Raw genomic sequence first — 57,054 nt, 5'->3', positions numbered from 1 at the left:
GAACATCGTGCCTGAAGCCGATCTCGATGATCTTCGAGAAAAGCGCATCGACCTTGCGATTCTTCCGCATACACCGGAAGACCGAGATATTGCAGCGCTTCCCATTTGCGAAACCTGCACCTGCGGATTGGCTTCGCCCGAATACATTGCAAAATACGGTTCTCCTGCCTCGCCAGAAGAACTTACCCGCCATTCGCTTATTTTGCGCAGAGGAGGCAGTTACCCGGAAGCGCGTATGCTGCTAAGAGGATCCCAAACTGCGCCCCTCTGCTGCGAGCGAGTCGCCTACGCCGGCGACCTCTCGACCTGCAAGGAACTCACGGTACTCGGGCACGGAATCTGCTTTGACCTGTCGCTTGGCGTCACCTACAACCACAGACGCGCAGGCAAGCTGGTTCCTGTTCTCCCGCAATGGCACCGCCCAAAGTGGCAGCTCAGCTGTTCGATTCTCGTCAGTCGAAAACGAGAACGGCGTCTCTTTTCGTTTGCGCGAGACCTTGCGCTTGCACTTCGCAAACCCCTTGATGAACGTACAAGGCGCTGGTATGAGGGAATTGGCGTCGCATACGATGAGTAGCTCCGAGCGAACGACGACATCCTAAGCAAAAGAAAAGCGCCGCGCGGAAGAGCTTCAACAATTTTCTGGAGTTTCAGAAGAACGATTTTTTAAGTCCGGCGGCGCTTACAAGTTGATTTTGTCACCGCCCAACGCCTTTTGGGTTACCGGTTCTTGCCTAGTTGTTGCTTTTTGTGGCTGCGGGAGCATCGGACTGCAATGATTCGTCATTGGCAAATTACGTTTAATCGGGATCTAGTTCCCCCAATTGAAAAAAGGCGGATCGTTAGATCCGCCTTTTAGACTAGCTGATTAAGTCAACAAGCTCAAATTAGAACTTGTGGATGAGACCAGCCATGACTTCCACGGTCGACGGATTTTCGCCGTACTTCGTGTCCTGACGATATTCCTTAGACAGTTCGTCGCGGGTGTAGGCAGCGGCCGTGTAGACGGACGTGCGCTTCGTCAGGTTGTAGTCATAACCAACGGCGATGCTCCAGCGTTCAACCGTGCGCTTGCTGTTGGCAACGTCTTCAGCATCCATGTAGGCGATCTGAGCCTTGGCCGTACCGCCGAAGGCGGGAACGCCCACGCCGATATTGATGCCGTAGCCTTCAGCGCCCTCACCAGAAGCACCTGTAGCCTTCTCGTCTTCATCTGCAGCAGGCTTGTAAGCCTTGAAGAAGCTGTAGCCAGAAACGATCGAACCGTCAGCACCGGCAGCCTTCGTACCGACCGACTTGGCATTGTCGAAGTACTGACCGGAAGCATAGAGCTTCATGAAACCGAAATCATAAGCACCGCCGAGCGTAACAGCGAGCTGATCGTCGATTTCATGACCAACACCGACCGTGTTCGTGTCGTACGAACCCCAGTTCTTGCTGTCGACAACGCCGACGAGGTAGAGATTCTGGGTTTCGAACGTAGCGCCGATGGCGTAGTAGCGGTCAGCCGAGGCCTTGCCCTCAACACCGTGACCGTCCTTGCCGTCGTTCTTGAACGAATACTGAGCGTGGAGCTTGAAGCCGTTGAAGCTCGGGGTCACGTACGTGATCATGTTGTCGTAGCGGTCGAAGCCGTTCGCATAAACGAACTTCTGACCGACGGAATCCTGCCAGCCGCCAGAGAACGGCGAGGCCTTGCCCATCAGAGCGTACGAGCCGTTGGCGCTCACGAGTTCGCCGACGCGGCCGAACGACACCGTACCGAAGGCGCCCTGCAGGTTGACCTGCGATTCACGACCGAAGAGGCGGCCGCCGTTGCCGAGCGAGCCGTCGTCAGCGTTAAAGCCGTTTTCGAGAACGAAGCCGAGCTTGAGGCCGTTGCCGAGGTCTTCCGTGCCCTTCAGGCCGAAGCGCGAGCCGGAGTTCTGGCCGGACATCATCTTGAACGTGTCGTTCGCGTCGACATCCTTAGCGTCGCCGTCAACGTGCTGATAGTTGAAGCCGTAGTCGACCAAACCGTAGAGCGTGACATCAGCGGCAGCAGCGGTACCGGCAAAAGCGCCGAGGACAGCGAGAGCAGCAAGAGTCTTTTTCATTTTGAATGTGCCTTTGATCAAAAGTCCGCCCCTCTCTTCTCGGGGGCGGTACAAACTGAAAAAAGGGGGGAAGTGCGTCGTGCACACACACTTTCCTCCGATTGCCCGAAGTGTCAAAACTTATCAAAGAATTGACGAAATCTTTCGAGTCAGGGGACAGACTATAGACCATTGCGCCTGCATTTATTCGGGATAACACTAATATTAATTACAGTTTCCGAAAAATCAATAGATTACGAAGCGACAGTAACACGTTAAAACTGTCAAAACTGTTGCGTATTGCATACGGATTTAGACAAAGCTACTCGTATACAAGGGAATTGTTCGTATTGCACTCCACCACAGCGTCGTTCAACAGAAGCTCCTGAAACGATGAAAGCGCCGAAACCGACAGATCACTCCGTCGATATCGGCGCTTTCGCACGCTCAAAGGCACGATCCGCGCTCTGAGTTAGGAGGTTTCACGCCGAACTCCGAGCGCAGTTTGCATGTGACAAGTGCTTTTTAGAACTTGTGGCGCATGCCGACCCACCAGGTCGTGGTATTGGGATCGCGGTCTTTGCCTGCGACGTTGTCTTCATTCTCGAGCTTATCCTTGGCGTAGGAGAGAACGGTGTAGACGTTCGTGCGCTTCGAGAGGCTGTAGTCGTAGCCGACGGACACGCCAAGGCGCTGCACTTCGGTCTTGGCAGCGGTGGCGCCATCCGGATCGTCGCAGTCTTCGGCATCCGTGTAGCCGACAGCCAGCATGCCGAGGCCGCCGCCGAGCGGCGCGCTCACGCCGGCGATCACGCCGTAGCCCTTGAACTGATCGTTGCCCATGTAGTCGCCGAACGCAGCGTAAGCGTCGCCTTCAGTCGAGCCCTTGCGGTACATGTTGTCGAAGTACTGGGCGCTCAAGTAGGCCTTGACGACCTGGAAGTCATAGGAGCCGGCGAGCGTGAAGGTGTAGCCGTCGTCGGAGTCCTTGCCTTCAACGTGATCCCAGTTGGCGCCGCTCTTGTCCCAGTTGTCCGACCAGTTGTACCAGTCGGCCGCAGCAACAAGGGCGAGACCGCCGACGTTATAAGTCGCACCGAGAGCAGCGTAGCGGTTCGCCGTGGTCTTGCCTTCCGTCGCCGTGACCGTGTCGTCAACACCGTCCTGCTTCCACTCGTCCTTGTTGTTGGCGTTGAAGGAGTACTGGGCGTAGACGCGGGCGCCGGCGAATTCCGGCGACTTGTAGGTCACCGTGTTGTCGAAGCGGCCGTAGCCGACCATGTAGGTCGAGGGTTCGACCGCACCGGCCCACGAAGCGCCGAACGGCGAGATGTCGGCCATAAGGCCGTAAGAGCCGTTACCCGAGACGAGCTGACCGACACGGCCGAAGGAGAGCTGACCGAAAGCGCCCGCGAGATAAACCTGGGATTCGCGACCGAAGAGGCGGCTGCCCTGGAGCATCGTGCCGTCATCGGCGCCGAAGCCGTTTTCAAGCACGAAGCCGACCTTAAGGCCGTTGCCGAGGTCTTCCGTACCCTTCAGGCCGAAGCGGGAACCCGACTGGGCGCCGGAAGCCATTTCAAACTTGTTCGTAGCATCTTCGCCTGTCTTGTCGGTATCGACACGGGAATACTTGAGCGAGTAGTCGACGACGCCGTAGAGCGTCACGTCGGCAGCGACAGCAGAACCGACGGAGAGAGCGCCGAGTACAGCGAGAGCAGCAAGTGTCTTTTTCATTTGATGAGCCTTTCAATTTGGGCACGGTCGTTCTGTTACACCGAACCTCGTCTTTCAGGAACCTCGGTGCGGCCGGTCGTGCATTACCGAACCGCTCGAGCTGCGGACTACACAATGAACCGTCCTTCACGATGAGAGGATCCGCCCAGCATCGAGAAAGCAAAGTTTTGCGCACGCCCTTGCATGATCCTATCCTCAATTGCCAAAAAAACGTTTACGACAAATGGCTTAGATCCACTGCAATTCCTTATTTTTCAATGTATTGCAATTGAAAACATTACCAATATAACTTGCATTTTTTGTTGTAATTTCGACACATTGCAAAAAGTGACTAGATCGGTCTATGCTCTTTTATCTAAGGCATATGCAATAGATAATTTGTGAACGTTTGTTCAGAAAATGTCTTCTGTAAATTCAAGACACGAAAACCGACTTTCCGACTGTGCATTAGAAACAAAGGGCTCACCCGCCTCTAGAGGCTAGACACCTCTTCAACCCATTGATTTCTTGACAAATTGAAGAAGCTGTTGATATCGTCCCGTTACTCTTCCTTTTTTTGCAATACAGAAATATCATGAAAGCTTTTGCCTGACTTCTCTGCGCCATTCTGATGGATGTCTTCGGACCCACCTGGCTTGAAGTTATCCGAAGGCTTTACGAAACCCGTCTTCACGGTGAGTTCGCTTTTCTGGTACGGTGCGTCCTTATGCTTTCTTTCGATGACGCTCAAGAGCCTGCCCGTCGGCGCAGCCTACGCTGTCTGGTCGGGTCTTGGCAGCGTGCTCACTCCACCCGTCGGTTATTTCCTCTTCGCCCAAAAGCGCCCTGTCGCATCGATCGTCGACATGGTCATGATCGTCTCAGGGCGTCGGCGTCATGCTGCTCTCGTCGGCTCACTGGAAACGCACGCCTTTACGGACGCCCAATAAATGAGAGCGGGAAGATCGAAGCCCGAACTGCAAATCGGAGAACGATCTTCCCGCCCAAGAAACGAGAGCGACGTTGTCTCAGCCGACGGATCCAACCGGCGCGTTTTAGGATGACGATTTAACGCGCGGTCCAATCCGCGGACATGTCCCTTTCCTCCTGCCCTCGCTCCTTGTTCTCAACCTGACAATTCCTGTCTATTTGCCTTACGCCGTCGCGGCAGCGGCCGCACCGACGCCCGAAAGCGACTTCACGGCGCTCTGCGCGGCACGGCGCGCGTTGCGGATGCGCGGCGTGATGAAGACCGAGAAGAATTCGCCCGCAATCGGACAGGGGCGCGACTGCACGCGGCCTGCGGCCGTGCTGCTCGAGATGCGCCAGCCGCCGCCCGCGGACTGGAAAATGCGGATCGTGAGTTCGCCGTGCTCAAAGGAGAGGCTCTTTTCGTCTTCGCTCACCTGGGTGCGGTCGTGAATGTAGCGCTCAAGGTCCTGAACAGTCTTCACGCGGCCTTCGGGGATCGAAAGACGGGTGAGCATCGTCGGCATCACTTCTTTCTTTCGGCGGATCGTGAGCGTATCGGCCATGAAGGCCTCCGTGCGGTCGAGAACCTCGCGGCTGTCCAGGTTTTCATCGCGGGTACCGTTGATCATTCTTCTATTCCTCCGTGCTCACTTATCCGGTTTTCTGCACGAACACACCCCCGGGTGCAGCGCAGCCGCACTTGAAAAAGAGACGCACACTCGCCCTCCACCTTCGAGGTAAGTGTTTGCGCCCAAGCGCCATGCCGATGGATCGCCGCCGCCCGCTTCCCCGATCGGGACCGTAGCGTTACTGCCGCAGTCGGAGAAGTGTGCATTCGCCCCTGGCTTCAGGGGGAAGCCGCGAAGTATACCTGAATTCCCGTAAATAGGTATGACCCGCACAGGATAGGCGCAGGAAATTTTTGTTTCGATTTGTGCCAGCATGCCTCCTTTTCGCTTGTGTCTCAGGCTTTTCGGTCCTTTGAGGCGGACTATTGAGCACATTTTGCAGGCGCTTTGCCGCCGCGTTTTCCCAAAAATCAATACGTTCAAATTTCGCAAGGGCCAAATTCTCGCCTTTTCTCCCGAATTCCTGGCTTTTTCGAGCATCTCTTCCATAGGATTGCGCCTCGGTCTCGCAGCCGCCCTCTCTGTTGTTCCTTTCTTTCTTCGGCGGCTGCGAGACCTTGACCGTGCGGGCTGCTCGGTTCGCACGGCGACCTACGTGCAAACCATTTGCAGGAGAAAAACGAAATGACTCTGTCGAACGCAGTGAAGTCCGCCGACACCGCTCCCTCTTTTGCCGATGCCATGACCGACGCGTGAATTGAAGCGAGCGCGCTGGCGACCCGCATCAACGAACACCGCGCCGCGAAGCTCGCCGCGCGCGTCCTTGGACTTGCCGCCCTCGCCGTTCTCGGCCTACTTCTCGCGGAACCCTCCTCAGCTGCCGGTACGGCGGGGTTCGACCGCCTCTACGAGACGCTTGACACTTGGATCTCGGGCTCGCTCGGCAAGTCCATTGCGATCGGCTTTCTCATCGTCGGGCTCGCAAGCGGCCTTTTGCGCGGCAACCTCGCTGCCGCCGTCGTGTCGCTCGGCTGCGCTCTCGCGCTCGTCGTGGGCCCGGAAATCATCGATTCCGTCTTCTCGGCGGGATCCTAAGCCATGACGACGCCGCCCAAAGCCGTCCGCATTCCGAACTGCGAACTCGAAAGCATGCGCGTCATCTTCTGGCGCGTGGAAGCCGTCCTCATCTTCTTCAGTTTTGCGATTGTGGGCGGCATCTTCAATCACCCGGGCTGGGGTTCGCTGATCGGCCTTGCACTGGCGGCCCTTTGGGAAAAGGTGAGCGCGGGCAATCCGGGGCGGCCCATTCACCTCGCCTGGTGGTTCCTCGGCTTCCCGCAGCTCAAGGTGACGCCAGCGTCTTCAAAGAGGCGCTTTCTCGGCTGAGCACCTGCCGACGTCCCCGACGCGAACTTCGTTCGCACCTTTTCAGACACGCCTCGACGACGGCCCGCCGCCTGCGCCGAGGCGATTCTTTCTCGAGCGCTCGCGCGGCATCGCGAACCGAGCGCCCTTTTCACGATTCCCACGATGAAGACTCCAACGCCTTCACCAAACCGCCCGAATTCCTTCGAGGAAGGAACGTCCGACCTATCGCCGCCCGGCGGCTTTCACGCCATGGCGCTTGCCGCTGCGAAGCTACGCATCGGGCGGCTTGTCGTCGCGGGCTTCGCCCTTTCGCTCGCTTCGAACCTCCTTCTCGGGGCGGCGCTCATGATGAAGAAGCCCGTTCACCAGACGATTCTCATTCCTTCCACCGTTTTCGATCCCGCCATTCCCGCGTGGACCTTTGACGAAAAGGGGCCGGACGAAGCCTACCTCGCCCGCTACGGCGTGAAGCTCGCCGCCCTTTGCACGAACCTCACGCCCGCGAATGCCGCGGGCAGCATTGCGGCTTTTCTAGAACACGTTTCCCCGGAGACGCAGGCCGAAACGGCCCTGCAGCTCGAAAAGGAAGCACAGGCGCTGCGAAAAGACGACGGCTCCACCGCTTTCTATCCGTCGGAAACGGCCGTCTCGCGAACGCGGCTCACCGTAGATGTCGCCGGTGAATTCAAAACGATACTCGGCCGCACAGTGGTCGAAAGCAAAGAGAAATGCTTCCGACTGCGCTTTGAACACCGCTCGGGCCGACTCTTCTTGACGCGCCTCGAAGAAATCCTGCGCCGCGACTCGGACCTGCCCGCGAAGCCCCGTTAACTTTCTGTCTGCCCGCCTCTCATGTCTCTCACAAACACCGTCCCCGCAACCGACAAGCCCTTCAAGCACACCGCAATTTCTGCGTTTGCCGCACTTTCGGCCATGACCGTCTTCACGACGACGCTTTTGACCGCCCTCCCGAGCGCCTGCGCAGCCGACGTTGTTCGCCCGCAAGCGGCACCCGTGCGTCTTACCGAGCCGTCGGCTGTCAAGCCGGCGGCAAACCCCGCTTTCCAACGAGCCCCGGCGGCCGTCCCCGGCAAATTCGTTCGCCGCAGTACCGAGGCCGACCTGCTGCGCTTCCCGATCTCCGCGCAGCACGCAAGCCGCATCGCCTTCACCGGGGGCGAGCGGATCGAAAGCGCCATCTGGGACCAGCAGGACCTGGATCTCAAGACCGACACGGCCGCGGGCCAGATCTTCGTTCGTCCGAAGCGCGAAGGCGAGATCGTGCTCTACGTAACGACCGAGAGCGGCGAGACGGCTGCAATCGTGCTCGACGCGGGGCTCGAGCGGTCGCCGCAAAACATTCTGCTCGAGCGCGCCGAGGCGACACGCGCTTCGAAGCTGTCGACCGAGGCAGCGGCGTCAACGGGCACTTCGGCCGATTCGCCCGACGCACTCGAAGGCATGCCGATGACGGGCGGTGATCCGCGGCCCGCGAGCATGCTCGCGCCTTCGCCCGCGCCGGAATTCGTTTCGAGCGTAAAGCGCTTCGTGCGGCACGCAACGCTTCGCGAAGAAGCCCCCGATATCATGAAGCGCTCTGCCTGCCCCAAACCCACGCGTTCGCTCTCGGCGGCGCTCGTGAAGCTCGAGCGCTTGAAGCCCGTCGTCGCGAGCTGCTGGACGACGCGCGACCTCACGGCGGTCGTGCTTCGGCTCAAAAACGATTCGCCCGTTCCCGTCCTCATTCGCGAACCGGCCCTCACGGGGCCGAGCGTCGCAGCGATCACGACCGACAAAGCGATGCTGCGCTACGGCGATTCGGCCGAACTGATCTTCGTGGAGGTCGCGCGCCATGACTGATCGCAACTACGGTTCGGACGAGCGTACAGAACTCGATCGGCAATCCGAGCTCGAGAACCATTTCAGCGCTCAAGGAGAAACGAGAGGTCTATTCCAAAAACGGCGGCGAGTTGCCCGCAGCGGTCAAGCGGCTGCCGATCCGCTTTCCAACAAACGGCGCAAACAGCAGCAGACCGCCGCGGCGCTCGGGGTCGTGGGCATCCTCGGCGCATTGTCCCTCTGGGCCGTCACGTCGAATCCGGACGAGCGAAAGACACACAAAAAGCCCGAACCCGCAGCGTCCATTGCCATTCACCCCGAGTACGTTCAGCGCGAAACCTACATTCGCAAATCCGAAGCCAAAATCGACGACCTCAACAGCACCGTTGCCTCGCTCACGAGCGACATTGCGGCCCTCAGAAAAGAGCTCGAATCCACCGCGAAAAGCCTCACGGAAACGATGCGCCGGCAGAAGGATACGCTTGCAACACTCGAAGAAGTGCAGGCCAAGCACGGAGCGGCGATTGAAAGCGCCGCCGAAGCCGCTGCCGCGAGCGGCGGACAAATGCGAGCCCCCGGCGAATCAGGTTTTGACTACGGTGCGCTCGACGCGTCGCTCACAGGAAATGCCGAAACTCGCTCTGGTCTTCTCGAGAACAGCCCCGGCAGCACCGGGCGCACACAGCTCACCGTCGTAACGCTCGGCGCGCCCAAAGACAGAAGGACGCTCCCGCCCGCAGCAAACACCGCCGACGAAAGACGTCTGCCGCGTTATGCCCCGTCAACCTGGCTCGCGCCCGACACACCCATTGCCGTCAATCGTGCACCGGGAAGCACCGTCGACACGTATCTGCCGCCCGGCGCCTTCGCTCGAGCAACCCTCCTCACAGGCGTCTATGCGTCAACGGGGGGCGCTGCCGGCGACCCGATACCAGAACCGCCGCTATCCGCTCCTCTCGATCACGACCGGGCGCGGCCTTGGCGTGGAAATCTTCTGCTTCACGCGCTCGACATTCGCCGCTTTTGCCGAAGTGCGCCTTGCAGCCAACGTAGCGGCCGAATCGGAAAAGGCGTTGAACGAATTGAAAAATCAGTTCCCCTGGGTTTCCTGGAATGTTCCCGAACTCGGCCATTCACGCCGGAAGAGCTTGAGAAAGCGGAACAGTTCGGTCCATACAGGGACCGGGAAGAACGACTCAACGATCTGGCGAAGCCAACGACGGAAGCCGCACTCCGGCCGCCCGTGAAGGCGACGATGGCGCTCTCTCATTTCGAAGGCTTCATCCGGCAACCCGTCATCGCCAAAGCGGCGGCCGTCTATGCCATCTCAAGAATGCGGCAAGGCGTCGTCATGCGCCCCGAGCACCACAACACAATCGCAGGCTTCGCCCTGAAGACACGACTCTCTTGCGACGTGCTTGATTGAGCTCTCGTCATTGAAATAAGCCCGGCGAGCCGAAGCTTGCCGGGCAATATTTGACCTCAAAGTTTTGTTTTTTCGAGCGGGCGGCCGACACTTGATCGTCGCCCGAACGGTTTTTCTTGACTTATTCGCCGCGGTGACGGCCGCAGCAACCGCCGTGCCCATGACCGTGCCCGCAGCAACCGTGGCCATGGCCTTCACCATGCCCGCCGCAGCAGTGACCGTCCGCGTCGGCATGTCCGTCGCCATGCTTGCAGCAGCCTTCCTCACCATGGCCGCACGTGCAGGTCTTTTCTTCGCCCTTGCCCTCACCGTGGCAGCCACACCCGCACGAGCCGTCCTCCTGACCGTGGCCGTGACCACCGCAGCCGCAACCGCAACCTTCACCATGACCGTGCTGATGACGGTGGCGATGCTGGCTCACGGCGGCTGCCGCTTCCGGGTTGCTTTCGAGCGTCTCGGCCACACAAGCACGCGCCGCTTCGTCGGCGTTGCCGCTGATACCGGCGAGCAGCTTGATGCCGGCAGCGGTGAGGCCTGCCACAGCACCGTCACCGATACCGCCGCAAACGACGCAGTCAACGCCCGCCTCCGTGAGGGGGCCAACCTTCGAGCCGTGCCCCTGACCCGGGGTTTCGACGACGGCCGTGCCGACGATCTCACCGTTCTCGACGGTGTAGACCTTGAACGCGGCGGCCATGCCGAAGTGCTGATAGATGTTTTCGTTCTTGACGGGAATGGCGATCTTCATGGTGAAGTTTCCTTCCAATTGTTCGGTTTGATTCGCGATGTGTTCTCTCAACTGTCGGTACTTCCAGCGGCAGCGGCCTGCGCAGTCCCGGGCGCATTTGCCGCCGCAGACTTCGTAATTGCCGCCCGCTATCTCAAGGGGTTTCCCAAGCACGAGCGCTTCGGCGATCTTTGCGCGAGCTCGCTCGTATATCTCGGTCGCCGTCGTTCGAGACACCTGCATTTGAAGCGCACATTGTTCGTGCGTGCGCTTTTCGAAATCGATGATGCGAATGGCTTCGAACTCTTCCACGAAGAGCTGCACGCTCGAGGACGCTTCCGATGCTTCCGGCGCAAGCGGCGCATTCGGACGAAAGCCGCGGCATCGCGGTTCCGCACAGACACGGCGACATCGGCTCGGTCTTGGCATTGGGTCTCTCCTTGCAAGTTATTTCCGACATATGTCGGATATTATCGAGTGGCGCTTGAGTTTGCAAGTCTCAAAGCAACGGCGGCCGGCTCCTTTCGGAACCGACCGCCGCGTATTGAACACTTTCGTTGTATTTACCCGCGGGCTCAGCCCATAAGCTCTTTGAGACAGGGTTCGAGCTGAACACCGGCTCGTGCGTCAACCCCCGTCGCCATCGTGTATTCAATGGCGCGGCTCACAAAGCGCATGGCCTTTAAAACAGCCGCGTCGAGTGTTTCGCCTCGCAGCAGCGCACCCGTAACAACGCTCGTAAAGATGTCGCCCGTACCGCAAGTGGCAAAGGGGATGCGCGCCGTCGAATGAACGGTGAAACGCTCGTTTTCGGCATCAAACGACGCAACCTTGATTTCGTCGGGCTTGCCGGGAACGCTTGTAATCACGACCTGCTTCGCACCGAACTTGGAAAGATCGCGGCACATGGTTTCAAGCGCAGAAGCAGAGGGCTCTTCAGCCGAATAAGGGCGATCGAGAAGGAAGCACGCTTCCGTGTAGTTCGGCGTAATGAGGTCGGCTTTCTCAACGAGACCGCGCATGCCTGCCACCATTTCGGGCGTGAAGACCGGGTAGAGCTTGCCGTCGTCGCCCATCGCAGGGTCGACAACGACAATCGCATCCTCGCGGTCTGCGAAGCGCCGGGCGGCATCCTTCACGATTTCCATTTGTTCGAGGCTCGCGAGGAACCCGGAGTAGACCGCATCAAACGGAAACTCGAGCTTTTCCCACTGGTCCATGAACCCCTTCATCTTATCGGTGAAGTCGCTGAAGACAAACGAGCCGTAGGTGAAATTGTTGGAAAAAAGCGCCGTCGGAAACGGGCACGCCTGGATGCCCATGGAGGATAAGACGGGAATTGCTGCCGTGAGCGAACAACGACCGAAAGAGCAGAGGTCGTGGATGGCAAGAACGCGTTTTGCTGGCTTCATTTTTCTTCTTCTGTTGTCTTGAAGGTCTGGGAAACGAGGAGAAGAGTCTAGACCATCGCAACTCCAGGCGTTCTCGCAAAACTAACTACATTTGAGCGTTTTCTTTCGCTTGAGGCAATGCGCCAATTCATCTCTCACCGTCAAAGGACCCAAAACCGACTTTAGTCGTTGCTATCGACGCTTATTCTTTCCTTGCAAAAGCAGCACGCTCAATTTCGTGTCCGCACTTTCGCCCAGAACCGCGCCGCACGATTGATCCAACCGTCTGCCGCCGTACCGATCCCAAGTCCAAAACCGTGAGCGACGCCATCAACACGCATGTAGTCGACGGGAATGCCTACCTCCCGCATGGCACGCATGCGGTTGTCGACTACGCGAACGGGCGCAATCGGGTCTGCCGTCCCCTGCACCATGAAGGTCGGCGGATCATCGGGCTGCCAATCGGAATGCCCGGTATAGGCCATAAGCACCGCGCCTGCTTTTCCTCGATCCTTGTAGCCGAACGGTTCAAGGCCGATGCTTCCGAGCCACGCGGCCATGCGCGCACCGGCGGAACTACCCATGAGCGCGTAACCCTTGGGGTCTACATTGAGTGTTTTCGAGTTCGAGAGAATGAAGTCGAGCCCCTCGGCCATGTCTTCCATCGCACTCGAGCCGCCGCGGGTCACCCGATACTGAAGCACGAATGCGTTCATGCCGTTTTTGTTCATCGCTTCGGCGTACGGGAAGCCTTCGTGGATCGAGCCCACATACACAAAACCGCCGCCCGCTGCGATGAGTACAAAAGGCTTAGGCGAATCGCCCGGCCTTTGAGAAGTCGGATAAAAGAAAAGTCCCGCTCCCTCGTGCGAGAGCGGAATCCAGACGCGATCGCCCGCAAGCGACCGGGCCTTCAGACGATTGAGAATGCCGCAGGCTGCATCAACGTTCACGTTCGTATGGTATGGCAGCAGCCGAGGCAAACGCGTGAGCGGCATATCGAGCGAAGTCTCGTCGAGCTTCCGATAGGGATGCCCTAGCGTCTCAAGCGGCAGGACGTATTCGCCGAATCCTTTGAATGCCGGGTCCCGCACGATTTCGCCAATGGTGCTGCGGCGAGAAAAAGTGCCGTTCGTGTCGCCCTTTCCCATGTTTGTACCTGCCTCCCCTCCAACTGCCGAAACGGCGGGCTTCGCCGCGCCAAGGAGAAGAAGAGTCGACGCAAGCGCGGCAAAGGCCCGCCGTCCGAGCAAAAAGTCCGTTCCATCCTTATTCATGCGACAACCTCCTCCCAAAGTCGCAAACCGCTTCCGGTTCGCGAGGAGGCACCCGCAATCGACGAATAGAAAAGAAAAGGTGGAAAAGACGTCAAAGGGGATGCCTCCGCGATGCATTCTGCCCCCGCGCGAGAAGGCTACCCTTGATGAACGACAGGCTGGCTCAAACTTGAAATCTTCGGGCAAAAAATCGATCGGAAACTGCGTCGGCCGCTCGCCAGATCATGCATTAGAACGGCGAGTGGTCGCATGTGGACTGCTCGCCGCAGCTTTGGATATCTCTGCAAGACCGAACGATCAAGACTGCGACATAGCCGTGCATTGCGGCGCGACGACGATCGGCAGCGAACGAACTGTACGAATCGGCGCCTTTCGCCGCATCATGGCCGCGAGCCCCTCGTATCTCGAACGGACCGGCACGCCTAAAACCATTGACGACCTCCGCGGCAAACGTCTTTTCCACTACGACGGTGCAATGTGCGACACGATTTGGCTTTGGAAAGACGGCAAGCGGTATCGTGTCCCTTCGGAACTGGCTTCGCTCTGCGCCTCGACAACAGGTCCCTTGATGGGGCTCGTTCTCGAAGGCAAAGGCATCGTCCTCAGCACTGCCGTCTTCATGTGCTACCGCGAGCTTCGTGCTGGCAGGCTTGTTCCAGTACTTCCCGATTACAAAGAAGCCGACAAGCCCGTGAGCTTCATGCTTCACTCAGAACGTGCCGACCGATCGATCGTGAAGGAAGCGATCGATTTCCTGCGTTCGAAATGGCAAGAAGGAGAAGGTCTAAGCAGCATCTGAAAAGTTTTCATACAGCGCCGACTTGCCTGAGCAGATGAAAAAACGGCCGCAGAGCATTCAGTTCAGCGGCCGTATGCGGTTCGGTTGCCGAAATCGCTTTACTCGTGCCAAGGAGCCTTTTCGTCGACAGGCACGCCGTCGGTCATTGTGTAGTGCGCGAGGCTCCCCGCTTTTGTCTGGATGCAGATGAAGCGAATCGACGAGTCGGCGGCTGCACGAATCGCACGGCGGCCTTCCGGCGAAATGCGGAACCAGTCGCCGGCCGTGATTGCATGGACTTCGCCGTCGATATAGAGCTCGCCTTTTCCTTCGAGAACGCCGTAAAGCTCTTCATTTTCCGTGTGCTTGTGCACGAACGGGACGGCCGCGCCTGCCGGGAGTTCGTTTACGGACACTTCCGAACCCGTCAGGTTGAGCAGATCGTGAAGTTCCGTGCGGGGAGCGGCGGCAACATGGGTGAGCTTGAAGTTTTCGGTCATTTTGGATCTCCTTGCGCTCTTTCAGCGCTATTAAGTTCGTATGCGAACAATATAGTTCGTACGCTAATGATTGTCAAACTCCCTGCAGATCTAAACGAACAATTCGGCCCCTTAGACTGTCAAATCGGCTCGATCGAACGTTAGCGACCTTGGTCATGCCAAGAGCTGCTCGAAGTCTTTCACAAACACAGGCACGCGCCGAGCATTCGTTCACGGAACATCTTTATCGGGCCAACGGGACGCAGAAAATCCGCATTGGCTGAGTTTGAACGAGCGCGGAATAAGTGTCTAAAACCATTTGAAGTCCGACCGCGATACGCCCATGGCAAAACGCATTTCCAATAACCGCCTCGTCTGGCAAGTTGTGCTTGAAGTCGACCGCACGAGATCAACACGGTCGAGTGCTTCCAAAAGCGTTCGAATCGAGTCGCGCGAGAAGCCAGCTGTCGACAATCACAGCAATGAGGTCGACGCTGCGGCATTGATCCCACGCGCGAGCACACCGGTCAAATTTTTAGCGCATCGAGCTCGCCTTGAATGAAACGCTCGTATTCCGACACGAAAGCATCAAGCCCGTATTCACCTTTTTCAACGAGCTGCATCTTCGTCTCGAAGAACGCCGTCATCGCGGCGCTTCGCACCTTGGGAGAGGCCTTCAGAAGTACGCTTCGTCCGAGCTCGGTGCAGTGGAGCTTCCTGCCTTCGGAAGCCAGGTACGTTTTACGCTTCAATTCCTGGATGATCGCCGCGCGCGTCGCGGGCGTGCCGATGCCGCCCGCTTCCTTGAGCTTCGCTTGGAGCTGCGGATCTTCGAACGAGCGCCAGATGTTTTCCATCGCGGCGATGAGCGTCCCTTCAGTGAAGTAGGCGGGCGGCTTCGTTTTGTCTTCTTTGCCTTCGACTGCCTTTACCTCAACCGTCTCGCCCTTTGTCAGCGACGGGAGCGTCTGACTCGAAGAGTCGTCTTCACCTTTCTTTTCGGCCGCATCTTCTTTCTTGTCGAAAAGGACCTTCCAGCCTTTCCTGACAACGACCTTGCCTTTGGCAACAAACTTCTCGTCTCCGATCTGAAGCTCTACGGTCGTTTCGTCGAACTCGTGCACGGGAAAGAACTGCGCAATGTAGCGCCTTGCAATGAGACGGTAGAGCTTTTGCTCGCGATCCGAGAGCTTCGACCAATCGACGACGTTTGCGACCGGCACGATCCCGTGGTGCGCCGTTACCTTCTTGTCGTTGAAGGTCGGACTTTTGATCGACGTGTCCGCCCGCTCGACAGCTTTGGCGGTCGCCGGGAACGTTTTCGCTATGGCAGCGAGTACGGCCGGCGCTTCGGCGTGCTGCGACTCAGGCAGATAAGCACAGTCCGTTCGCGGATAGCTCGTGATCTTGTGCGTCTCGTAGAGCGACTGGCAGACCTTGAGCGTGTCGTCGGCCGTCATGCCGTATAGGCGATTTGCTTCCACCTGAATGTCGGCGAGCGAATAGACCTTGGGCTGAAAGGCTTTTCGGCGCTTTGTTTCGGCAGAAAGGACGAGCGCCGTCTTTTCCTTCGCGAGCCGCTCGACGAGCTCATGCCCAAGCTTGAGGTCCAAGAGGAGCTTCCCTTCCTCATCCATGCCCGACTGCCCGGGCTTGGGCTTCCACCTCGCACGAAATGGAACACCCGCTTTTTCGAGAAGCGCCGAAATCGCGAGGTAGGACTTCGGCACAAAGTTTCGGACAGCGTAGTCGCGGCGCGCAACCATTGCGAGGGTCGGCGTCTGCACGCGTCCGACGGCAATCAATCGGCTTTTGCCGTCTTCGCTCTTGCTTGTCAGCGTGTACGCGCGAGAAAGATTCATGCCCAGAAGCCAGTCCGCGCGTGAGCGCCCGCGTGCCGCATCCCGCATGCCCGCGTAGTTGACGTTTTCCTTGAGGTGCGCGAGTCCCTTTTTAATCGACACCGGGTCGATCGCCGATACCCAAAAGCGCTTCACGGGCTTACGGCACTTGAAATGCTCGAGCACCTCGTCAACGAGGAGCTGCCCTTCTCTATCCGGGTCGCCCGCGTTCACAACCACATCGCTCGCGCGAATGAGCTTGCCGATCGTCGCGAGCTGCGTCTTGATGCCCTTTTCCTTCTTCACGATCGAGAGCCACGCTTTCGGAAAAATCGGCAGATCCTGCAGCCGCCAAATTTTCGAGCCCTTCTTCGTCTTCGGAATGTCGTCGGGCAGATACGCGTCGGGTTCGGCCTGTTCCAAAAGATGCCCGAAGCACCAGGTAACGGTCGCGCCGCCTCGGCACTCGATGAAGCCGTTGCCGCGCTTCACGACGCCGAGCCCTTCGGCAATGGCTTTGGCAAGCGACGGTTTTTCTGCAATGTAGAGCGTACTTTGGTGCGAACTGGCGGCGGTCATGCGAACAAAAACCTCGTGACTGCGTAAGGAGGCCTCAAGTTTATTCGCGTTAGAAGTAAATGCCGTCGTTTGAGATCGCGTCGATCAACAGTTCCTCAAACCGAGTCAGCGTTTTTCGGCATGAGCGGCTGCGAGAAGTGCAATTTCACGCGCCGCGTTTGAGCGTCGCAAGCGACCGTCTCTTTGTCGACCTCCAGAACAAATCCGTTCTCACAATGAATCTTGAAGTTCTCGATCTTCCGAATGACTGAGCTGGCCGGGAGAACGCGAGGTCGCTCCGCGGGTTTGAGCGCGAGCGCGTCCCGGTCGCAGTAGTAATAGCCGACCTCATCGATACAGATTGCCGAATCCTCGCAGGCGACGACAACCGAAGCGGCAGAACCGGGCACTACGGATGCACGCAGGTACATGTCGGCCTTTTCGCCGTCATAGCGAATCGCCGAATGACCAACCGGAAAGACGCTGTCCATACGCTTCCCAATCAGGCTGCGAAGCGGTTCAACCGCTCGAAAGTTTCCGCCTGTCCGAACTTTTTCGAACATATGACGCACAGCTTTGAATCCAGCAGCTCGACCGTATTCGTAGTTGCTCCACGACGCTGAGGCTGCTTCTTCGGCATCGTCGTAGGCCGAGCACGAAGGTTCGTCGCCTTCAAACACGCTTGTCGTCACAAAAGGATTCGCGCCGGCTTTAAGCAGATCACCAACGACGTCGTGCATGCCGACGATACGCTGTCGATACCGCAGGACCGCTTTGAGAACCGATGCGCCGAATACGCCGTGCTCACGCGAAGCATCGAAGCCATTCGCCAGAAAAAGTGCAACGAGCTGACGGATGTAGGCCCAGAAATTCGTATGGTCCTCGTCATCGCCCGCTCACTCTTCAAAGCATTCTTCCGAAATAAAGTACGCAAGAAAAGGAACGGCAATGGCATGTTCATTACCAGCTATCGAGCCGGCTGTATTGGCATCAAAGCCCTCAGCAAAAGCGCGCCGAAAGGCGTCAAGCCTCGCCTCATCGGGCAATGCCGTGAGCTCAGCAAGCAACTTGTTGCCCGATTGACCAAAATCCGTACCGGTCATGCGTTTTTCCTCAAGGAGCGATCCCAATATTTTCGCTGATCCGCCCGAATGAACGTACAGTGTTGCTTTCGGCGTTGCCGTTCTTCAAACGCGGTATTGAACAAAAGCCGCCGTTTCCTCAACAACAGTGGAAACGGCTGCCATTTCATTCTGCTCTGCGTCCGCAATCTCGGACGCTTCCAGCGATTACGGCTTAATCAGCGCTTCGGGCACGAGCGGATTGCAATCGATCAGCTCAAGCTTCTTCACCATCTCAAGCGTGCCGGTCTTGTACTTCTTGAAGTGCGGCGTCTGAATGTGGTGCTTGTATGCCGCGTCGCTCGCATAGATCTCGAGAATCGTGAACTGCGTCGGATCCTTCTTTTCCTGGACGCTGTAGAGCACGCGCACGCCCGGTTCCTTCTTCATCGATTCGCGGCCTACTTCGGCCGCAAAGACCTTGTACTCCTCTACGCGCGCGGGATCGACCGTGATCCGCGAGACGCGCACGATGTTCTCGGCATACTTGGCAAAGTCGACCGCCTCGGCTGCGGGCTCAGCAGCATAAGCCTCTCCCATTGCCACACAGGCGGCCGCACCGGCCAGAATCGCATTCAGCTTCTTCATGGTTGTTCTCTCAAAATAGTGGTGTTTGTTGATGCCTTTTCATCGGTGACCGCCGCCGACAGGACTCGACTCGTCCCTCAACCCACCTTTTTGGCGGAAGCGGCAAACGCCGCCGCCTCCGGACCGACGATGAGACCGCTCGCGATCACGTCGCAGAGGCGCGTCGAAATCGATCCGCACACTGCGCCCGCGGCATAAAGCCCCGGAATGGCCGAATCGTCGGCAGCGCGAAGCACCCGAAAGTCGGGATCCACCTCGAGGCCGCCTTCGGTCTTGAAGCTCACCGGATAGCTCGGCTTCGAAATATAGAAGGGCCCCTTGAGCGCACGGAAAAGCTTGTCCTTGCGCCCGAAAGCACTGTCGCGGCCGGCCGCCGCATCGGCCGCAATGGCCTCCAGCGTTTGCCGCAAGCCGTTGGGATCGACCCCGACCTTTTGAGCGGCCGCTTCAATCGTTTCGCCCTTAACCAGCCCGCCCGCCGCCAGCAAATCTGCGTAACGCCAGCGCGCGGCGTTCGATCCCGTGAAAGTCGCTTCGTCAAAGACGACGTAAGCACCGTCGATTTGGTTTCTCAAACAAGCAAGTGCGCACCCCGTGTAGCGAGAAGCATGTTCGTCGCAGAAACGCTTCCCCGACTTGTCGACGAGGTAGGCGGTGTCCGTGTCGAACAGAAGCCACGATGCGCTTTTTTCGCCTTTGCGCGGCGCGGCAAAGAGTTTAGGCATCGATTCCATATCTTCGACGGCAGCCCCGCCTAAGCGGCCGAGTCGAATGCCGTCGCCGTCGTGACCGTCGGGCACGCCCTCGCCCACCGCCGAAAAACCCTTCGGCACGTCGGCCCAGACGCGCTTGTAGCGGCGCATCATGTCCTTGTTGTCGATAAAGCCGCCCGAAGCAATCACGACTGCGTCTGCCGCAATTCGAACGGTCTTCTCCTGGATCTTTGCCGTTGCGCCCGTGACGCGAACCGCGTCGGGCGGTGCGCCTGGCGTCCGGTCTTCTTCGGTTTCGAGCGAAACCGCTCGAGCACCGGTATGGACCTCAACGCCGAGCTTATTCAATTCAACGCCGATGGCCTTCACGAAGGTCGACATGGAACCCGGTTTCGTCGGGAGCAAAAAAGGCTGCCCTGGGTTGATCGGCAGGAATTCGATCCCGAAAGACGCAAGAAGCGCCGGCACTTCGGGCGACATCTCCGCGGAGCGCTTCATCACGCGGGGATCGTGCTTCATGAAGCCCGCGTAGACGGGCGACATCGGGCTGTTGTCTCGCACTTTTGAGAGCGGCTCGTCCGTGAGACCCGCTTCGATCTGCCTCCAATAAGCTTCAAGCGAAGCGTCGCCCGAGAAGTTCTGCGCCTTGTGCACGATCGACTCGGCCGAGGCGATGATGCCGGCCGAAAGGAGTCCGTCGCCGCCCGTATAAGCGCGACGCTCTAGGAGAACGACTTTCGCCCCCGAACGTGCGGCCGTGAGCGCCGTCGTGAGCCCCGCAAAGCCTCCCCCGATCACGAGGACGTCGGTCACGATGTCTGCGTGACGTTCAGCAGCGTGCGTACCGGGAGAAGCGAGCGTCCCAGAGAATCCCGCTGCCGCCGGAAGAAGTGCCGATTTGAGAATCGCTCGTCTTTTCATTTTGGAATCCTTCTTGCCGCCTTGCTGGCGCTCTTCCTTGCACAGGTCGATCAACGCGTGAATGCCGACGGATCGATGCACGCTACTTTTAGCGGCGTTGCCTGCCACTTCGCGCAGTTCCCCGCTTTGAGGGGATCGAGCTCGAGCACGCTTTCAAGCGCCTCGGGCGAGGCCGCTTCCGCGATCAGCATGCCGCCCGTGCCGTCGCCGTAAGCACCGAACATCGAAAAGTCGCCCGTCTCGAAATGAGCGTTCAAGTACGCGAGGTGTGCGGCAAGGTGCGGCTTAGCCGCCTCTCGTTCATGAATACGGACGTCAACGAGAAACTTCATGGCTTATGCCTCCGCTTTTTCGATGGATGCAATAACTGCGGCAAGTCTTTCGGCATGCTTTTGGGCAGCCTGCGCGAGCGCTTCGCGCCCCTCGTCGCCGCCCAAAACCATCGCGGTCGTCCCGTATGTCGCCACCGGATCGAGCATTTCCATGCCGCAAAGCGAGGCCGTCTGGCGCAGCGGCGGCATGAACGCTTCAAGCGGCCAGTTCATCGGCATGCCTTCTGCATAGGCCGCTTCGGGCGCACCCGTTGTCAGCGAAACAACAAGTTTCTTGCCGCGAAGCGCCGTGCCGTTCGAGCCATGCGCAAAGCCGCGCAGGAAGACGCTGTCGATCCAGGTCTTCATGAGGCCGGGAACCGAATACCAGTAAAAAGGAAAGTGCCAGACGATGATGTCGGCATCGCGAAGCGCCGCCTGCTCGGCCTCAACGTCAAAACCGGCAGGACTGTCTGCCTTGCGTTCAGCAAGCGTTCTCACGATCGCGTCGGGACGTTGCTTCAAAAACGCATTGAGGATCGCTTTCCCGGCCGCCGACTCCTTCGGCGTCGGATGTCCGTTGATGACAAGAACCTTCATGTCTTTCTCTCCCTGTCGGTGTTCAATACGCTTTGAAGCCGTGCCTTGCTGCACGTGGACTGCCGCGGCGGGTACGTCCAATCAAGGCGGTCTTTGCGTCCGACAACACGCGGGCGAAAACAGCCTCAAAACGTTTTTGACATTTTCCTTGCCAAACCCAGTCGAACCAAACGTTTATCGGCTCAACTTTTTGCGCTTTTCGATCAATTCGAGTCAATCAGCCGCTTTTTATGTCGCATCTGACGCCGTGTTTTCTAGAATGAGTTCGACGGACGGCGCGCCTCCTCATGCCGCCCAGGAAGGAACCGCAGGACTTTTCGACATGCCGCTTACTTCACCTACTTCGATTGCTTCATGCTCGCAGCCGAACGCATCCGCATCAGCGCTGCCGCTCGATGCGCCGAACTCGGGCGAACAGTCCTCGCCCTCGGACGCTGGCGATTCCGGACTCATTCGCGAAGCTGCAGACCTCATCCTTCGGTACACTGCGGGCACGGGTGTTTTTCCGAGCGCCGTCCCCGGCCTCACGCTCTACCGCCTCGCGTCGAACGACTTCATTGAACGGTCGGCTGGCGAAGTGATGACTTCTTTCATCGTGCAGGGCCACAAGACGACCGCAATCGGCGGACGGCTTCTTGAATACGGGCCAGGCGAAAGTCTCGTCTGCGGCATTGCATCGCCCTCTGAATTTCATCCGATCGACGCCTCGAGTGAACATCCGTTTCTCGCGATTTCCGTTTCGCTTGACCCGGCTGTCCTCATGGAGTACGCAGGCGCCCTTTCCGCGCTCGGTCAACCCAAACCGAAAACGCAGACGCCAGCAGGCGTTTTTGTGATTCGTCCCGACGAGGAACTCGCGCGCGCTTTTGTCTCGCTCTTGCGGCTTCTTGATCGCCCGAAACTCCTCGCCATTCGTGCGCCGCTTCTCATGCGCGACCTGCACGCGCTGCTCCTCGATTCGTCCTGCGGCGAAGCGCTTCGCGCACTCGCGAGCGCTGGTTCCGAAGGCCATGCGGTGCTCAATGCCGCCAACTGGATCCGCAGCAACTACGCCGAACGGTGCTCGATGGAAACGCTTGCCGAACGCGCCAACCTGTCGAGCGCGACGTTCTACCGGCGATTCCGAGAGCTCACGGGCTTCTCGCCCGTGCAGTTCCGTATGCGGGTTCGATTGTTCGAAGCGCGCCGACTGCTGCTTTCAAAACGCAGCAACGTGAGTTCCACCGCTTTTCGCGTGGGCTACGACAGTGCTGCGCAGTTCGTGCGCGACTATAAGCGCCTCTTTGGCGATGCGCCGCTTCGCGACATCAAGCGTCTTTTGAGCAGCGCCGACGAGACTTCAAGTGCTGCAGACGACCGTTAGGCTTTTCTTCTCCGCGTATTGCGCTCGAGCAGACGCAAGAAAGCCCGACGAGTTCGTGGCTCTTCGGGCTCTTTCACTGTAGACAGCTCGTTATTCGGTGAAATTCAGGCGGAGACAGCGTTCGAATCTTCGGCACTCCGTGTTGTAAAAGTGTCTCGTCCCGAGTTAACGTAACGGCAGGAAATCGGTCAGATTCTGGAGTCCGGTGCAAATTCATCACCGAGCCTTCGGGCGGTAATAGCGCAGGTCACGACCGATTTTCTTTTTTTCCCGATTTTTACGCAGGCATCCCAAAGCATCGTTCGAGATGCCTGTTCTTAGTGCGCGCGCCGCACTCGCCTTCGCTGCGTTCGCAATCAGCGCGCGAGGAGCGCCTGGTAGCCTTTGAAAACGGCCTCCCAGTTTTCGATCACTTCAATGTAAAGGCGCATCATTTCCTTCACGGGACCGTCTTCAAGCCCTTCAACGGCGGGCTTCAAGCGTGCGACCCAAAGAAGATTCGCGTCCGCATACTCCTTGGCGACCACATAGGCTTCGTCGGTGTCTTCCGAACGTTCGGCGACCGTATTGAAGACGTACTCGGCAAGCCCCAATTCGCTCGCGAGGTGGTCGACCGGAAGCGCAAAGCTCTGCGGCATCACGCGCATGATTTGAACCCAGCTCGTCATGCGGGCAACGGAATCCGGCGCATCCTTCAGAACGGCGATGGGCCAATCGTGCTCGAAAAGCGAAAGCTTCGGTGCTGCCAGGTTGAACACCTTGTCGAAGTCTGCCGCAAATTCTGCGAAAGTCCAGTTGTAGACCTTCTTGTACGCAAACGCGTCTTTCGCTGTCGGATCTGTGCGACCGAACGCGAGATCCACCCCCATTTTGAGGAGATTCAACTGCTCGAGCTGCACGGCGAAAGTGTCGCGCGAAGGCGCTTCTGAAAGCGCTTCCCCCATTTCACCGAAACGATCGGCCATGTAATGAAGGGTTTTGACGAAATTTTCGAGTTCGGCGGAAGCGGGCATCGGTCGTCTCCTGGCGTGCTGTTGGACGCGCTGATTTGTCGTTGTGGTTTTTCGAACGGTTCTTGCGACTGCAGCGAAGGTCGATCAAAGCGCCCGATCCTCGCCGCATCCTGCCGATGAATCCTACACGCCGTCTTTTACGCGAAGCTGAGGGTCTTTTCCGGAAAAAGCCTCTTCGCGACCGGTAGCCCGAATCCACTGATACACGCTCGACCAACGCGAAAGTACGTTCATGTTTACCCGCACAGACTTTCCCGTCTTACGCGAGAAAACGGGCATTTCTAGAATTTAGACTCTGGCTTTAACGCCGTTACCGCATCTGGCTAGAAGCGATTCCGCTTTCGCTTCCTCAACGTTCGCCGTCGCACGATGCTCGTTCTTTGCCGAGGCATTGGAGCGCACATGGCGGCGAACGTTCGAACGGTCCTCTTCTCTCTTCGACCTGTTTCTCGTTTGCTTGCGTTGCCCACGAGCAGCCGCTTCGCCCCGCCTCGGTCGTTGTCAACATTCTGAAGAAACGTTCATCAAAATGAAAACCCAGATCACCGCTTTTGCCGCCACCCTCTTCTTCGCTCTCAATGTTCAGGCTGCCGACGCCGTCTCGAGCGCGACCGTCAAGGTCAATGTCGAAGGCACCGAAATGCCTGCGAATGTTGACGCCGTCACCTCCGCTTCCGTCGTGCCCGAAGCTTATCGCCAGGCTGTGAAGCCCAACGGCTTCACCCGCGAAGGCAACAAGGTGCGCGTCCTCTTCGTCGTAGGCGACCCGCGCCACGAATCCGTCGAATGGGACCTCGTCAACACGGCCATGAAGCACTTTATGGACAAAGGCTGCGAAGTGGAACTGCGCGACCTTTACGCAATCGGCTGGAACCCCGTGATCACGCGCGAGACGTTCTTCCAGGCGAAGGACGGCTTCGGAAAGACCCCGAAGGATGTCGCCGTTGAGCAGCTCATGGTTGCACCCGCCGACTACATCGTCTTTGCGTACCCGAACTGGCACGACACGCCGAACGCCATGGTCAAAGGCTACATGGAACGCGTCTTCCAGAAGCAGTTCGCCTACCGCGATACCGACAAGGGCCTCGAAGGCCTCATGAAAGGCAAAGCCTTCTACACGATCATGAACTGCGGCTGGATCGGCCGCGGTCGCGGCGGACTTGGCGACGGCATCGACAAAAACCCGATTTGGGACAAGTACCTCACGGCCTTCAAGACGCTCGACGACGACACCGCGGGCTTCTGGGGCATGACGAGCTTGGGGCGCTTCTGCAACGACCAGACGCCTGCCAACGCTTCGAAAAACTACGGCAAGGAAATCGAAGCGCTTCGCGCCGATCTCGTGAAGCACCTCGACAAGACGTTCAAGTACACGAAGTAACGCTGCCGGCCTTTTGCCGCTTGCAGTCAATATAGTGAGTGCGATCCGTCTCGTTGCTGATAGGACCGCACAAAGGACGCGAGGCCGACGGGCATTTCCCGCCGGCCTCGGCTTCATTTGGAGAACAGGGCTGCTGATGCTGCAAGGCGCTTCGTTACGCAGCGTTCTTCGCGCGGATGTAGTCCTGCAGATCCTTGATCGTAATGAAGGGCATCGACCACTTCTGAGCAAGCTTCATGAGTTCAGGCGTACGCAGCATTTCGCCGTTGTCGCCCATGATTTCGCAGCAAAGGCCGCAGGGCTGCAACCCCGCCAAGCGGCAGAGGTCGACCGTCGCCTCGGTATGACCGTTGCGCTCAAGCACCCCGCCCGCTTTCGCGCGCAGCGGGAACATGTGGCCCGGGCGACGGAAGTCTTCGGGCTTCGCAGCCGGATCGATGCACTTCATGGCCGTGAGCGAGCGGTCGAACGCCGAAATCCCCGTCGACGTTTCAACGTGGTCGATCGAAACGGTAAAAGCCGTTTCGTGATTGTCGGTGTTCTTCGCCACCATGGGCGGCAGCGCAAGACGGTCGGCCAATTCACCCGTCATCGGCATGCAGATAAGGCCGCGACCTTCGATCGCCATGAAGGCGACGTTTTCGGGCGTAGCGAACTCTGCCGCGCAGATGAAGTCGCCCTCGTTTTCACGATCGGGATCGTCCGTCACGAGGATGATGCGGCCGGCGCGCAATGCTTCGAGCGCTTCGTCAATGGTGCTGAAGGACATCGGGATTTGCTCCTTTGTTCTGGTTCACGATTGAAGTTCGGTACTTTGGACTCGGGACACGGAGAACGCTGGTCGCAAAAAAGCCCCGAGGCCGTAACACGACATCCTCAGGGCGCAGTACTACTTCGAAATAGTCGAAGCTTTTGAAGCGCTTGACTGTCTCCGGACCCGCCGAAAAGCAGCCCTCTGGGGCAGACTCAACGATAAGGCGCGGCACGACCGCAATCCGTCAGTCTGTGCAGCAACTGCCTAAAACGAAATGCGCAACGCAATTTGTTTGGGCTTCGGCTGTGGCATAGTCACTCAAGCGCTTCAACACCTTCTTCCATCCCGACTATACGGTCGGCACCGGATTTTCACCGGTTCTGCGCGAGACGTCGACGTCTCGGGCTCGCGGGCTTTACCGCCGGTGGAGAATCGCACTCCGCCCTGAAGATGTGGTTGTCAAAATGACACAGGGCGAAATATTCGCATCGCGCAAATAGCTTGTCAATACCCTTAAGAGATTTGCTTAGAAGGATATCCTTTCCCGATACTGAGCGAAGCGGCGCTCAAGAAGTTCTGGACTGGGCGTAAAGTGCCGCGAAAGTTGCAGCGCCGCTCCGTTGATGGATTCGAAAAAGCTTTGAAGGCGCGAATCCTCGGCGCCAACGCGGAGTTCACGGGAAACATGCACGCGACGCTCCCCGTCAATGCCGATCAAGAAGCAGTCATACGCGCGGTGCAGGAGGCTATTGAGCGCAATGCCGTTGGCGGGCTGCAACCGCAAACTCTCGTCCTCGGCCCAAGGAATGATGTGGGCAGCTTCGACGAGTGTCGCACTTTTGAGACCCGAGACGGCGCACCGGTTCCCGTAGCCTGCAAGGATCATCGTGCGAAAGAATTGCTGCGAAACGCGCACCTTTTGATGGACGAGCCTCTCCTCAGCTGCTGCAGCCTGCGGTTGAGATTCAGGTCCCGTTCCCAAGAGAAAAGCAAGATCAAGATTTCGATCGACAGCAATTTTCTCGGCATCGGACACGAGCGGCGCGACAGATTGCGCTCCGCGACCATTTCCGATGTACCGCTCCCAAACAGCGCGATCAACTTTGGAAATATTCGAGAGGCCGTTAATGCCGCGAGCTTGAAGCGACGCGTCGCAATGCCCCAGGTTGCCAAGCTTGAAGGACACGGCACCAGGCGTTCGGCCGATGAGATTGGCGAACTCGACGACCTTCGGATTTCTCGCGCTGATCGACGCGAATGGCAGCGACAGATAGAGAACGAGCGCGAGCGTCACCTCCTCTTCCGACCAATTCGAATTCCGAGCCATATCGATCCCAATGTCAACAGATAGAGAGACCTCGTACTCTATATGCAGCCTTGAGCTGGCATCAAGCTGCGGACACCTCGCAGAAGCCTAATCAGTGCGCAAGTCGCCGTCGAGCGCACCTCTCAGGTAGTCGTAAATATCAGACCGAACTGGCGTTTCGAGTCGATACCTTACTTCGAAGGCATTAAATTCTCCGGGCTTAGCGTTGCTCGAAGGCACTGACACAGGAATCGGCTGCCCTTGCGCCTCGATTTCACCGAGGAAATAGAAGGCCTTCGCCTCATTGTCGTCCTTGCTTCTTCGAACAAAAAGGAAAATCCGATTGCCGGCATTGGCTGCGCCCCGCTTAAAGAATCGATCGACGTCAACGCTATCAACACTTCGATTCGACTTTGAACACGCCATCAAAACCGAATCCGACAAGAAACGGTCCGCGTATTGAATAGCATCGACCTTCTTTTCGTAATTGATGAAAACCGGAAGCGTCTTCGTAGCAACATCGTAGGCGTAGCCACCGATCGTCTGCGCGTTGAGGTTTCTCGGCCAATTAAGCAGCCGACAGACCTCTTCGTACGTGTACTTTTCGTAGAGGCAGAAAGCCGTGTCCCGGTACTCGTGCCCGCTCAAGCGCTCTTCAAAAAGCCGCCGCATAAGCGCCAAGTATTCGCGGCACGCCGTCTCAAAGTCAGGTTCGTCACAAAGCCGCTTCCGCCAGTCGGCGTGCATGCGCCAATCCCCTGCTCCGTTGGGCTCCAAGAACACCGCCCGCATGAAGGCCGGCATCACGGCGTCGCGTGTCTGCGTGAACGCATTTGTGAGGACGCGAATGGCGCTCGCCCAGTCGGCATCCGGAATCTGGCGGCACGACGATTGCGCATTACGCGCTTTTGCTTCGGCAAGAACTGCGGAGCACCCATCCATCGCCGCCTCGAGAAGCAGTATCTCGGCTTCTCGGAGACCTTTGCCGATGCGCGCGAGGCCAGCCAGACGGTCCAAGACCTCATCGCCCGAAAGCTTCAATGCAACATCCGGGAAGTGTTTTGCGACAAATGCTTCATAGGAATTGCAGCCTTGCGAACGCAAGTACTTCGTCGGATCGATGGACGCGTGGTCTAGAAAATCCGTGAGCTGCGGACGACGGCCGATTTTGCGGCGCAGCATCTCGAAGTGCGTCTTCAAAAGCCGAATGCTGTTCGTCTTCGCTGTTTCAATGGATTTAAAAATCCGCTCGCGCGAAATCTCGTCGAAATGAATTGTTGCGGCACCCGGCATCACGCGGCTGCCAGAGAGAAGCTCGCGTCGAATGTCGTCCTTGTTGTAGGTGCGGTTGCCCGTGAGCGCAATTGGAATCAGATAGTTGTTGTCGTACGCCCCAATGAAGTCGAGGATGACGACGAAATCCTTGTTTTCCGCCTTGCGCAGGCCGCGGCCAAGCTGCTGAATAAAAACGATTGAACTCTGCGTTTCACGCAGAAAAATCACCTGGTTGACTTCCGGAATGTCTACGCCCTCATTGAAGATATCAACCGTGATGAGGTAGTCGAGCTTGCCCGTCTCGGGCACTGCTTCCTTTTCACCAGGCACTTCAATGCCTTCAAAGAGCGCGGGCTGCTTGGCTTCGTGTACGTCACCGCTTTCTCGCTCGTCCATCACGAGCCGCGCAATCGCTGCCTCGCGCGCATTAATGGATTCTTTCCCGGAGAGCGCCTTTGTGCGAAGGCCTCGCGCGTTGAGTGCGGCTTCAAGGCGAAAAGCTTCCTTGACGTCTTTGGCAAAGATGAGCCCCTTGACGCAGCTGCCGCTGTAGCCGTAGTAGTCGGCGTTGTCGATGATCGCATCGACGCGCTCTTCAAACGGCAAGTCGACCGCCTCCGCGATGCCGAAGTAATGAAACGGGCAAAGAAGATCTTCGTCAAGCGCCTCCTGCAGCCGAATTTCGCAGGCGATGTTGTGCCCAAAGAGCGCATAGACGTCAAAACCGTCCATGCGATCGGGGCTTGCGGTCATGCCGAGCCAGAAGTCGGGCTCAAGCGTCGCCATGATGCGCTGATAGCTCTCCGCCCCAGAGCGATGGCTTTCGTCGATGATCACCCAGTCGAAGGCCGCTGCCTTTGCCCTTTGCAGAATGTCCGGACGAGAGAGCGTCTGCACGGTCGTAAAAACCGCACTCGGCGTGAAGTCCTTTTGAGCCGTCGTTCCGGACACAACGCCGTACGTGTACGCGTCACCCAAAACGCGACGAAAGCTTTTCATTGCCTGACGCGCGATTTGCTCGCGGTGAACGACAAAGAGAAGACGTTTGGGCTTCACTGCTTGCACGGCAAAAGCAGCCGCGTATGTCTTCCCAGTTCCCGTCGCAGAAATAAGGAGCGCACGCTTTTCACCTTGCTCAATCAGCCGCTCGATATTGCGGATAAAGCGCCGCTGCATTTTGTTCGGATTAAGACGCTCGGCTTGCCGCACGGCGTCTTTTCCGACGGCGTTGCGCAGAATCGGCCGGCGCACTTTGTATTCGGCTTCGTAGTTCGGGAGCACATCGTCGAGCGCCTTCGATTCACGCGCGTTCCAGAGCGCATCGAAATTCCTAAAGGCACTCTTTGCGAACTCGCCGTTCGCGGCCGATGCGAGCTTCACATTCCATTCTTGGTTGACGGTGAGCGCGCTCCCGGTGATGTTGGAACTCCCGAGAAGCAGGTGATCCACGCCGTCGGCATGCCGAAAGAGGTAGCCCTTCGTATGAAAGCCCACTCGCGCTTCACTCGTGCGAAAAAGACGCACCTCAAGGTTTTTGAGGCCGCGCAGCTTCTTTAAGGCTGCGGGCTCCGTAAACCCCAAATAGTCCGTCGTGAGGATGCGCCCGCGCACGTTGCGCTTTTCCGCTTCGCGCAGCACCTGCAGCAAGGGCGTCACGCCAGAGAGCGAAATGAACGCAACGCTAATTGAAAAGCTTGTGCAGTCCTTGAGTTCCTCCTCGAGCGCACAAAGGAACTTTTCACCTTCTTTAGGGGCATTCCGCAGGAACATCGGTCGCGTCTCGAGAGACGAGTCCGCCCTGCCGTCGATAAAGGCGGTGTTGAGCGACGCTTTAAGCGTTAGGAGGACGTCACGTGCAGGCGGTCGAATATCCATGACGAAGGCGGACTTAACGAAGTTTGAATACGCAGCGGCTTTTTCGCAGCCTATCACACTCCAAAACGATTCCCACAATACAGGCAGCATTCGCGCTTTCATTTGTAGAAAGCACACCAAACTGCCGCTCTACCTCTCTCGGCGGCAGATGCCGAATCGCAATTACGTTCTTATGTCCTCTGGTCACCGGCGTTTCTATTCTGGTAACGGTGCTCGCACGACTTACGACGAAATACTGAATTTCCTCAGTATTTCTTTGGAGACCACTCGCTTGATTTATTTAACGATCGATATAAAATTATCTCTGTAGCGATTGCTACAGATTGATTTAAGGAGATTCAAATGAGCGAATGCAGCTGCGCAAACGCCAAAGTGGTTTCGGTCGACGAGTACAACGCCGTGATCGAAGCAGCCCGCCACTACGTCGATGGACTGCGTACGGGAGACGCTGAAACGGTCGCAAAGGCGTTTCACAAAGACGCGATCATGTACGGACTTGCCGGCGGCAAATCTCTGCTCGGCGGCCCTATCGGCAACCTCTATGACTTTGTGCGCCAGAACGGCAGCGCGCCCGACATCAAGACCCGCATCGATGTGCTTGCCATCACGCCCACGACTGCTGTGGTGAGAATCGACATGGAAAAGGATGCGATTGGCGCCGACTACAACGACTACCTGACTTTCATCAAACTCGACGGCCGCTGGCAGGCAATTGCCAAAGTCTTCCATCAATTCAATTGCTGATGTCTGTCCGCTCTTAAAAATCTCGGGCCTCTACGCGAGGCCCTTTTTGACGCCTACCGATATGAAAAACCTGTTCTTCAGCTTCGTGATCTTGACCGGTCTAGTCGGTTGTTCCGGCCAGACACCCGTCGCACTTGCCAACGGCGACCAAGGAAGACTCGTGCGGTTTTCTAACGAAGGATTGACGCCCTTCTCGTACGGTCCGTTGTTTGCCCGGGTGGACGTACTGGAAGGGCAACCCGAATTTAAAGTGACAAGCGTTGATAAAACGGGCAGCGTTCGATCGGGATTTTGGGAAAGTACGCGAGGCAAGTGGCATTTCACGACGGCGGACGACCACTGGGAGTACTGCCACATTGTGGAAGGCGTTTCTGAAATTACCGAAGACGGCGGCGTACCGCAGCGCTTCACCGCGGGGCAGAGCTTCATTCTGCATCCGGGCTTTTCCGGGATCTGGCACGCTATCGAACCGACCAAGAAGGAATTCGTCATCGTCAATCCGCAACGTGACGTCAAGTAAGAGTCTTTTTCTCTCCTTCTAACGAGGAACAAAAATTGAACAATGTATTGATTATTGACGGCAGCGCCAAATGGCACGGCTCGGGCGGGACATTGACCCGCAGTTTCGTCGAACTCGCTACCGACGTTTTGAAGTCGCTCGGTCATCAAGTGACGGTAACCTGCGTGGATTGCGACTTTTCCGTTGACGAAGAAGTGAAGAAAATCCTGGCGGCGGACACCATCCTTGTGCAGTTTCCTGCCTGGTGGATGAATCCGCCCTGGCAATTCAAGCGCTACGAGGATGAAGTGTTTCTCGATCCGCGCATCAACGGAGGAGACGGGCGCTCTCGCTCGGACGCTACCCGCCTTTACGGCCGCGGCGGCGTGTGCATCAACAAGACCTATATGCTGAGCTCGACATGGAATGCGCCGCAGGAAGCTTTTGAAGATCCTCTGCAGTTCTTTGACGGGAAAGGCATTGATGCGGTACTGATGCCGGTGCACAAGACCTTCGAGTTTCTCGGCATGCGGCCGTTGCCTTCCTTTATGGCGAACGACGTATTGAAAAATCCTCGGATAGCGGTAGACCTGGATCGCTTCAAGATCCATCTGATCCGGTATTTTGCTTCGTCGAACTGATTCTTGACGACCAATGCCAACTGTGATGCGCCGGGTGCGAAACATCTCAGCGTTTTGGCGTAAGCCGTCAAAAGCCATCCCGAACTTCTTTAGGCATCAGCAATTCTTTGCATGGAACAATCTTCCTGCGACATTAATCGACGCGTTTGCCTGTAGAACAGGTTGCATGAAACTACGAATGGTTTGACGCGCGTCACGATGGCGAATTTCTGTAATGTGTTCATCGAGTCAATCAGAGACAATGCTCTCTGCCCTCGTCCGACACGCGTTCAACATCAACAAAATTCCCATGCGTCAGTTACTTTGCCTTGCTCTATCACTTCTCGCCTCTCAAGCCCCCGCTCTCGAACTCGACCTAGATTCGCCCGTCGAAAAAAGTCGTGCATTCGGCGCAAAGGAGATCATCGACTACCCGAGCGCAGTCCCTGCTTCACCCTTCCGTGACGAAGAAGCCGAGGAAGCCTTTGATACTGAAGGCAAGAGAGTGACTTCCTACGGTTTTGAGATGCGCCGCCTCGGGCGCGGCTCGAACGCCTACTTCAACCGTGACGGCTGGATCTGCCTCAATGTCCGTTCTGCTCGCGGCTTCGTCTGCTACGGCAAGGACGACGCCTATGACGAGCGCATTTGGATCTTTGCAACACCTTATAAGGGCCGTACGCTTGGCAAACACACGACCGTGAAAACTGTCGCCTCGCTCTACGAGGTCGACTGTGGTTATGAAGCCATTCGTACGCTTCGAAACTACCGCTCGTCCGACCACTTCGGCAAAGGCGTAACGAACTCCGCAGCGCCCTCGAAAGAAGAACTTGATTGGCACTTCGCGAGAAAAGGCTCCGCCGAAGAAGTGCTTGTCGGCGCAGTGTGCCGTGGGGATTCACTTATTCCAGAAAAACGGGTATCAGGGGAAGTTCCGCTCGTCACGAACAACATCATCGTCAACAACTACTGACGCGTACTATTCCTTTGTCAGTAGGTTGTAAGCCACCACCAGCACCGTAAACACCCCCCCCCTACCGTCAATATCCCCTGAGTGCATTTTCGAATTAGCAACATCGGATACCGATGTGGTTCGCTATCTGAAGTAATTCTGAGGGGTGTAGCTGTTATATTGATGGCCGCAAAAATACCTATAAACGCGTTGGCGGTGGAATCGCTTGTTTTTGCCGCCTCTTTTCCCCTCAAGAACAATGAAGGTCGCTCTCCCTTTCACCGTCCTTTGCTTTTTGCTTTCCGCCGCTTCTATCGTCGATTTTCCTCCCTGGATTACAGCGTTCTTTCGTGCATTCGAGCGCCTCATGGTGATGGATACGACCGCAAGCGTCACTTCCGCGCTGATTGTACTCATCGGTTGTTCCTTCTGGATCCGATATTCAATGCGGTCAAACACGGTTCTAAATAACATCAACCAAGCCCAATCAGCTCTCGCATCTATTCCGACAAAAGATCACGAATCCCTGATCAGTGGATGGGATACATTCCGCAGCGAACTCGAGGCTATCGACTCAAACTACCGGAGAATTTTTGATCGTTATGACGGCGTGATCGAAGATGTCAGTGATGTTGTCAAGGCACATCACATCGGCACAGGCCATCGTTGGGTAAGCGTTGTCGAACCTGGCGCATTTTTTAATATGGAGTCGCTTTATCACAGTGCTCTTAATGTGCCTTTTTATGCCTCTTTGCCGGGCATTCTCACGGGCCTCGGTCTTTTCTTTACTTTTGTTGGCCTTGCCTGTGGTATCACCCTTGCTCAGGGGGGCTTGGTTTCTGGTGCTGACGGAGTTGCTTCTGCATCGTCCCTGTCGAGCGTTTCGGGTCTCATTGACTCCGTCAGCAGCCTCTTGGGCGGCGCAGGACAAGCGTTTTATACGTCAATCGCCGGGCTTCTCATGTCGATCATAGTCGGCGGTGCAATTGTTTATCAAGAAAAGAAAATTGCTGTAGCGATCGATCGTTTTAACAACTCTCTCGAAGATCGAATTCCTGTTGTCACCACAGAATCCTTGCAGCTCCAAATGCTCATCAAGACCAGTGAGCAAGAGAAATTTATGCGAGAACTCGTGCCGCAAATTAAGGCTGACATGGAAAGCTTCCGCGAAGCTCTGATTGGTGCTCTCAAAGACAACTCCAAGGCTATCTCTGGAAGTTTGGAGGATGCGATCAAAGACCTCAAGCAAGTTCTGAACAACATGCTTGACAAACAGTCCGACGAAGTTGCTGCGTCGCTCGAAAAGGTCATCAAACGTATGGAAGAGAACCTCACCCAGGTTCTCAACAATATGTCCGACTCCTTCCGTGACTCCGCACAGGCAGTCAAGATATCGGTCGAGCTTCTCGATGAAGTCGTCGCCAAGCTCAAGACCGAAGTCGAAAGTTCTGGTGAAGCCGCCAAGACCCAAATTCTTAAGCTCGCAGAAGAAGCCGAGACGGTCAATAAGAACCTTCTCGGCACCCTGACGACCGCAGTCGGTACGCTTAACCAGGAAGTCGATGCCACAGCGAAGGCACTGAGCGAAACCGTTCAAGCTGCTGGTACCGCCATGAGCAACACCATCGAAGCGGCAGGCAAGTCGGCCGAGGAAAACATCAATAACCTCAAGGAACCCGTGAACGAACTTCACGAAGAGCTGCGCGCAAGTGTTGAAACGCTCCAAGCGGACTTTGATGCGATGGAGGCCTCTGCCGCGCGCACCAAGGCGGAGTTTGAAGCTATTGCTTCGCAGATGGGAACGGCCATGGGGTCAGTTGGCGATGCGATTGGTGCACTCAAGCAAGAAGCCGAACAGTTCTCGACAACCGTCGAAACGCTTCGTGCGCTTCTTGAACAAGCTGAGGAAACAGCCCGCAAACTTGTTAATGGCAAGAACGCTGCAGACGATACGATCAAGGGCACGATCAAAGGCGTTGAGGAGGTCATGAAAGCCGCCACAGACGCTGTCTCGCGCGAACTCATGCACCTGCAGAGCATGCTCAAAGAAATTGGCGAAAGCCAGAATAACGTGCTCGTTCACTCCAAACGTGTTAACGAGATGATGGACACGTCGGTCACAAAGCTCGCTGAAGCGCTTGAAGCGATTCATAGCTCGCTTGCACGCAACCTTGACTCGGCCGACCAGAAGCTCTCGTCCGCGGTGACGCACATGTCGGACGGCTTCCAGACTTGGCGTGACGAACAAAAAGACTCCTATGACGAACTTGCCAAAGCTGTCGACTCGCTCTCGAAGACTGTCAAGGACTGGGTGAAAGCAGAAGAAACACGCGCCCGCACGGCCAAAGAAGCTGCAGCTGCACAGCAGCGTCTCTCAAGCACGTCGCTACCCGGAGGTAAGGCATGAGACCGCGGCAAAAGTCTGCGCGGTCGCCTGAGCGCGTCAATTATTTGGCGAGCGTCTCCGACTTGATGTCTGCGCTGCTCTTTGTCTTCATTTTGACGCTTGCCGTTGCCATCATCCAGGCGAAGCTCGCTGCTGACCGCGCCGACGAGAAAGCAGAACAGGCACAAGCTGCGGCCGTTGAAGCGCAGCAGGTTGCGGAAAAGCTTGAGCGTGTGCAGACGCGTCTTTCCGTCGTGGAAACGCGCCTAGCCGGAACGCGAGATGCTACCACTGGACTTCTGGAGCGATTGCAGGAAGAGCTTGCCAAGCAAAACATCCGGGTCGACGTGGACATAGCCAAAAGCGTATTGCGCATCCCCGAAACAGCCGTGACCTTTGAAGTCGGCAAAAGCGAGCTCAATGCGGAGAACGTTGAACGTGTCCGCAGCATCGGCCGCGTGCTCGCCAAGGAACTCGTCTGCTATCAAGCCGCCGTTCCTGCCGACCAGACGGAGCGTTGTGCCCAAGTGAATCCTTACGGGCATACGCTCGATGCCGTTTTCATTGAAGGGCACACCGACAATCAGCGCTATCGCGGCGACGATACAGGCATGCGCAACCGCTTCCTGTCGACGGCACGCTCAAACGCCGTTTATGGCGTGATGGTCGTTGAAAACGAAATTCTTCGCAAGCTCTCAAACCGAAGTGACGAAACACTCTTCTCGCTTTCTGGCTATGGCGCAGAGCGGCCGCTGCCGGGACACTGGCATGCAGAACCAACCAACGATTCCGCAAATCGCCGCATTGAGTTCCGCTTCTTAATGACACCGCCCGAAATTTCGAGCGAAGAAAGCGATCTAATCCGCTCGTCCACTGAGAACCTCTCGCGATGAACGATTTCGATTTTTCTGACGTCGAGAAGCGATTCAGCGTCGCAATGCGCCCCTTCCCCGCGATGGCGCAGACCAAAAAGGCTGCCGACAGGGTCATTGCACTTTGGGATGGCGTTGTTCGCGACACGGGTGTTCGGGCGCTTCCTCGTATTTGGGACAAGATCGTCGAGGCGCGAGGCGAGCCGAAACTGCGCTCGAGCGAATGGACCTACGTACCCAACATTCTTTTTGCGGACTGCGACGAAGGCCGCAGAAAGCTTTGCGTTTTTCCGGAAATTTGTGCCGCACTTCTTCGCACATGCCTCAAAGGACCGAAAGACGATCGCTTTCTGCAAGGACTTCTTTTTGACTTTTTCCTCGAATACCCGGCCGAAGCGCTTGAATCTTCAGTATTGAAGGCATTCCAGGCTATTTTCATGCAAGCCTCGAACGAGAAATACAGGTCGCTCTTTACGCTCAACTTTCTCGACAAGGATGCCGTCCGGCATGTTGCTCGACGGATACCGGCGACCATAACTGTGTCGGACTTTCTCAAGCAGCGTCCAGAAGTAAGTCCGGCGGGTAAATTTGCGCAACGGGTTTGGCTCGAAGCTACGAGCCGATACGAACGCTTCTTATCCAATCACCTCCCGAATAAACCCATCAAGGAAGCGCTTGACTTTCTCCGTCGAGACTTCGACGGCATTTTGCTCAATCAAAGCAGCGCTATCCCGAGAGTTCGCCTGGCCAAAGCCGTCTTGCAATGGTTTTATAAAAACAGCCACATCGTCCCGGAGAACGACGACCAGGAGGAGCTCTTCCGCTTCTTCTCCTACATCCTTGGTGACCGCAACGATCAGCGCTATGCCGAACGCTGGGATCGCATCCCGCCGCACCTGCTTCATCTCTTTGACTTCTGGGCGCTTGGTCGACAGCTTAACGGCGCGTTCGACGCAGTCGAAAAGGGCCTAGAGAGCCCCGATGCTCGTGCTGCCTGGCGAGATCGAAAGTTCTATTGGCTGCGCTATTGGCGCATTGATCGCATCAAGCAGGTGCGTCTTTTCGCGCCGCGCAATCAAATGACGGTCCTACAGACAACGCTTAGACACAACGGCTTCCCGTTACCTGTCGGCTCGATATCGGGTCGAAGCGGCCAGTCCATCATGCTTTTGATTGCGCTTGACGATGACCTAACGGCTTTCGAGTTCTCTCACAACGGGTCGCTTCGCTTCATCAAAAACCTTCCGCCGGCACTACTCAACGGACGAAGCTGGAATTTCGACGTTATCCAGAGCCGATCGACCGCCTCGATCCGGCACTCGACTTATTGGCAGGGCCGCGCTGACGCCACGATCGAAGAGCTAACTGGCAGAAGACGTCCTCCCCTCTAATTTCGTGCGCCAAACCGGAGACCGTTCATGTTTTTCTCTTTTTTCGGGCATCGCAAAGAAGAGCAGCCCGCAAAGCCAAGCGTCACCAACGACTTCCACTTCGTCATCACAGGGCACTCGAAGCTGAACGACGAGGCGCTTGAAGCCATAAAGCGCAAGCTTCTGATTCGTACTCAAGCAGAGGGCGAGGCGCTTTTCGATGATGTTGGGGAGCGCATTGACGGCAATGCGGCCGCCGAGAACGAACCGTCGCTTTACGAAAAGTTTTGCCAACAGACGCATTGCGCCTGGGCTCTTCAGCTCCAGCTTCAAAACGAGCGAGGCGACGTTCCTGTCTTTGAAGACTGGGCCCGCTTTGCACCTCAAGCGACCTGGGGAACCATTCAAAAGCTCGGCGAACGCCTCGCTAACGACCTCGCAATGCTCGACGACGCGAGAAAAACACTCACGGTCCCGGATATCGTGCTCGCAGGGCTCGCTGAAAGCGACATCCATGCGCTCAGGCTTTCGCCCGACGGCTCTCTTTCGCTCGATATAGAGCAGCGCGGCATCCCTGGGGAAAAGGACTTCACCTTTAAGGTTACCGTCCGCCGTGAAGACCGCGCAGTTTTCGGGACTCTCGAAGGCATGCTCTTCAAGCGCTCGCGCACCACGCACTTGCTTTCGCCCTCGATCTTCATGGCACTTGATGCTGTAAGCAACTGCAACAGCGTATCAGTGTCGGCATCCGCCGAGCAGAACGATCGGCGTATTGCCTTCGCGTCTGCATCCGAGATCCTCCGCGCAACGGGCATCCCGGGCGCAGCCTCGGCTGCTGGCCGCATGCGGCTTCTTACAGCGAATCAACTTTCAATTGAACTTGATCCGGAAACGGGTGAGATCCAGCCCGTCATTCTTCGTCCCGAATACAAAGCTGAAGGGGAAGAGCGTAAGTTCAAATCGCTTCTCACACCGAGACAGACTCGCGATCTGCGCATTCTCGTCAGCAAATCGAAGACGCTTCCGAAGACGTTTTCGCTCGGCAACGGCACATACCTCCTCCTCACACGAGAAGTTCGTTCCGTACTGTCGGTAATTGCAGAGAAGTCAAAGGGTTCGCCCAAAGAGCGTGCCGCTTTTGCCGCCAACCCGCGTAAGGCGTTACTCGATGTGCTCGAAAACGATTCGACGTCGGGACAGGCGGCCGATTGGGAAGACCGTCTCGGGCGCGTTTTCTTCGAAACCCCCGAATTCCTCTCGCAGCGTGTTTCTGCTTTTGGCCCTTGGTCGCCGAAACACTGCGGGTTTGTCACGCCCATCAAGACAAACTGGTTTGGCGATGGCGAAGCGCACTACGTCATGACGATCGCCGGGAAGCCATTCCCCGTGACGACCGAAAGCGTCAAGTCGCTCTTGAAGAAGATCGATGAAGCGCGCCGCTGCGGCAATTCTCATGTCGCTTTTGAGGGTACTGAGTTCGAAATCGACGAGATCGACATTGAAGCCCTCAAAAGCTTCCTCGAAGAAGTTTCGCCCGCTGCTGAAGTACAACCGGATGAAGCGCTGCGCGATCGAGATGATGAGAACGAACGCCCTGAAAAGAAGGATAAGAAGCAAGACGAAAATTCGGTACCCGAAGTTCGTTTTGGTCCCATCATCTCCGACAACATCGAACAGCTTAACTACCTTGCCGAAATCAAGCCGCGCCCGGCCTACTCGCCAGAGGTTGCGGGCTTTGCGCCGGGTTTTGCCCTCCTTCCTCACCAGCGAGAAGCACTCGACTGGCTGCAGGACCTCTGGCAGCGCGGTATTCCAGGGGCTCTTTTGGCCGACGACATGGGACTCGGGAAAACTTTCCAATGTCTCTCGTTTCTGAAGTGGATCGCCGACCATCAGGGTCGCGCGGAAGGGGACGACCCGGCGCCCGCGCTCGTCGTTGCACCGGCCGGCCTCGTTCGGAACTGGGTACAGGAGGCCAAAAGCTATTTTGACGGTAGCTTCCCTCCTCCTCTCGTTCTAACGAGCCAACACGCCAAGGAACTCCTCTCGCGTCCGGTTTCCGAGCGCAAGACCGAGATCGAAAGCCACACTTGGGCAGTTGCATCCTATGAGACGATGCGCGACAAGATCGAACTTTTCTTGGGCATCCAGTGGGGGCTCATCGTCTTTGACGAAGCGCAGCGCATCAAGACGCCCACAGCACTTCTTACGGAAACGGCGAAGTCGCTTAAGTCGAATTTTGTGTTGGCACTCACGGGGACGCCCGTTGAGAACTCGCTCACGGACCTTTGGTCGATTCTCGACGCGGTTGTGCCGGGCTGCATGGGGTCGCTCGCCGAATTTTCCACGCGTTTTGTTCGCTGTGAAAATCCGCTTGAAGCGGGCCGCACGCTCCACAAGTGGCTCACCGGTGACTTTCCCACCAAAGACAAAACGCCAGTGAAACTAATGCTGCGCCGCCTCAAGACCGAGCGACTCAAAGCGCTCCCCGAGAAGGAAGTCCACGTTCTTCCTGTCAGCATGCCGCCCGAGCAACACAACGCCTACAGTGAAGCGCTGCGCCTCAAGAAAAGCGGCAAGAAAGGTGATGCTCTCCGCGCTCTTCATCAGCTTGCAAGCATTTCCCTTCTGCCTGAGGTAATCGACGACGACCTTGAGATCACAGACGACGTTATTCGTAGTTCCGCTCGTCTCACAGCGTTCTTCCAGATCCTTGACGACATCAAGGCCAAAGGCGAGAAGGCAATCGTTTTCGTCAATCGTCTCGCAGTCCTTCACGCCATCGCGCGAGCTATTCGCGTGCGCTACGGACTTGAAGAGCTACCTGATGCGATCTACGGCAGCATGTCTGGACCGGCTCGACAGGCTGTCGTGAATCGCTTCCAGAACAGCGCGCCGGGTTTTGACGTGCTCGTGCTCTCAATCCGAGCAGCGAGTACCGGCATTACGCTCACCGCCGCAAACCACGTGATCCACCTTGAACGCTGGTGGAACCCGGCCGTCGAAGATCAAGCCAGCGACCGCGTCTACCGCATCGGGCAGAAAGCGCCGAAGGTTTTCGTACACATTCCGCTTGCTGTCTATGACGGTACAAACGTTGCATCCGATTCATCTTTTGACGCTATTTTGGATCGATTCCTCACGAACAAACGTGAAATGAGCCGCAATGTTCTCATGCCGACTTATAGCGATGCAGACGAAGCAGAACTTATGAAGGCCGTGTTCGGACAAGCTGATGATTCGAGAGCTTCAGAAGCAACCACTCTCTGAAGCGCATTCCGCCGATATGCCTGCTCGTGCCCCATATCTTGAAGAGAAACCCAACGATGTCGACTTTCGAGAATACGCTTGAAATCGTATTGAGCCCAACTGCCTACGCTGTTGTTGCAAAGGCAGCGAAGCACCTTGGGCTATCCATTCATGAATTTGCCGCCATGGCGGTGCATGAGTGTGCACTTGCCGTCCTTGAAGCTGCCGAGCGCAATAAGCCTCACCCGCCTTTGGACCTTTCGGCGTAAGACCACGCTTTCGTTGAAAAACTTCTGAACGAGCATCCTGAGTGAGTGGGGCCCAACGTCGAAAAACCGAACGCGAACACGGCGAGCCTGTTGTATCGGCCACATTCAGAGGAGAAAATGCGCTGAGAGCTCACTGAGACTCTTCCGATCTCAAGACACCGCCAAGATATCCTCAATGCGCGTCGTACAGCAGGGCGAGAGCAAGTCGCGCTTCATCTCCCAGCCGGCCGCAAGTTTTGTTGAGGCCGGCACAACAATGTTCTTCCCAAATCGCCGAGCGAGCTCGTCGATCGCGCACTGCACCCGTTCTCGCCGCTCGAGCTTTTCCGGATCCTCGCTGCAAAAGAGCGTTTCGGGCATGAAGGTTTCGCCTGCGGGCACGAGGTCCGTGAGGTAGACGCCCGCCTTCTTGTATTCAAACCCCGGCCGCCACCAAGTGTTGACAAGTTCAACCGCTGCGCTCGTGAGCGTCAGAATGTCCGCGCTCGGGATTTCAAGTGCCTTCGCAGGCGTACACCCGTATTGCGGCAGGTCCTGACGGAAAGGATCCGTGTGAAAAAGAACGCCTACGGTCTTCGCTGCACACTTCTGGCGGCGCAGCGTACGCACGGCCTCCGTCATGTGAACCGAAGCTGCAGTGACGATGGCTGCCAGGTCCGAACAGGGCTTTGCGAAACTTCTCGAGCGCAAAATCTGCTGACGCGCCCTGGCGTTTTCTTCAAACGGCAAGCAGGCAACCCCATTCATTTCCCGCAGCGTCCGCTCAAGCGTCACGCCGAAGTGCCGCCGCACGACGTACGGATTCATCCGTGTGAAATCAAGCGCCGTCCGAATGCGCATCCCTTCGAGCTTTTCCCGCGTCCGCCCGCCGATGCCCCAGATTTCCTTGACGGGCGTAATTGCAAGCGCCTTTTCCCGACGAGCGGGTGAAAGCGCCAGCCAATTGACGACGCCGCCGTAGACGGGAAAGGTTTTCGCGAAATGGTCGCAGAGCTTCGCGAGCGTCTTCGTGGGCGCAATACCCGCACAGGTCGGGATTCCCGTCCACTTGAGCACGCGTGCGCGAACGGCTTGCGCGAGTTCCGTGAGTTTCTCGGGCTCCTTGTCTGCGATGCCGGTGAGGTCGCAGAAGACTTCGTCGATCGAATAGGACTCCATGCGCGGCACCATGTCGGCGACGGTGCGCTGAAAGCGCCCGGACATCGACTGATAGAGCTCGTAATTGGACGAGAGCACCGCAACGCCCTTGGCTTTGCAGAGGCCGCGTACTTTGAAGTACGGCGTACCGCGCTTCAGCCCAAGCGCCTTGGCTTCCTTCGTGAGCGCAACGACGCAGCCGTCGTTGTTGCTCAGGACCACAACGGGCTTTTTGCGGAGTTCGGGACGAAAAACACGCTCTGCGCTGCAGTAAAACGAATTTCCGTCGATGTGCATGATGATCGGCATGGCTTTAGGTTGACTGACGTATTTCAACTTGAATTATGACAGCCATTATGACAAAGTCTATGCCTATCAACGTCAGTCGCACTTTCAAAGTGCCCCGTGTTAATCAGAGATACCTTTTCGCCGTCCGTCTCCAATCATCTTGAATTGCGGCAGCCAATCAAGTAAATTGGGCTGGGCGACAGCATTTGAACTCTATGAAGGCCCTGTGTGAAAACACCGGTTTTCGCGCAGCAGAACCATCGTTTATGTCACGTTCAATCACTCACAATCCGTCCCCGAACTGGGGTGGCGCTCGTCCGGGCGCAGGCCGCCCCAAGGAGACCGATACCCTCACGAAGCGCATCACGATTCGCGTCAAGCCCGAGGTCTACGAGTTCTGCCGCGAGAAAGGCGGCAGCAGCTTCGTGCGCGACCTCGTCGACCGTGCGCTCGCGCCTCGGGCTGCCAACAACAAGGCCCTGCCCCTCGGGTTCGATCCGATCAACGAAGCCGAATTCGTGAGGCCCGTCGTCGAGCACGACCGTACGATCGAATCGCCTGACCTCATGTCCGCGCAGTGCGGCTTCCCCTCGCCCGCCCTTGATTACTCGGCCGAAGAAATCTCGATCTTCGACCTGGTTGTTCGCCACGCCGACGCGACGATTCTCGTGCGGGCGGCCGGCGACTCGATGATTGACTCCGGTATTTTCGAAGGCGACATCCTCGCCGTAGACCGCGCCGTAGAAGCGCGTGCGGGCGACATCGTGCTCGCGTACCTCCACGGCGACTTCACGATCAAACGCCTGCGCTACACGGACGGCAAACCCGAGCTTCACCCGGAAAATGCGGCAGCGGGCTACCCCGTCATCTATCCGACCCCTTATGACGACTTCAACATCGAAGGTGTCGTGATCTCATCGATCCGCCGGTTCCGAAAAACGGGCGGTGCGAGCTGATCGAAAGACCAATTCAATTCTTCTTTCCTGTGCCGGTGAGATCCCAACACTTCGCCGGCACCGTTCTTCCAGATGCAGTTTCTGCTTCACTTCAATCGTAATAATCCTCCCGCACGTCCTCGCAGTCTTCGCACTCAGGCGAGATGAACTCCTCCATGCCGTTCTCAGAACTGCTTTCTCCCTCACTGTCGTAGTAGCCGTCAAAGCTCAGGTCTCGAATCGTTTCACATTCCGGCGTGATGTACTCGCTCATGACGCCGGCACGCTCACGCCCAGAGAATTCGCTTTCTTCAAAGTCATCGGATAGCGCTGCTGCAGAAGCGATTGAAACAACCGTCGGCAGAAGCGCGAGCAAAAAAGCAGCAACTCGAAATGATGGCAGGTGAGAAGAAAGCGGAGAAAAGCATTCGTGCATACGTTGAGATCCTGAAGAGAAGCAACGCCCTAATCGGTCTAGTCCAATCAGCTCACTCCTCTCGGATAAATACCGTAGGGACTTCGCCCGACAGCGACTGCACTCAAGCAACAAGGTGAGCTTTTAATACTGCCTGCGTCGCTCGAGCACGCACATGCGATGCAATATTAATTCAGTGGGGTACCGCAACAGAATGCCCCAAGCAACGGATAACGAAAGAGGAACGATCATGAACATTTCGCGACGCACGCTTATTTCCGCAGCGCTCGGCACGGCCGCCGCTGCCGCCGCTCCCGCCCGCATGGCCAACGCCGCCCCTGCACCGAGCGCCCCCGCCAACGGCCCCATTATCGCAAGCTTCAATGAAAATCCGCTTGGCCTGAGCCAAAAGGCCCGCGAAGCCGTCGCGGCGTCCGCTGCCAACTGCAATCGTTATCCGTTCGTTCGCGTTGAAACGCTGCGCAAGGCCTGCGCAGACTTTATCGGCGGCAAGCCCGAAAACATCACGCTTTCGCAGGGTTCGGCCGAAGCGATCCGTGCGTCGATCGAAGCCTTCAACGAACCGGGCGTCCAGCTCGTCATCCCCGAACTCACCTACAGCGACGGCGAGATGTGCGCCGTTCGCAACAAGATGAAGGTGACGAAAGTAAAGATGGGCCCGAACTGGTCGATCGACATTGACGCCATGAAGGCCGCCGTGAAGGCCCACAAGGGGAAGTCCATCGTCTACTTCGTGAACCCGAACAACCCGACGGGCACGATCGTCGACTCGAAGCCCCTGAACGACTGGATCCGTGCGGAACCGGGCGTCCTCTTCCTTGTTGACGAAGCCTACGGCGAATTTGTTGAGGACAAGCGCTTCGTTTCGACGGCAACGCTTGTCGCCGAAGGCCTCAAGAACGTCATCGTTTTGAAGACCTTCTCGAAGCTTTTCGGGATGGCGGGTCTGCGTCTCGGCTACGCCTACGCACACCCCGAAACCGCCAAACGCGTGCACGAACACATCGCCTACGACATCTTCATGAACGTCCCGGCGATCGAAGCTGCGCTCGCAGAACTCAACGACCAAGAATTCATTGCGCTTTCGAAGAATACGAACAAGGAAGCCAAGAAGGTCCTCGTTGACGTCCTCGACGAACTCAAGCTCGAACACCTCCCGAGCGAAACGAACTTCGTCTTCTTCAACCTCAAGGCCCCGCTTGCCGCTTTTGCCGACCGCATGAAGGCCGAAGGCATTCTCGTCGGCCGTCCCTTCCCGCCAGCCGACGGCTGGTGCCGTCTCTCGCTCGCGATGCCCGACGACATGCGCCGCATCGCCGCCGTGATGCGCGACTTCCGCAAGAAGGGCTGGGTCTGAAAAATTCGGCAGCTGACTAAGGTAAATCAAAGCACGCAGAGGGCCGCAAGCGAAATGCTTTCGGCCCTCCGTGCTCTTTTGCTTACAAGCGCTTATGCCGCTTTAACCGCCGACAGCCCTGCGACGCGCTCGAAAACGAGACAATCAAAAATCGCGTTCGTACCCATACGAACGGCACCGTGCACACCCGAAGTTGCTTCACCAGCCGCATAAAGCCCCGGAATCGGCTTGAGCGTCTTGACATCGATAACCTCGCAGCGCAGATTCGTCACGATGCCGCCCATACAGTGGTGAATACGGGGGGACATTTCCATGGCGAGCCAGGGCCCCTCGGTCATGGGTTTGACACGACTCACGTCTTTGCCGAGAGCGTCTTTGCCGGCCTTAACGCCTTCGTTGTACGTTTCAATCGTCTTCTTAAGCGCAGCCGCATCAATGCCGAAAGCGGATGCGATGGCTTCGAGCGTATCGGACTGCTTGACAAGACCGTCCTTGACGCATTTCTCGACAAAACCGGGGCGACGTTCAGCAAGCGCGGCACCGGCAGCGAGATTGGCGACGGCGATGCAGCGCAGACCTTTACCCTGCTCGACCAAGATGGCATCTGCTCGAACCTTTCGATTGGCATTTTCGTTGACGAAACGCTCGCCCTTCGTCGTTACCCACACGCCGAATTCACCGGCAACATACTGTGCGAACGACCAGCTCACGCCCATACCCTTTTCAATCGCGTTGTTCCAAGGCGTGCACTGGATCCAGTCGTTCTGCACCTCCAGCGCCCCGATGCGGCTCGCCTCGCGCCAAAGCTCGGAAGTCGCGCCGGGCTGATTGGTCGTCTGGAACTTGTCGGTAAGCTTCGGATCCTGAAGCATGCGGTACGCAACGTCGGCGCTGAAGCCGCCGTGACAGAGAATGACGGCCTTCTTCGCTTCGATGTACTTGACGCGCCCCGTACCGAACTTGGGGAAACGGTACCCTTCGTAGACCTTGAGTCCGCGAACGCGACCGCTTGCATCGCGAACAATTTCGTCAACGAAGCAGCGGGTTCTCGGCTTGACGCCCATCTCCTGGAGCCGCGCGAGCTGCTTGGTGACAATGCCCGCCCCCGAGCCCTGCTTCGTCGTGTGCGAGCGCGGATGCGAGTGACCGCCTTCCATGCCGATACCGTCGACCCATTCGACCTTGAGTTCGTTTACAGTCCAGACGTAATTGCTCTTGGCATGCTGAGCGAGAAAACGCACCTTGCCGGGATCGTTGAGGTAAAGACCGTTCACGAGAATGTCGCGCTCCAGATCTTCCGGCGAATCCTTGATGTTGTGCGAAAGCTACTGCGGCGTTCCCACAGCGCACATGTCGCCGCCGCAAATAACCGAATTGCCGCCCGGAGTCTGCATCTTTTCAAGAACGAGGACATCGGCACCGGCCTTTTTGGCTTCGTAAGCAGCCGCAAGGCCCGCGAAGCCGGAGCCGACAACCAGAATGTCGACGGACTCGTCCCATTTGGGCAGTTCTGCCGCAGGCGCGGCGTGCGCAACGGACGAAAAGCCGGTCGCAAGACCGATCAGGCCGGCGGAATGAAGAAAGTCGCGACGATTGAACGACGAAGTCATGGTGAGCTCCCTTTTTGAGCAGTTACATTTGCTCTATCATCCAAAGAGGACGACAGAGTCGTGAGCTTCCTATAACTTAAAACGCAAATACCGCCCAGCCGATACGCTGTGGGAATCTTTTCGGAGGTTCGACATGGCAATCGCCTGGAAACACGCTCATGCAACTTATCTTAGGAGCGGGCTCACCAAAATCGAGTTCTATCGCAAACACCTCGTCGAGTTTTCCGACGACGGCCGCCTGCCCTGTGTGTACACCTACTACAAGCGATTTCAGCGACTCGAGCAAATAATCCCGAATCCGCCGGACGGATTCGACGATCCGATTCCGATTCGTCAGATCGGCGGGAATGTCTGCGTTGCCGGCGCAGTGTCCTCAAAAGAGCCACAAATTGGTCAAGTTGGCCAACTTGCACAAGATTTGTCCTGCATGACGTCCAAGGGCGACCGCAGGCTCTATGCCGCCGACGGACTTAAACGAGATTTCCGAATGAAGCTGCCCAACGGAACGGAAATCAGCTTCGAGACAAAGTCGCCGGAACTGCTCGCCATGCAGATGCTCGTTGCCTGCGGGGGAGCTGCATGATGTTTGACATCGGTTCTCGCCGCATTACCCTCGTCCTGGCGCCGGTCGACATGCGTTGCGGCTATGCATCTCTCTCGCGTTTCGCGCAGGCGTGTTTGTTCATTGATCCCGATACCGGCAGGGAAGTCGGTATTTTCGTCTCCAAAAAAAGAGGCATCGCCAAACTCATTTGGTCCGACGAGAAAGGGGCATGGCTGTTGACTCGGCGACTTCACAAACAGAAGTTCGCCCGATTCGAGCAACTTCTCCGAACGCAGGAGGTTTTGGACCTTACGCCGGACGATGTTTGGGCTTTTCTAAATGGAAGTGCAGTACCTGTTCGAGCAGAAAAGTACGGGTTCTAATCTGCATCAAATCGAAGGAAAAAGCCGCAAATTTCTCGGTTTCAGAAGGTAGTTTTAAATACCTGTACGGGACTTTTGTAGGGGCTTCAGGCGCTGCTGTTCGACTGAGACGACCCCGCCGGCATCCGACAGCCGCAACGTCGCCACGGCGCTCCTAAATCGATGTAACCGACTGATTTAAAACAGAATTTTTTCGAGACACTTGATAAAATTCATCCTCGCCGCATCGCTCAATACCAATCAATCATGCCCAGCAAACTTACGCAGAACATCACGATCAAGGAACTCCAAGCGCAGATTGAAGCGCTGAAAGCGGACTCGACAAAGAGCGCCGCAACAATTGCGTTGCGTATTCTGAGCTCGAATGCCTCCAAACGGCCGTGCATTTTGCGTACAGCGTGCTCGCAAGGACGGTGGTTTGGCTCAGAGACCATCTCAGCGGCTTGGCCAATCGTGACGTTGATGTTCTGCAAACGCTCGTTGCCGAGAGCACTCTGGCAATGACAGAGTTGCGCGGCATACCAAGTTTGCACAAGCACTTCGAGAAAAGCTTCGAAAAATACGACGGCCCGCTCGCGCAGACTGTCGAACAGGCCCAGAAGGCGGCAGCCGAAGCCAAACAGCTCTCACAGCTGACTCAGAAGCGTGCCGTTGAGCAGATGCTCAAGACAAAACGTTGCATTCAGGACAACAACAGGAAAAGCGGGAAAATCAAAGACGTTGTCGGGCAAGCCGCCATCAGCGAAGCAGAGCTGCACCCGGAAAACGAAATGCTCAAGGCTGCAGCGCAGATCGCTGCGGCACAGACACCGGCATGTCCGAACGAGAAGAAGCCGCTGCTTGGCAAGCAGGCGGATCCGAGTCGCGCAACCGCTCCTACGCTCAAAAGCGAAGTGCGCACCGATGCGTGCGCTTGCCCGCATTGCAGAGCGCAAGCGGGGCTGATTGCAGTCAAGGGACCGAAGGCTTTCGTGAGAACCTGCATCGCAAGCTTGGATAAGCTCCTGCAGAGCGCCTTCCTGGATAATCCCGTTTTCCAATGCAATGCCTGCGGCAAATATCACATGCACCTGCCGGAGGATCTTCCGATACCGGCAGGCCCGACCCGCACTGTATCGCAGGAATTGCTGTTTGAAAGCGCCCGCCTCTTTACTCACGGCGTGCCGATGAATCGCCTCAACGATATTCTCAATACGGGCGCAAGCTCAATGAGTCCGGAGACGATTCCTCGGAATATGCACGACTGGATCAACAGCGGCCTCGGCCGCCCGCTTGTCGATGCCATCAAAGCGAAAGCGCAGCAGGAAGACGTAATCTGTGTCGACGAGACACCGTTCAGCTGCCTGCAGCAAGCGGGAATGAGCAAGAAGAAGCTGGCGGACGATGATGCTGCCAAGCAAGCCTATTTGCTGACGATGACGAGTCCGGCATCGGCGTCGTACCAATTCGCCGCTTTCAATCGATTGCAGAGCAGAAGCGCCGATTCGCTGGAAAGTGTGCTGAAGGACTACAAAGCCACGACGTACATCACCGATGCATACGCCGGTTACGGAACCGTCATTCGAAACAGTACGGCGACAATCAAGCGACAGTCTTGTCTGGCTCACCTCACGCGCGTCGTTTACGACGCGCTGGACCTGGCCAACATGGGAAAAAGCGTTTCGAATCCGAAGAACAAAGGCAAGCTGCGTGAGGCGCTCGTCGAGAGTTCGCCTGCGTACTATCTGACGCTGGTTACGGATGCAATCTCGAAGATCTACGACTGGGAAATGACACTCAAGCCAATCGAGGACGAAGAGGCGGCCGCCTGGAAGACGCGAGTGGAGGAATGCCGCAAGGAGCATGCCCTGCCGCTGATGGACAACATTGACACCATCATGCGGAAGCTTGCGGAAAAGTACGCCGTCAAGAAAGGAAGTACGTGGGAGGCGAAACTGGAGTCGCCGTATTCCAAGCCGATCGTTTATTACATGAACGGCCGGGAGAATTTCCGAGTCTTCCTTGAGAACGCGAACGTAACGCCGGATTCTTCTGCTGCGGAGAGAAGCCTGAGACCGATATGCGTGTTGCGAAACAGCAGCAGTTTCAAGCAATCGCAGGAGTATATGGAGAGCATGTGCGATTGGTTTACGCTTTTCGTTACAGCCAAGCTCAACGGCATTGAACGCCCGACACAATGGCTCAACGAGTACGGACGGGCAATCTATTCGCACTGCGTGGACGCCATGCTGAACCGACGCGCGGAAGGAGGCCTTGATTTAACGAGGCGCTTCCAGTTTGATCCGAAGGACATAGCCTCATTCCCCGCACACGAATGGGAACCCTCGGCATACATGGCTCGAAAAAGGCAGCAAGCGGCAGTATCGTAACCGGACCGCTCAAGGCTATCGCCTTGAGCGGCGAGACCGCATGCTCGACCGCAAGCAGATAAAGAGAGAGGCGCTGATTGCTCAGCGCCTCTCTCTTTATCTGGGAAATTTTGCTTGCCCTCAGTTTTAAGAAGCTCACGAAGATGACAACGGAGCTCATCTTGGAGGCCCTTGACATGGCTGTGCAGACCCGCAACAGGAGAGGCTTTCCGTGACCGGCACGATTGTGCACTCGGATCGAGGTTCGCAGTACTGCTCTCAGAAGTTTCAGGGCCGCCTGGCTCAGCTGAACATGCGGCCGTCGATGAGCCTGCTGGGACAACGCGCCCGGCGAGTCGATTTGGATCTCGCTAAAGCGCGAGATACTCATTGGCTGGAAAAGGTTTGGGCCACGAAGCAGCTGTCGCCGCCGAGGTCACTGGATCCATGTCTATAATCACGTCCGTCCTCATTCCTCCATTGCAATGAAGACGCCGCTTGAATATGAAGAGGACTTGGCAACGAGCAAGTCCGTCAAGCCTAGCGCTTAAGCGCTCCACGCCTATCTCACCGGCTTAACAAATCCGGATTTCGCGCACCACCCCACCCGACCTCCTCCAAAACCCCGTCTCGTAATTTGGCGAATTGCCTGTTTACCAGACGGAGCCTTTAATTCTCTAAAAACGCAACAGGCATCTGATACGCTTTGACCAGAAGCCAATGCTCAATAAAACATGCGTTGTTGGGCGTAATGACTGTTATATGAAGCCTTGCGACTAAAAAATAGAAGCAGGGATGTATACAAAATTTTCTTATGTTAGCGAATGCTAGGAGGAAAAATGGCAAAATTTGATCTTTCCATCTACGTCGTCAAGCCCTTGGACGAAGAAAAAGACAGAATGAGTCCCGTATGGTCGCCAGCCATCTTTAAAGGCAATGTGTATCGCTACTACTGGAAGAAAATGAAAAAGGTGGAGTGTGGGCAAGACGGGAACGACGCCAAATATTTCCCAATTCCCATTGACGATCGTGAGTTTCTGGTTGGTTTGATTGTTTCTGGCGCGCAGGTTCGATACGCAGACATCGCAGGCATTGTTCGTCAACCAAGCGCGATGGTTGCTCGCACCAAGAGCGACATCGTGGTTGATGGCGTGAGCATCAAATCGTGGTGTTCAACAGTTCGCATTCGTGAAGATGAGCAACCGACAGAAGATTCGATACGTCAGATTGGGCGAGAAATTTTAGAAAAGGTTCGCCAAATTAAGTTGAGTGGCGACGGTGATCTTTTGCGTCCCGATGCTGTAGATATGCTCGATGGAATTTGCAAACATCTGGGTATCAGTCGTTAAAACAAAAAGGGGGCCGCAAAAGTCCAAAGCTGACTTTAGCAACACCCCCTTTTATTATTCGGCGTCAGTACCCTGTCGATCTTCGATCAAGAGGAGTTTTCCGTCTGCTTCGAAAATCAAAGATACACGCTTGGTTTGATTGGTGGCGCCAACCATTGATGCTTTGGTTCCGGTATAGAACCAGACAAAACGTTCGCGCCCATTATTCAGAGCAGATTGCTGAACTTGAATTGGATCGCCAAGACAACGGAGAGCGTCTTTTTGGGTCGTTACGCCGACATTTGGCGGCATTGAAAGGCGTCGTTTTCCAGGCGTGGAACGAAGGGCTCATGACGAGCGACACGCTGCAGAGAAGCAAGGCAATCAAGTCCCGACGCAGCTACCGCTTGCCCAAAGGCCGGTGCCTGACAATGGAGGAAAGTTCCCGCCTTCTTTCCTGTCACCGCGGCCAGCATCCTGTCGTCGATGAGCGGGATCGAGCGGTACTCACACTCATGCTCGGCTGCGGACTGCGCCGCGATGAAGTGTGCTGACTGAATCTTGACGATTTGGATTGTGAAGAAAGAGCCATCAGCTTGATCGGCAAAGGGAATAAAGAACGAACCGTTATCTGCCGGATGTTGCGAACGAATGCCTTAACGAATGGCTGAAAATCCGCAGCAAACAACCAAGCCCATTGTTTAGTCGCATTTTCAGAGGCGGTCACATCATGGTCGAGAAGCCTCTTTCCGAGTCCGCAATTACATTGATTCTAAAAGAACGTTTGAGTATTGCAAGACAAAAGGGAGCGCCCCCCCATGATCTGCGAAGGACTTTTGCAACACGACTGATTGAAGATGGAAACGCCCTGGTAAAGGTCCAGCGAGCTATGGGCCATGCAAACGATTGCTCGGTACGATCGGTGCTGCGAAAAGGATTAAAAAATAATGACCCAAAAATTAGAATTTAGAAAATAAAATCAACGTTATTACTAAAGAAATTTACGCAAATATATTCTTATTTAATGCATTCATATTATCATACCCCGAATTATACAGACCGTTTTACGGTCTGTATAATTCGAAAGGATTAACTCAAATTATTTCAAAGCTGCAAGTTGTGCTTTCAAGGTTGTCAATTGTTCAGGTGACAACTTCGAAATATCAATCGTTAACGTTTCGTTATCATTAACCTCTGGCTCATAAAAGCAACCATCAAAGAACTTCATTAACAAACTCTTGAGTCGACTGTCACGTTCTATTATTTGATTGGTAGTCCAGCTATCTATAGGCAGTGTTGCCATCGCACGAGCACTTGCCAGTTCCGATTTCGCATATTCAGCCTTCTTAAGCTTAAACCATTGATTTGAAGCTTTTATATTCGGAACCTTTTCAAGAAGCATCTTATTTCCTAAATGTTCCAAATTCGCTACGATAGTTTCCATCGGCTCGGATTCGATACCTTTCCAGTCCTTCGGAAGAATATGTTCAATCTCTAAGCCATTCGGAAGAATGGTATTTTGCTCTTCATCCGCATAAGCCACGATACGTAACAGAAGAGGAAATAGTTTATAATGAGGGAGAGCAATGGCCTCTTCAACTTCTCGAGGTTTAGGTAAATAATTACACCATTCAAATTCTCTTACTTTTCCTTTGCACGCAGCTGCGTTGATATTCATAGTAAAGCTTTTAATATCGCTTACATAAGGCTTCAACAAATAGCGCTGTACAATCACTGAGAGAAGACGTTTAATGAAACTTAAAAATTCCTCTTCAAAGTCAACCTTTTCTTTGTTTGACAAGTAAAAGCAAATAACCGGATATTTCCAGTAATCATTTGGATAATAGCGGAGAATATCTAAAATTTTCTGTATTTCGAAGTTTGCAGTCCAGTCCTGGCCTTCAATGGGATTATGTTTCTTTATATATTTAAAAAGATTGGCTATCTCTTTTAATTGAGGGAGAAGATTGGTTTCATTTAATCTATTTTTTAATTTATTCAGGTAGAAAGAGCGAATCGATGAATTCCCTGTTTTACTGACACCATCGATCCCTTTCAAATAAAACATATGATAAGAAAAGAGATTCTGTATGGTAAGTCCGGCTTCTGCTGCCGTTTTTTCAAGGTTCTGCCAATTTTCAATAAATTCACTTTGAGCTGCCTTTTTGTAGGCTTTTCTGTAGAGCAGAGCCTTAAATACGTCGGCATCTGTCAAGGGCATGCCGCGATTATTTAATGTATCGAAAACACGAAGTGCAGTTTCGACATTACTCGCAATAACTGGTAAAAAGAATGTTTGATTTAAAATTGCCTCATAAAACCCTTGAATATCAAAAGTCCCAGTTGTTAACTTTTCTTCAAGAAGTTTTCTTAAATACTCATAATTAATAGAGTATCTATCTTTTGCACGATCTGCCGTTTCACCAGTTACGAGAATTGAGCGAAATACTTCTGCATCCTTTTCATTGATTACATTACTAGTTAGCAATGGACAACTAAAGTCATATTCTCGCTTTCGCTCATCCTTAATCTTCCAAATAACGCGTCTAATTAGTCTCCGATATTCTTGAGCGGTTTCAGAATTTTGATCCTCTAAATAGTCGTAAATTAACCTAAGAAGCAGGAACAAAGTGGTGACGCGTTGTTGTCCATCTACGATATTTAGAACCTTGCCATCGAGTCCGTTTTCCTGATAATAGCCGACGAAAGCACCAACAAAATATCTTTTCTTGGGGTCGACAAAACCACCCTCTTCTTGTGAGAACGTCCAAATATCCTCAAATAGCTTTTCAACATTATCTATCTCCCAAGAATAGGGACGTTGAAATGCAGGAATAACAAAGGGGGCCTGTTGCGCTTTTGACAGAAAACCGTATACAGTATCGTCTTTGGATAACTGTTGATCGTCGTCTATGTAAATCATTTTTCACCTCGAATGGGGATTTCTGAATTATAAGCAGAGGTTCATTAAAATGGCAAACCAAGAAGCCAAAAAGGAGAAAACGGAATTGGCAGTGAAAAATCAACAACGTTTTCTATGATACTTTCATTTATCGAGTCCGAAATCGAATCGTGTGCAATCTCTGTAGCACCTCCAGTAATCGATTCTGTCACAAACTCAGTAAGATCTTCATTAGAAATTCCTGAATCAATGACCATCTCGTTCCTATCGAAACTACTAGCAACCTCAGTAGTTGCAATAATCGGAATATCTGGGTTTTCCTCTAGTGTCTCAGCAATGTACTGAGCTGAATCGGTTGCTTTGAGTTGGAACTCAGAAATAATCTCACTATCGTCAAATAAAAAAATATCACTGTCGGGGTGATTTGTTGCATCGAATAGAGCTGACGAAACTCCATTTTCATTCAAAAAATCTACAATCTCTTGCTCGAAAACTATTCCCTTTATATTGTTAATATGACCATTTAAAGATTCTTCATTTAACGAATTAAAATATTCGCAAATATCTTCCGGAGACGAGGACTCGAATTCAGAATATCCTCTCCGAACGGCTGAAAATACATCTGAATTATCAGGCATTAGCGAAGCCTTTTAAGGAGTTTTTTTATTTCGTCATTGTAGCAATAGGAACCGGCATCTTTATACTCATTATTCCGTTGTTCAGGATTTGCGCCGCGACTTAAAAGATACTTCGCCAACGAATAGAACGAGTATCGGCATGTAATTATTAACGGAGTATCGCCATCTTTATCCTTTGCTTCGATACATGCTCCTTTGTCTAGCAGTAACTGAACAATATCGGCACGATTTCTTAAACACGCAATATGAATAGGCGCCAAAAAACCATCCTTAAAATTGATAGAAGCACCTTTCTCAATCAATAATTTAATAATTTCTGCTTGGCATTTATCTGTTGCTAATGAAATAAGGTAAAGGTCCTTATTAATCTGTTCATTAGCGTTAGCGCCATTTAATAAGTATTCTTTAACGAAACCCCATTCGTTATCCTTAGCTGCTTGTGCAATAAGAGAAATTTTCGAATCGTATAAAAAATTAGGAGAGACGCCAGCCTTTAGGAGTTTGGTGGTGATTTCTAAATTTCTATTTTTATAGCTCTGAAGCAAAGCTCCTTTGGCAAACTTTTCTCCAAATAAAGCTCCGTTGTTCAAAAGAAAATCAACAATTTCTGAGTGTCCGTATGCAAATGCTATAACGAGAGAATTCCAGCCGTCTGGTGTGCACAGATTTACAGAAGCTCCGTTTTTAACTAAGAACTCTACTTCCTTTTTATTGCCCTTGAAGCTTTCATGAATCAGTGCGCTCCATCCTCTATTGTCTTTAGAGTCGATTTCTGCTCCGTGGTCCAACAAAATTTGAGCTGTCTCGAGATCTCCATTGCTTAAGCAAAGCATAATGAGATTTTGACCGTCTCCGTTTTTTAGATTTGTATTAACTCCTTTCAAAACAAAATCACGAGCCATTTCGGTTTGTCCGTAAACAAGACAGAGGAGTAAGGCCTCGTGATTTTCCATTTCGGAATCAAAATTATCATAGGAACTTAGCGTCTTTGCCAAATTGATGTAACCCTTCTCCAGGGCTATTTCGAAAGGCGTTTTATCAGAAATAAGCTTATTGATAAACTCGGGGTTTCCCTTTAAAACTTGAGTAACAATTTTATGATTCGCTGTTAATATGCCTTTTTCAAAACATGCTTCTGTCTGAGATTTTCCCTTTTCGGACTGGCCAGTATTTTTTATTACCTCAAGAAAGTCGCACAGTTCTTTTTTATCAATTACGTCTGACATAATTAATTTACCAAATCAAGTAGTTATTAAGCCTGGGATTTGCATCACTATTGTAAATTCTAAATACGTAACAAACACTTTGCAAATTTCAAGCTGTTTAGTTATCTAATAAAAACAAGGATGCTCTGATTAAATCGGCCTGAATAGGTTCATTGCACGGGCCGACGAAATTGCATAAAAATCATACATATGATAGAATTGATCTATCGGAAATATGATTTGGATAAAGCTATGCATCAGCTTTCATTTACGGACATGAAATTCGAACTCCGTAGAAAAACTCGGAAAACGCGCACGGAGCGCGTAACCGAGCGCCTCGACGAGCTCGTTCCTTGGGGCGACCTTTTAGGCCTGATCCGTCCGTTCTACTTCGAAAGCGGCCATCGGGGGCGCCAGCCGTTCGATCTTGAACTGATGCTTCGCATCCATCTGCTTCAAATCTCATACAACTTGAGTGATCCGCAGATGGAGGATTTCCTCCACGAAAACATCACGGCACGCAACTTTGTCGGCTTGGAAATGGCGGATCGTACGCCCGACGAATCGACGATCCTCCAGTTTCGGCATTTGCTTGAAAAACACAACATTGGCGAGCAAATTTTCAAGACAATCAACGAACGTATCAGCCAAGCAGGCTTGAGGTTCTGTAAAGGGCGAATCGTTGACGCGAGCTTCATCGAAGCGCCGAGCTCTACGAAGAACAACAGCGGGAAGCGCGATCCGG

General features: G+C 55.3%; 52 protein-coding genes, 2 pseudogenes and 1 riboswitch (1 of these 55 only partly in view). Of the genes and pseudogenes, 30 read left to right on the top strand and 24 right to left on the bottom strand.

The annotated features are described in order from the left end of the window. Positions 1 to 577, top strand: partial view of a LysR family transcriptional regulator gene (locus H6A60_RS06950; protein WP_205102708.1) — the 3' portion only. The gene continues 374 nt to the left of window position 1, outside the view; only the last 577 of its 951 coding nucleotides appear in the window; the start codon falls outside the window, past its left edge; it ends in the stop codon at positions 575 to 577. Between the two features lie 310 nt (positions 578 to 887). Here H6A60_RS06950 and H6A60_RS06945 read toward each other — a convergent pair whose 3' ends face one another. Next, the gene (locus H6A60_RS06945) at positions 888 to 2,096 is read right to left on the bottom strand and encodes a porin (protein ID WP_205102706.1); all 1,209 of its coding nucleotides are present in this window, start codon (positions 2,094 to 2,096) and stop codon (positions 888 to 890) included. Positions 2,097 to 2,600: 504 nt separating this feature from the next. Beyond that, positions 2,601 to 3,812: a porin gene (locus tag H6A60_RS06940; RefSeq protein WP_205102704.1), complete on the bottom strand. Its 1,212-nt coding sequence runs from the start codon at positions 3,810 to 3,812 to the stop codon at positions 2,601 to 2,603. A gap of 635 nt (positions 3,813 to 4,447) precedes the next feature. Between H6A60_RS06940 and H6A60_RS06935 the strand changes: the two genes are divergently transcribed. Then, positions 4,448 to 4,741, top strand: coding sequence for a DMT family transporter (locus tag H6A60_RS06935; protein WP_205102702.1), 294 nt, complete (start codon positions 4,448 to 4,450; stop codon positions 4,739 to 4,741). Between the two features lie 204 nt (positions 4,742 to 4,945). On the opposite strand, the gene H6A60_RS06930 is transcribed toward H6A60_RS06935, so the two are convergent. Then, positions 4,946 to 5,392 carry a hypothetical protein gene (locus tag H6A60_RS06930; RefSeq protein WP_205102700.1) on the bottom strand — a complete coding sequence of 149 codons (447 nt, stop codon included), beginning with the start codon at positions 5,390 to 5,392 and terminating at the stop codon, positions 4,946 to 4,948. A gap of 696 nt (positions 5,393 to 6,088) precedes the next feature. On the opposite strand from H6A60_RS06930, the gene traA reads away from it, so the two are divergent. The 5 genes from traA (at position 6,089) to H6A60_RS06910 (ending at position 9,965) form a co-directional block, all read left to right on the top strand. Continuing rightward, complete coding sequence (gene traA / locus H6A60_RS13865) at positions 6,089 to 6,427, top strand: TraA family conjugative transfer protein (RefSeq protein ID WP_338054847.1); 339 nt, start codon at positions 6,089 to 6,091, stop codon at positions 6,425 to 6,427. A gap of 3 nt (positions 6,428 to 6,430) precedes the next feature. Further along, a complete protein-coding gene (locus H6A60_RS06925; protein WP_205102698.1) occupies positions 6,431 to 6,718 on the top strand; it encodes a type IV conjugative transfer system protein TraL in 288 nt (95 codons plus the stop codon). Positions 6,719 to 6,862: 144 nt separating this feature from the next. Beyond that, on the top strand, positions 6,863 to 7,531 hold the full coding sequence (locus tag H6A60_RS06920; RefSeq protein WP_205102696.1) for a TraE/TraK family type IV conjugative transfer system protein: 669 nt from the start codon (positions 6,863 to 6,865) through the stop codon (positions 7,529 to 7,531). A 21-nt stretch (positions 7,532 to 7,552) separates the two neighbouring features. Continuing rightward, positions 7,553 to 8,560, top strand: a complete 1,008-nt coding sequence (locus tag H6A60_RS06915; RefSeq protein WP_205102694.1) for a TraK domain-containing protein — start codon at positions 7,553 to 7,555, stop codon at positions 8,558 to 8,560. Further along, on the top strand, positions 8,553 to 9,965 hold the full coding sequence (locus H6A60_RS06910) for a hypothetical protein (RefSeq protein ID WP_205102692.1): 1,413 nt from the start codon (positions 8,553 to 8,555) through the stop codon (positions 9,963 to 9,965). Before H6A60_RS06915 ends, H6A60_RS06910 begins: the two co-directional genes overlap by 8 nt. Before the next feature lie 121 nt (positions 9,966 to 10,086). Here H6A60_RS06910 and H6A60_RS06905 read toward each other — a convergent pair whose 3' ends face one another. The 3 genes from H6A60_RS06905 to H6A60_RS06895 form a co-directional block, all read right to left on the bottom strand. Further along, a complete protein-coding gene (locus H6A60_RS06905) occupies positions 10,087 to 11,121 on the bottom strand; it encodes a DUF134 domain-containing protein (RefSeq protein WP_205102690.1) in 1,035 nt (344 codons plus the stop codon). 146 nt (positions 11,122 to 11,267) lie between these two features. Beyond that, a complete protein-coding gene (locus H6A60_RS06900; RefSeq protein WP_205102688.1) occupies positions 11,268 to 12,104 on the bottom strand; it encodes a pyridoxamine kinase in 837 nt (278 codons plus the stop codon). Positions 12,105 to 12,313: 209 nt separating this feature from the next. Then, a complete protein-coding gene (locus H6A60_RS06895) occupies positions 12,314 to 13,360 on the bottom strand; it encodes an alpha/beta hydrolase (RefSeq protein WP_205102686.1) in 1,047 nt (348 codons plus the stop codon). Here H6A60_RS06895 and H6A60_RS06890 point away from each other — a divergent pair. Beyond that, positions 13,359 to 14,159, top strand: coding sequence for a LysR substrate-binding domain-containing protein (locus H6A60_RS06890; protein ID WP_338054846.1), 801 nt, complete (start codon positions 13,359 to 13,361; stop codon positions 14,157 to 14,159). The two genes, H6A60_RS06895 and H6A60_RS06890, sit on opposite strands and share 2 nt — an antisense overlap. A 98-nt stretch (positions 14,160 to 14,257) precedes the next feature. On the opposite strand, the gene H6A60_RS06885 is transcribed toward H6A60_RS06890, so the two are convergent. The 3 genes from H6A60_RS06885 to H6A60_RS06875 form a co-directional block, all read right to left on the bottom strand. Next, positions 14,258 to 14,638 carry a cupin domain-containing protein gene (locus H6A60_RS06885; protein WP_205102682.1) on the bottom strand — a complete coding sequence of 127 codons (381 nt, stop codon included), beginning with the start codon at positions 14,636 to 14,638 and terminating at the stop codon, positions 14,258 to 14,260. Between the two features lie 506 nt (positions 14,639 to 15,144). Next, positions 15,145 to 17,037: a DNA topoisomerase 3 gene (locus tag H6A60_RS06880; protein WP_205102680.1), complete on the bottom strand. Its 1,893-nt coding sequence runs from the start codon at positions 17,035 to 17,037 to the stop codon at positions 15,145 to 15,147. A gap of 95 nt (positions 17,038 to 17,132) precedes the next feature. Beyond that, complete coding sequence (locus tag H6A60_RS06875; protein WP_205102677.1) at positions 17,133 to 17,756, bottom strand: hypothetical protein; 624 nt, start codon at positions 17,754 to 17,756, stop codon at positions 17,133 to 17,135. Here H6A60_RS06875 and H6A60_RS06870 point away from each other — a divergent pair. Next, complete coding sequence (locus H6A60_RS06870; protein ID WP_205102676.1) at positions 17,751 to 18,158, top strand: hypothetical protein; 408 nt, start codon at positions 17,751 to 17,753, stop codon at positions 18,156 to 18,158. The genes H6A60_RS06875 and H6A60_RS06870 overlap by 6 nt on opposite strands. A 147-nt stretch (positions 18,159 to 18,305) precedes the next feature. On the opposite strand, the gene H6A60_RS06865 is transcribed toward H6A60_RS06870, so the two are convergent. The 4 genes from H6A60_RS06865 to H6A60_RS06850 form a co-directional block, all read right to left on the bottom strand. Next, positions 18,306 to 18,725: a putative quinol monooxygenase gene (locus H6A60_RS06865; protein ID WP_205102675.1), complete on the bottom strand. Its 420-nt coding sequence runs from the start codon at positions 18,723 to 18,725 to the stop codon at positions 18,306 to 18,308. Positions 18,726 to 18,802: 77 nt separating this feature from the next. Further along, positions 18,803 to 20,359, bottom strand: coding sequence for an FAD-dependent oxidoreductase (locus H6A60_RS06860; protein ID WP_205102674.1), 1,557 nt, complete (start codon positions 20,357 to 20,359; stop codon positions 18,803 to 18,805). 50 nt (positions 20,360 to 20,409) lie between these two features. After that, positions 20,410 to 20,691, bottom strand: a complete 282-nt coding sequence (locus tag H6A60_RS06855; protein ID WP_205102673.1) for a YciI family protein — start codon at positions 20,689 to 20,691, stop codon at positions 20,410 to 20,412. Positions 20,692 to 20,694: 3 nt separating this feature from the next. After that, the gene (locus H6A60_RS06850) at positions 20,695 to 21,270 is read right to left on the bottom strand and encodes an NAD(P)H-dependent oxidoreductase (RefSeq protein ID WP_205102672.1); all 576 of its coding nucleotides are present in this window, start codon (positions 21,268 to 21,270) and stop codon (positions 20,695 to 20,697) included. Positions 21,271 to 21,592: 322 nt separating this feature from the next. Here H6A60_RS06850 and H6A60_RS06845 point away from each other — a divergent pair, with 322 nt between their 5' ends. Next, positions 21,593 to 22,633 carry an AraC family transcriptional regulator gene (locus H6A60_RS06845; protein WP_205102671.1) on the top strand — a complete coding sequence of 347 codons (1,041 nt, stop codon included), beginning with the start codon at positions 21,593 to 21,595 and terminating at the stop codon, positions 22,631 to 22,633. A 356-nt stretch (positions 22,634 to 22,989) separates the two neighbouring features. Here H6A60_RS06845 and H6A60_RS06840 read toward each other — a convergent pair whose 3' ends face one another. Further along, positions 22,990 to 23,646 carry a hypothetical protein gene (locus H6A60_RS06840; RefSeq protein ID WP_205102670.1) on the bottom strand — a complete coding sequence of 219 codons (657 nt, stop codon included), beginning with the start codon at positions 23,644 to 23,646 and terminating at the stop codon, positions 22,990 to 22,992. A 529-nt stretch (positions 23,647 to 24,175) separates the two neighbouring features. On the opposite strand from H6A60_RS06840, the gene H6A60_RS06835 reads away from it, so the two are divergent. Continuing rightward, positions 24,176 to 25,027 (top strand): NAD(P)H-dependent oxidoreductase, encoded by an 852-nt coding sequence (locus H6A60_RS06835; RefSeq protein ID WP_205102669.1) that lies wholly within the window; start codon positions 24,176 to 24,178, stop codon positions 25,025 to 25,027. Between the two features lie 154 nt (positions 25,028 to 25,181). Here H6A60_RS06835 and ribB read toward each other — a convergent pair whose 3' ends face one another. The 3 genes from ribB to H6A60_RS06820 form a co-directional block, all read right to left on the bottom strand. Further along, positions 25,182 to 25,796: a 3,4-dihydroxy-2-butanone-4-phosphate synthase gene (gene ribB / locus H6A60_RS06830; protein WP_205102668.1), complete on the bottom strand. Its 615-nt coding sequence runs from the start codon at positions 25,794 to 25,796 to the stop codon at positions 25,182 to 25,184. A gap of 313 nt (positions 25,797 to 26,109) precedes the next feature. Next, positions 26,110 to 26,237, bottom strand: a riboswitch (FMN riboswitch). 70 nt (positions 26,238 to 26,307) lie between these two features. Continuing rightward, entirely contained in the window at positions 26,308 to 26,667 is a 360-nt protein-coding gene (locus H6A60_RS13995; protein ID WP_369126652.1) for an HNH endonuclease, read from the bottom strand. A gap of 528 nt (positions 26,668 to 27,195) precedes the next feature. Then, positions 27,196 to 30,237, bottom strand: a complete 3,042-nt coding sequence (locus H6A60_RS06820; RefSeq protein ID WP_205102666.1) for a DEAD/DEAH box helicase — start codon at positions 30,235 to 30,237, stop codon at positions 27,196 to 27,198. 342 nt (positions 30,238 to 30,579) lie between these two features. On the opposite strand from H6A60_RS06820, the gene H6A60_RS06815 reads away from it, so the two are divergent. The 9 genes from H6A60_RS06815 (at position 30,580) to H6A60_RS06775 (ending at position 41,198) form a co-directional block, all read left to right on the top strand. Continuing rightward, positions 30,580 to 30,981, top strand: coding sequence for a nuclear transport factor 2 family protein (locus tag H6A60_RS06815; protein ID WP_205102665.1), 402 nt, complete (start codon positions 30,580 to 30,582; stop codon positions 30,979 to 30,981). A 61-nt stretch (positions 30,982 to 31,042) separates the two neighbouring features. Next, entirely contained in the window at positions 31,043 to 31,501 is a 459-nt protein-coding gene (locus H6A60_RS06810; RefSeq protein ID WP_205102664.1) for a cupin domain-containing protein, read from the top strand. Between the two features lie 35 nt (positions 31,502 to 31,536). Beyond that, positions 31,537 to 32,121 (top strand): NAD(P)H-dependent oxidoreductase, encoded by a 585-nt coding sequence (locus H6A60_RS06805; protein ID WP_205102663.1) that lies wholly within the window; start codon positions 31,537 to 31,539, stop codon positions 32,119 to 32,121. Positions 32,122 to 32,410: 289 nt separating this feature from the next. Continuing rightward, entirely contained in the window at positions 32,411 to 33,073 is a 663-nt protein-coding gene (locus H6A60_RS06800) for a surface-adhesin E family protein (protein WP_205102662.1), read from the top strand. A gap of 238 nt (positions 33,074 to 33,311) precedes the next feature. Next, positions 33,312 to 35,459 (top strand): hypothetical protein, encoded by a 2,148-nt coding sequence (locus H6A60_RS06795; protein WP_205102661.1) that lies wholly within the window; start codon positions 33,312 to 33,314, stop codon positions 35,457 to 35,459. Further along, the gene (locus tag H6A60_RS06790) at positions 35,456 to 36,331 is read left to right on the top strand and encodes an OmpA/MotB family protein (protein ID WP_205102660.1); all 876 of its coding nucleotides are present in this window, start codon (positions 35,456 to 35,458) and stop codon (positions 36,329 to 36,331) included. The genes H6A60_RS06795 and H6A60_RS06790 overlap by 4 nt, the downstream gene beginning before the upstream one ends. Then, entirely contained in the window at positions 36,328 to 37,701 is a 1,374-nt protein-coding gene (locus H6A60_RS06785; RefSeq protein ID WP_205102659.1) for an EH signature domain-containing protein, read from the top strand. Before H6A60_RS06790 ends, H6A60_RS06785 begins: the two co-directional genes overlap by 4 nt. A 27-nt stretch (positions 37,702 to 37,728) precedes the next feature. Continuing rightward, complete coding sequence (locus tag H6A60_RS06780; protein ID WP_205102658.1) at positions 37,729 to 40,950, top strand: DEAD/DEAH box helicase; 3,222 nt, start codon at positions 37,729 to 37,731, stop codon at positions 40,948 to 40,950. A 56-nt stretch (positions 40,951 to 41,006) separates the two neighbouring features. Beyond that, positions 41,007 to 41,198 (top strand): hypothetical protein, encoded by a 192-nt coding sequence (locus H6A60_RS06775; RefSeq protein WP_205102657.1) that lies wholly within the window; start codon positions 41,007 to 41,009, stop codon positions 41,196 to 41,198. 150 nt (positions 41,199 to 41,348) lie between these two features. Here the strand turns inward: H6A60_RS06775 and H6A60_RS06770 are convergent, their stop codons facing one another. Beyond that, positions 41,349 to 42,644, bottom strand: a complete 1,296-nt coding sequence (locus H6A60_RS06770) for a Y-family DNA polymerase (protein WP_205102656.1) — start codon at positions 42,642 to 42,644, stop codon at positions 41,349 to 41,351. A gap of 245 nt (positions 42,645 to 42,889) precedes the next feature. On the opposite strand from H6A60_RS06770, the gene H6A60_RS06765 reads away from it, so the two are divergent. Beyond that, positions 42,890 to 43,579 carry a LexA family protein gene (locus H6A60_RS06765; RefSeq protein ID WP_205102655.1) on the top strand — a complete coding sequence of 230 codons (690 nt, stop codon included), beginning with the start codon at positions 42,890 to 42,892 and terminating at the stop codon, positions 43,577 to 43,579. 91 nt (positions 43,580 to 43,670) lie between these two features. Here H6A60_RS06765 and H6A60_RS06760 read toward each other — a convergent pair whose 3' ends face one another. After that, positions 43,671 to 43,934: a hypothetical protein gene (locus tag H6A60_RS06760; protein WP_205102654.1), complete on the bottom strand. Its 264-nt coding sequence runs from the start codon at positions 43,932 to 43,934 to the stop codon at positions 43,671 to 43,673. A gap of 289 nt (positions 43,935 to 44,223) precedes the next feature. Between H6A60_RS06760 and H6A60_RS06755 the strand changes: the two genes are divergently transcribed. After that, a complete protein-coding gene (locus H6A60_RS06755; RefSeq protein WP_205102653.1) occupies positions 44,224 to 45,351 on the top strand; it encodes a pyridoxal phosphate-dependent aminotransferase in 1,128 nt (375 codons plus the stop codon). A 92-nt stretch (positions 45,352 to 45,443) separates the two neighbouring features. Here the strand turns inward: H6A60_RS06755 and H6A60_RS06750 are convergent. After that, positions 45,444 to 46,961, bottom strand: a pseudogene (locus H6A60_RS06750) (flavocytochrome c). A gap of 133 nt (positions 46,962 to 47,094) precedes the next feature. On the opposite strand from H6A60_RS06750, the gene H6A60_RS06745 reads away from it, so the two are divergent. The 5 genes and pseudogenes from H6A60_RS06745 (at position 47,095) to H6A60_RS06725 (ending at position 51,585) form a co-directional block, all read left to right on the top strand. After that, on the top strand, positions 47,095 to 47,544 hold the full coding sequence (locus tag H6A60_RS06745; protein ID WP_205102652.1) for a hypothetical protein: 450 nt from the start codon (positions 47,095 to 47,097) through the stop codon (positions 47,542 to 47,544). Beyond that, the gene (gene tnpB / locus H6A60_RS06740; protein WP_205102651.1) at positions 47,541 to 47,888 is read left to right on the top strand and encodes an IS66 family insertion sequence element accessory protein TnpB; all 348 of its coding nucleotides are present in this window, start codon (positions 47,541 to 47,543) and stop codon (positions 47,886 to 47,888) included. Before H6A60_RS06745 ends, tnpB begins: the two co-directional genes overlap by 4 nt. Positions 47,889 to 48,331: 443 nt before the next feature. Continuing rightward, positions 48,332 to 50,257, top strand: coding sequence for an IS66 family transposase (locus H6A60_RS06735; protein ID WP_205102650.1), 1,926 nt, complete (start codon positions 48,332 to 48,334; stop codon positions 50,255 to 50,257). A 323-nt stretch (positions 50,258 to 50,580) separates the two neighbouring features. Then, positions 50,581 to 50,787: pseudogene (locus tag H6A60_RS13990) on the top strand (integrase core domain-containing protein); the annotation flags it as partial. 288 nt (positions 50,788 to 51,075) lie between these two features. Further along, on the top strand, positions 51,076 to 51,585 hold the full coding sequence (locus H6A60_RS06725) for a hypothetical protein (protein WP_205102649.1): 510 nt from the start codon (positions 51,076 to 51,078) through the stop codon (positions 51,583 to 51,585). 54 nt (positions 51,586 to 51,639) lie between these two features. On the opposite strand, the gene H6A60_RS06720 is transcribed toward H6A60_RS06725, so the two are convergent. Continuing rightward, positions 51,640 to 51,876: a hypothetical protein gene (locus H6A60_RS06720; RefSeq protein ID WP_205102648.1), complete on the bottom strand. Its 237-nt coding sequence runs from the start codon at positions 51,874 to 51,876 to the stop codon at positions 51,640 to 51,642. A gap of 38 nt (positions 51,877 to 51,914) precedes the next feature. Between H6A60_RS06720 and H6A60_RS06715 the strand changes: the two genes are divergently transcribed. Both H6A60_RS06715 and H6A60_RS13985 read left to right on the top strand, forming a co-directional pair. Next, positions 51,915 to 52,118, top strand: coding sequence for a hypothetical protein (locus H6A60_RS06715; RefSeq protein ID WP_205102647.1), 204 nt, complete (start codon positions 51,915 to 51,917; stop codon positions 52,116 to 52,118). 77 nt (positions 52,119 to 52,195) lie between these two features. Next, positions 52,196 to 52,534 (top strand): tyrosine-type recombinase/integrase, encoded by a 339-nt coding sequence (locus H6A60_RS13985; RefSeq protein ID WP_205102801.1) that lies wholly within the window; start codon positions 52,196 to 52,198, stop codon positions 52,532 to 52,534. Positions 52,535 to 52,663: 129 nt separating this feature from the next. Here the strand turns inward: H6A60_RS13985 and H6A60_RS06705 are convergent, their stop codons facing one another. The 3 genes from H6A60_RS06705 to H6A60_RS06695 are packed head-to-tail and all read right to left on the bottom strand — an operon-like array spanning position 52,664 to position 56,330. Further along, entirely contained in the window at positions 52,664 to 54,487 is a 1,824-nt protein-coding gene (locus H6A60_RS06705; protein ID WP_205102646.1) for a DUF262 domain-containing protein, read from the bottom strand. A gap of 44 nt (positions 54,488 to 54,531) precedes the next feature. Next, complete coding sequence (locus H6A60_RS06700; protein WP_205102645.1) at positions 54,532 to 55,104, bottom strand: hypothetical protein; 573 nt, start codon at positions 55,102 to 55,104, stop codon at positions 54,532 to 54,534. Beyond that, the gene (locus H6A60_RS06695) at positions 55,104 to 56,330 is read right to left on the bottom strand and encodes an ankyrin repeat domain-containing protein (RefSeq protein WP_205102644.1); all 1,227 of its coding nucleotides are present in this window, start codon (positions 56,328 to 56,330) and stop codon (positions 55,104 to 55,106) included. Before H6A60_RS06695 ends, H6A60_RS06700 begins: the two co-directional genes overlap by 1 nt. Before the next feature lie 189 nt (positions 56,331 to 56,519). Here H6A60_RS06695 and H6A60_RS06690 point away from each other — a divergent pair. Continuing rightward, a partial coding sequence (locus H6A60_RS06690) for a transposase (RefSeq protein WP_239477637.1) occupies positions 56,520 to 57,054 on the top strand: 535 nt, incomplete at its 3' end.

The organism is Sutterella massiliensis (assembly GCF_016899755.1).
Lineage (GTDB): Bacteria > Pseudomonadota > Gammaproteobacteria > Burkholderiales > Burkholderiaceae_F > Sutterella > Sutterella massiliensis.
This window is presented reverse-complemented; position numbering and strand designations above follow the sequence as displayed.

Bases quoted from the DNA above. Each gene is read 5' to 3' on its own strand.
- H6A60_RS06800 (WP_205102662.1), top strand. From the start codon at position 32,411: ATGCGTCAGTTACTTTGCCTTGCTCTATCACTTCTCGCCTCTCAAGCC.
- H6A60_RS06765 (WP_205102655.1), top strand. From the start codon at position 42,890: ATGTCACGTTCAATCACTCACAATCCGTCCCCGAACTGGGGTGGCGCT.
- H6A60_RS06755 (WP_205102653.1), top strand. From the start codon at position 44,224: ATGAACATTTCGCGACGCACGCTTATTTCCGCAGCGCTCGGCACGGCC.
- H6A60_RS06785 (WP_205102659.1), top strand. From the start codon at position 36,328: ATGAACGATTTCGATTTTTCTGACGTCGAGAAGCGATTCAGCGTCGCA.
- H6A60_RS06780 (WP_205102658.1), top strand. From the start codon at position 37,729: ATGTTTTTCTCTTTTTTCGGGCATCGCAAAGAAGAGCAGCCCGCAAAG.
- H6A60_RS06745 (WP_205102652.1), top strand. From the start codon at position 47,095: ATGGCAATCGCCTGGAAACACGCTCATGCAACTTATCTTAGGAGCGGG.
- H6A60_RS06775 (WP_205102657.1), top strand. From the start codon at position 41,007: ATGTCGACTTTCGAGAATACGCTTGAAATCGTATTGAGCCCAACTGCC.
- tnpB (WP_205102651.1), top strand. From the start codon at position 47,541: ATGATGTTTGACATCGGTTCTCGCCGCATTACCCTCGTCCTGGCGCCG.
- H6A60_RS06790 (WP_205102660.1), top strand. From the start codon at position 35,456: ATGAGACCGCGGCAAAAGTCTGCGCGGTCGCCTGAGCGCGTCAATTAT.
- H6A60_RS06700 (WP_205102645.1), bottom strand. From the start codon at position 55,104: ATGCCTGATAATTCAGATGTATTTTCAGCCGTTCGGAGAGGATATTCT.
- H6A60_RS06925 (WP_205102698.1), top strand. From the start codon at position 6,431: ATGACGACGCCGCCCAAAGCCGTCCGCATTCCGAACTGCGAACTCGAA.
- H6A60_RS06845 (WP_205102671.1), top strand. From the start codon at position 21,593: ATGCCGCTTACTTCACCTACTTCGATTGCTTCATGCTCGCAGCCGAAC.
- ribB (WP_205102668.1), bottom strand. From the start codon at position 25,796: ATGTCCTTCAGCACCATTGACGAAGCGCTCGAAGCATTGCGCGCCGGC.
- H6A60_RS06695 (WP_205102644.1), bottom strand. From the start codon at position 56,330: ATGTCAGACGTAATTGATAAAAAAGAACTGTGCGACTTTCTTGAGGTA.
- H6A60_RS06945 (WP_205102706.1), bottom strand. From the start codon at position 2,096: ATGAAAAAGACTCTTGCTGCTCTCGCTGTCCTCGGCGCTTTTGCCGGT.
- H6A60_RS06865 (WP_205102675.1), bottom strand. From the start codon at position 18,725: ATGAAGAAGCTGAATGCGATTCTGGCCGGTGCGGCCGCCTGTGTGGCA.
- H6A60_RS06715 (WP_205102647.1), top strand. From the start codon at position 51,915: ATGACGAGCGACACGCTGCAGAGAAGCAAGGCAATCAAGTCCCGACGC.
- H6A60_RS06930 (WP_205102700.1), bottom strand. From the start codon at position 5,392: ATGATCAACGGTACCCGCGATGAAAACCTGGACAGCCGCGAGGTTCTC.
- H6A60_RS06880 (WP_205102680.1), bottom strand. From the start codon at position 17,037: ATGACCGCCGCCAGTTCGCACCAAAGTACGCTCTACATTGCAGAAAAA.
- H6A60_RS06905 (WP_205102690.1), bottom strand. From the start codon at position 11,121: ATGCCAAGACCGAGCCGATGTCGCCGTGTCTGTGCGGAACCGCGATGC.
- H6A60_RS06915 (WP_205102694.1), top strand. From the start codon at position 7,553: ATGTCTCTCACAAACACCGTCCCCGCAACCGACAAGCCCTTCAAGCAC.
- H6A60_RS06920 (WP_205102696.1), top strand. From the start codon at position 6,863: ATGAAGACTCCAACGCCTTCACCAAACCGCCCGAATTCCTTCGAGGAA.
- H6A60_RS06860 (WP_205102674.1), bottom strand. From the start codon at position 20,359: ATGAAAAGACGAGCGATTCTCAAATCGGCACTTCTTCCGGCGGCAGCG.
- H6A60_RS06885 (WP_205102682.1), bottom strand. From the start codon at position 14,638: ATGACCGAAAACTTCAAGCTCACCCATGTTGCCGCCGCTCCCCGCACG.
- H6A60_RS06835 (WP_205102669.1), top strand. From the start codon at position 24,176: ATGAAAACCCAGATCACCGCTTTTGCCGCCACCCTCTTCTTCGCTCTC.
- H6A60_RS06725 (WP_205102649.1), top strand. From the start codon at position 51,076: ATGGCAAAATTTGATCTTTCCATCTACGTCGTCAAGCCCTTGGACGAA.
- H6A60_RS06810 (WP_205102664.1), top strand. From the start codon at position 31,043: ATGAAAAACCTGTTCTTCAGCTTCGTGATCTTGACCGGTCTAGTCGGT.
- H6A60_RS06875 (WP_205102677.1), bottom strand. From the start codon at position 17,756: ATGCACGACGTCGTTGGTGATCTGCTTAAAGCCGGCGCGAATCCTTTT.
- H6A60_RS06850 (WP_205102672.1), bottom strand. From the start codon at position 21,270: ATGAAGGTTCTTGTCATCAACGGACATCCGACGCCGAAGGAGTCGGCG.
- H6A60_RS06840 (WP_205102670.1), bottom strand. From the start codon at position 23,646: ATGCCCGCTTCCGCCGAACTCGAAAATTTCGTCAAAACCCTTCATTAC.
- H6A60_RS06795 (WP_205102661.1), top strand. From the start codon at position 33,312: ATGAAGGTCGCTCTCCCTTTCACCGTCCTTTGCTTTTTGCTTTCCGCC.
- H6A60_RS06855 (WP_205102673.1), bottom strand. From the start codon at position 20,691: ATGAAGTTTCTCGTTGACGTCCGTATTCATGAACGAGAGGCGGCTAAG.
- H6A60_RS06890 (WP_338054846.1), top strand. From the start codon at position 13,359: ATGCGACAACCTCCTCCCAAAGTCGCAAACCGCTTCCGGTTCGCGAGG.
- H6A60_RS06820 (WP_205102666.1), bottom strand. From the start codon at position 30,237: ATGGATATTCGACCGCCTGCACGTGACGTCCTCCTAACGCTTAAAGCG.
- H6A60_RS06705 (WP_205102646.1), bottom strand. From the start codon at position 54,487: ATGATTTACATAGACGACGATCAACAGTTATCCAAAGACGATACTGTA.
- H6A60_RS13995 (WP_369126652.1), bottom strand. From the start codon at position 26,667: ATGATCCTTGCAGGCTACGGGAACCGGTGCGCCGTCTCGGGTCTCAAA.
- H6A60_RS06940 (WP_205102704.1), bottom strand. From the start codon at position 3,812: ATGAAAAAGACACTTGCTGCTCTCGCTGTACTCGGCGCTCTCTCCGTC.
- H6A60_RS06815 (WP_205102665.1), top strand. From the start codon at position 30,580: ATGAGCGAATGCAGCTGCGCAAACGCCAAAGTGGTTTCGGTCGACGAG.
- H6A60_RS06900 (WP_205102688.1), bottom strand. From the start codon at position 12,104: ATGAAGCCAGCAAAACGCGTTCTTGCCATCCACGACCTCTGCTCTTTC.
- H6A60_RS06770 (WP_205102656.1), bottom strand. From the start codon at position 42,644: ATGCCGATCATCATGCACATCGACGGAAATTCGTTTTACTGCAGCGCA.
- H6A60_RS06895 (WP_205102686.1), bottom strand. From the start codon at position 13,360: ATGAATAAGGATGGAACGGACTTTTTGCTCGGACGGCGGGCCTTTGCC.
- H6A60_RS06720 (WP_205102648.1), bottom strand. From the start codon at position 51,876: ATGCCGCCAAATGTCGGCGTAACGACCCAAAAAGACGCTCTCCGTTGT.
- H6A60_RS06910 (WP_205102692.1), top strand. From the start codon at position 8,553: ATGACTGATCGCAACTACGGTTCGGACGAGCGTACAGAACTCGATCGG.